Here is a 57,671-nt window from a genome sequence, read left to right on the forward strand (position 1 = left end):
ATGCCAGGACGGGCGGCGATGCGCCCGCCCGCCACGGTAAACAGCCCCCAGTCGGACAGTTTTTCCGGATTGCCCTCGGCGTGGAAAGTCACCGCATCGGGCCGCCCGCCGCACGCATTCAGCAACAGCGCCGCAAGCAGGACGGCGAGGAAACGCAAGGTCATGTCAGGCCGATCACGATGGCTTGCCGCTGTCCTTCGTCATCGCTTCGGGCAGCTTGATCTCGGGCAGGCGGCTGGCAGGCGCACAATCCACATTGGTCTCGATCCGCGGCTTGGCGAACTTGCCCGGGCCGTCGACGTTGAGCAGCTTCGCCTCGCCATTCTGCACGCAGATCCCGGGCGTCTTCAGCTTGGGATTGACGAAGCCGTCCCACAGCACGTCCGGCAGCCTGCCGCCGCCCAGCGCCTTCATCGGCGTGAAACGGCCACTGGGATCGTCGCCGCCGCCGGAGAAGCGGTTGCCCGCGACATAGATATTCTCCGGGAAGGGATCATAGGCCGCGGCGATGCCCCGCGTCGTGTCGAAGCCGGTCGAATAATAGCTCGAGATGATGACGTTGGCGGTCTTGTTGTCCTTCACGTCATTGTCGAAGATCTCGACCTCGTCGTTCGAATTGACGATCACGCCCGATCCCGGCGGCACCGAGCTGACCGCGCTGCCCTTCGCGCCGAAATTGGCGTGGTTGTTGGCCACGACATTGTTCCTGTAGACGCGCGTCTTGCTGCCCGGCACCGGCAGGTTCGGCATGTTGAACACCAGGATGCCGCCGGTATTGCCCGTCGCGGTGTTGCCATAGACATCGGCGTTGTTCGAATTCTCGATCTCGATGCCGGCCACATTGCCTTCGGCGCGGTTGTCGCGGACGATGATGTTATTCGACTGGCCGACATAGATGCCGGCATCGGACGCGCCCTTCACCACCGCGCCCTCGATCAGCACATTGGTCACCTGCACGGGATAGAGGCCATAGGCGCCGTTCGATGTCTTGCCGCCCCCGGTCCATTCCGCGCGCACGCGGCGGATCACGGTGTTCTTCACGCCATTGACCTTCAGCGCGTCGCCCTTCGAATCCTCGAAGGCGAGGTCCTGGATGGTGAAGTCGTCACCGGTGACGAGCATGCCCTCGGCGCCCGAGGTCTGCTTGGCGAAGGACAGGATCGTCTTGTCCATGCCCGCCCCCTTCACCGTCACGCCATTGGCGGTCAGGCTCAGGCTGCGGCTCAACGCATATTTGCCCGCCGGAATCTCGATCACCGCACCGGGCTTCGCATCGAGCAGCTTCTGCTGCAGGTTCTTCTCGAAATCGGGATCGATCACGAACCCCTGCGCATCCGTCTTTGGCCCGCCGCTGCAGCCGCCAACCAAAGCCAGCGCCGCGACGCAGCCGAGAAACGCGATCCTGTTCGCCATCATTCCCTCTCCCTATTTTCTAGAACTTGAAGCCAAGTTCGACCCCGTAGAAGCCGGGCCGGTCGGCACGGACATAGGGCGTCTGGAATATATCCGCCGAAATCGTATTGAGCGTGCGGTAATAGCGCTTGTCGAGCAGGTTCTCGGCATAGACCGCGACCGAGACATGATCGTCGGGCGAACGCCAGCCGATCTTCGCGTTGACGATATCGCGCGACGAGCGCAGCGCGCCGAGCTTCGACCAGTCGACGAACGGGGCGATCGTGGCGTCGATCGCCCGCTGCGCGTCGTTCAGCCGCTGGTGCGAGGTATAGCTGTAGCTTGCATCGGCGAAGATCGATCCATGGCCTATGTCATGGTCGTAATGCGCACTGACGATGCCCCGGAATGCCGGCTCGCCGGTCGGCTGGCCGGAAATGTCGACGCCCTGCTCGATCCGCGTCACCCATTTCGAATTGATCGCGCCCGCCGTCACGCCGATGCGGAGATCCCGTGACAGAACGAACTGAGTCTCCAGGTCCACGCCATAGGCCTCTGAATCGCCCGACCGCGTCACATATTGCGGCAGGCAAACCGTTCCGGCCGGAATCGGCGTCAGCAGGCAATTGGGGTTGGTGTTCGGCTCCAGGCTGATCGACTGGCGGTTCTTGTACTTGAAATAATAGCCCGACAGGTTGAACCGCACCCGCCGATCGAACAGCTCCGATTTGAAGCCCCCTTCGAAATTCCACACTTTTTCCGGCTCGAAGAAGGAATTGATCTCGGTCGAGTTGAAGCCGCCCGCCTTGTAGCCGCGCGACGCGGACGCATAGAGATGCACGTCGTCGTTCAGATCATATTGCACCACGAAGCGTGGGCTGACGTCGCTGAACGCGGCGCGGCGCGTGAACGGCACGCCCTCCAGCGCCCCCACATCGAAGATCACGCCATTGGGGCCAACGGTCGCGCGATAGAAATCGGACACGCTGATAGGCACGTCCGGGAACGCGTCGACGCCGATGATCGCATTGTAGAGCGATCCGGGTGCAGAGATCGCGTCGAGGCCCGGGGCGATGAAGGTGCCGTTGGACCAGGTGAATTTCTTCAGGTCGTGCGTATAGCGGATACCGGCGGTCAGGCTCAGCCGGTCGGTGACCTTGTAGGTCGCGTCGCCGAACGCGGCATAGGAATCGTTCGCCGCCCGGTTGTTCATGTCCTCGCGATATTGCAGCCCGAACACCGGCAGGCCGCCATAGAAATTCAGCAGCGAAAAGACCGGGAAGCCGGCCGCGCCGTCGAGGAGCCGATCGAGCGAATCCGTCAGCAGCGTCGCCGCACTGGTCTGCCGCCCGCGCTCGTGGAAATAGCTCACGCCGGCGATCGCGCTCAGCCGGTCATTGTCGAAACCGACGCGGAATTCCTGATAGAGGCTGCTGTTCTTCTCGATATTCTCGGTGTCGAAATAACGCGTCGGGTCGGCCGTGCCGTCCTCGTCCTCGCGGTTGTGCGTCTCGAAATGCTTGAACGAACTGATGCTGGTGAAGGTCAACGGCCCGGCATGATGTGTCGCCGTGAACGACACGGCGTTCAGGACTCGGGTTTCCTTGTCGCCGATCACATCGTTCGCATAGGGGCCCGCGGGATCAGTGCTCAGCGCATTCTTGCTGATCCCGATCGCGAACGGCCCATCCTTGTTGGTGTCGTCATGATCATACGTCAGCACGAAATCGGTGTCGCTGGTCGGTGCCCAGCGCAGCGCGGCGCGTCCTGACTTGTTGTTCTCGCCCTCGCGCTTCTCGCCCGTCAGCGCATCGGTCAGATAGCCCTTGCGATAATTGGACACGCCGTTGAGCCGCAGAAAGAGTGTGTCGGTCAGCGGGATGTTGACCGTCGCGTCGGCGCGCACCTTGTTGTAATTGCCGACCTGGATCGTGCCGACCAGCTCGCGCTTGTCGCTCGGCTTGTTGGTGATGATCGAGATCGCACCGCCCGAGGTGTTGCGCCCGAACAAGGTGCCCTGCGGCCCCTTCAGCACCTCGACGCGCTGGATGTCGTTGAAGAAGATCAGCGACGATCCCGATCGCCCCGAATAGATGCCGTCGACGAAGATGCCGACCGACGGCTCGGTGCCGATGCCGAAATCGTCGGTCTGCACGCCGCGGATCGCGAAGCTCGGCTGAGTCACCGAGGTGTCGTTGATCGAGAGGCCGGGCGTGAAGCTGTCGAGATCGCCGATCGATTCAGCACTGAGCGAGGCGATGGTCGCCGCGCTGAACGCGGTGACGCTGATCGGGACTTTTTGCAGCGATTGCTCGCGGCGCTGCGCGGTGACGACGATGTCCTCGACCTGCGGGCCTTCCGCCTGGGCAGGGGGCGTGGGATTTTCCGGCGTGACCTGAGCGGCCGCGGGCACTGCCCAGATTGCAGCCACGCCCACCAGCAACGCCGTCTTGCGCAATGCCGTCATCAACTGCTCTCCCCGAACGCGATAACGACTCGGAAGCTATCGCTACTTTGTAGCGAACGCTATCGTTTTTTCAGTTTGAACTATCTAACTGATAATCAACACTAATTTACAGGATCTGGATATGGCCGACCGATTGCGGCGTCGCTGGCTCACCATACCGAAGTTCCGAAAACGCCCGATCCACCGCACCGCGTTGACGTCGCACGCGTGTCCGGCGATGCTTGATGCCAGAAGCGCGACAGGCGCCGGACCGGGAGAGACATCGCCACTCTCGCATCAGGGGCCTTGCCGTGCGCCGCCTTCTCACTCTCTGCCTTGCCGCCCTCGCCCTGCTTCCAGCCGCCCCGGCTCTTGCCCAGCCCGCCCCGGCGAAACGCCTCGTCCTGATCGACGACGACCTGATCGGCCTGAACGGCGTGCCCACCCTCCTGCTCCAGGCGCCTGACGTCGACGTACTCGGCATCACCACCACCAGCGGCTCGGTGTGGCGCGACACGGCGACCGCTTATGGGTTGCGCACGCTGGAGATCCTCCACCGCACCGACATCCCCATCGTCCCGGGCGCGACCTATCCGCTGCTCAACACCCAGGAAGCGACGAAACGCTGGGAGGGATTGTACGGCCGCCTCGTCTTCAAGGGCCCCTGGACCGATTACTGGCCCGGCGACACGGTGCAGAGCCATCCGGGCAATGCCTCGCCCGAGGTCGTGCCGGCGCTGCCGATCGGCAACCCGACCACCAGGGCCTCTTCCGAGATCGCCGCCGCTTTCCTCGTCCGCATGGTCCGTGCCCATCCGCACCAGATCACCCTGTTCGCGACCGGCCCGATGACCAACATCGCGATCGCGCAGAGCCTCGACCCAGGCTTCGCCGCCAATGTGAAGGAGCTGGTCTATATGGGCGGCAGCTTGCTGCCCCATCAGGTACTCACCGGCCCCTCAGCCGAGCAGTTCGCCCGCGAGTTCGTCAACACGCCGCGCCGCGAATTCAACATCCGCTGGGATCCGGAGGCCGCGCGCATCGTCGCCCACGCGCCCTGGCCGAAGATCACCATGGTCCCGGTCGATCCCTCCACCGGCACGCAATGGACGCGGGACTTCCTGACCAGCCTGAAGGACGCGAAGACGCCGCTCACCGACATTCTCCAGACCGGGCTCGAACCCGGTTATCCGATGTGGGACGAGATCGCCGCGATGGTCTGGCTCAACCCGGAGATCGTGACGCGCGCCGATACGCTCTATGTCGATTTCGACACCGGCCAGGGGGCGAGCTATGGCGACACCCTGTCGTGGACCGATGCCTATCGCCCGCATCTCGGCGAGCAGGCCCAGAAGGTCGTCCTGTCGGTGGACAGGACCGCGATGGAGGCGGCGATGCGCGCCCTGTACCGGCGGCCACTGCGACATTGAAGCAACGCCCCGGCCAAGAAGTGCCGGATCGGTCGCAGCTCCCCTTGATGACCATTGCAGCCATGTTACGATTTCGCGTGAATTCCGGGACTCGCGGGATCGCAGGGAGCGGGTGCCCCATAAAATAGGGGATATCGATGTTTTCCAACGCCTCTCGCGTCAACGCTTCCGTCCGCTCGCTCGCGGCGGGCGCCTCGCTTCTCGCCATGGCCCTGGCCGCACCCGCCTTTGCCGAAACGGCGCCTCCCGCTGACGAACCGGCCCAGGCGGCCGATACGCAGGGCGTGCCCGACATCGTCGTCACCGCGACCCGCCGCGCTGAATCGAGCAAGGACGTGCCGGTCGCCGTCACCGCGATCAGCGGGGAGAAGCTCGATGTGCTCAATTCCGGCGGCCAGGACGTCCGCTTCCTGTCGTCCCGCACGCCCAGCCTTCAGATCGAATCCTCGTTCGGCCGCACTTTCCCGCGCTTCTATATCCGTGGCCTCGGCAACACCGATTTCGATCCCAACGCGGCGCAACCGGTGTCGGTCGTCTATGACGACGTCGCGCTGGAAAGCCCGATGCTCAAATCCTTCCCGGTGTTCGATCTGGCGAACGTCCAGGTGCTGCGCGGTCCGCAGGGCACGCTGTTCGGTCGCAACACGCCGGCCGGCGTCGTGAAGCTTGAATCGACCAAGCCAGGCGACGTTTTCTCCGGCTATGCCAGCGCTTCCTGGGCGACCTATAACACGGTCAACGCGGAGGCAGCGGTTGGCGGCCCGCTCGGCGGGGGCTTCTCGTTCCGCGCCGCCGGCCTGCTCCAGCGGCGCGACGACTGGGTGACAAACACCTCGACCACCGGTGTCGCCGACAAGAAGCTCGAAGGCTATCGCGATGCCGCGGCACGCTTCCTGCTCGGCTATTCGAGCGGGGATTTCAACGCGCTGGTCAATCTCCACGTGCGCGATCTCGAGGGCACGCCGCGCATCTTCCGCGCCGGCCTGTTCAAGCAGGGCAGCAATGATTTCTCGCCCGGTTTCGACAAGAGCAAGGTCGCGCTCGACGGCTATACCAGCCAGTCGATGAGCCAATGGGGCACCAACCTCCATCTCGATTATCATTTCGACGGCGTCGGCACGCTCTACTCGGTCACGGCGTTCGAAAAGGCCAAGGTCGAGAGCACCGGCGACATCGACGGCGGCAATAATTATGTCTTCCCCGCGCTGGGCCTGAACAATGCGCTGTTCCCGTCCAACACGGGCGGCGTCACCCGGCCGGAGGAATTCAGCCAGGAACTGCGCTTCGCGACGGAGAATTTCGGCGGCTTCAGCGCTCAGGGCGGCGTCTATTATTTCCACCAGAAGCTGCGCTACCACGAATATAATTATGCGGCCGCGACCGGATCGCGCACGGCGGACAACAACCAGGACATCTTCCACAACAACACCAACGAGAATTACGGCATCTTCGCCTCGGTCGAATACAAGGCGACCGACGCGCTGACCCTGCGCGCCGGCGGCCGCTATTCGCACGACAAGCGCGATGATCGTATCTCGGGCTATTCGCCCAACCTGTTCGGCACCGTCTTGCCGTCGCGCCTCGCGGTCAAGGACGGCGCCTTCACCTGGGATCTGAGCGCGACCTACGCCATCGACCCGGACGTCAGTCTCTATGCGCGGGTGGCGACGGGCTATCAGGGGCCGGCCATCCAGGATCGCGTGACCTTCGGCAGCAAGCAGACGAGCGCGAAGAAACAGACCACGATCTCCGGCGAGGGCGGCATCAAGGGTGCGCTGCTCAACAACGCGGTGCGCTTCGCGCTGGATGCCTATTGGTCGCGCACCAACGACCTGCAGCTCACTGCGGTGGGCGGCGGCACCAATTCGGCACGGCTGCTCAATGCCGATCACGCGATCGGCTACGGCGTCGAGGCGGAATTCGAGGCGCGGCCCGTGCCCGAGCTGAGCCTGACTGCCAGTGGCAGCTATAATTTCACCGAGATCCGGGATCCCTCGATCGGCGTCGGGCCGTGCGGCTCGCTCTGCACGATGATCGATCCGATCGTCGGCGGCCTGGCGAAGATCGACGGCAACGACCTGCCCCAGGCCCCGCGCTGGGTCGCCAACGTCACCGCGCGCTACGGCGTGCCGGTCGGCAATGGCGAGGTCTATGTCTATACCGACTGGGCGTATCGCAGCACCATCAACTACTTCCTCTACGAAGCGGTCGAGTTCCGCGGCCGCGCGCTGCTCGAAGGCGGCCTGAAGATCGCCTACAAGACGGACAGCGGGTTCGAAGTGGGCGCCTTCGCCCGCAACATCACCAACCAGATCCGCAGCATCAGCGCGATCGACTTCAACAACCTGACCGGCATGATCAACGAGCCCCGCATCATCGGCGGCGAGGTGAAGTTCAGCTTCTAGTGGCGTGGAACTGAAGTTCGCTCGATAGGTATTTGAATTCCGTCAGGTTTGTAAGGGAACGAGCTTCAGATTCAGGACACCAGGATCGCGGCGAGCGCCGCCATCGCTACAAACACGAAAGAGCCGCCGTCCGGTCGACCGGGCGGCGGCTCTTGGTTTGGCTCAGCCCTTGCGGACCGGAGCGCTTACTTCGACTGGAAGATGACGCCCTTGGCTTCCCATTCCGCCTTGGTGCGGCAGGAACGCTTGGCGAGGATCGAACCAGTCACCGAGGGGTCGCCGGTCACGGTCGGCGAGAGGCAGATCTTCTTGGGCGCCTGCTCGGTCGTCGTCGGCTGGGCGTTGCCGTTGGTGTTGGCATTGCCGCGCGCGCTTGCCATCGAAGGGACGGCGGCGGTGGCGAGCATCGCGAAGGCGGCAATGGCGAAAGCGGGGCGGGTCAGGGTCGAACGGGTCATCTCAGGGGTCCTCCTTGGCGGTAACACAGGCGGGATTTGCTACCCGCACCTGTACTACTGCATTACCCATGCCAAACAGGTACCGTTACGTATAATCAATGACTTAGCTTGATTTAATGGTACGATACGAACCAGCAATTGCAAGAGATTGGCTATTTTCACCAATCATGGGCGCGCCTTCCCATTCAGGATTCGGACAGGAATGATCGGTGGCGGACAGTCGCTGTCCGCTATCGGACGGCGCTACAGCCGGACGATCCGGGTGCCGATCCGCTCGGCCTCTTCCGGGTCGTGAGTCACCATCAGGATCGGTATCTTCATCCCGTCCCGAATATGCTCGATCGTCCGCATCACTTCCTCGCGCCGTGGCCGGTCGAGCGACGAGAGCGGCTCGTCGAGCAGCAGGAAACGCGGGGCGCTCAGCAATGCCCGGCCGATCGCCACCCGTCGTGCCTCGCCGCCGGACAGGCTGCGGGGCCAGCGATCGAGCAGGGCGTCGATGCCAAGGAACGCCAGGGTGTCGCCGATCGCCGTTCCGCCCGGCGCCCCGTACAGCAGGTTGGCCCGTACCTTGAGATGCGGAAACAGCCGCGGTTCCTGAAACACATAGCCGCCGCGCCGGCGCTCCGGCGGCAGGTCGATCCCGGCGGCACCATCGAACAGCGTTTCGCCATCGACGCGGACATGTCCGGCATCGGGCACGAGCAGCCCCGCGATCATGTTGAGCACGCTCGTCTTGCCCACGCCCGAGGGCCCGAACAACACGGTCGCCCCCTCGCCTGCGGCGAATTCGGCGGAGATCTCGGTGTCGCCGAGCCGCTTCGTCAGCGAGACGTCAAAGGACATGCAGCCCCCTCCCCGCCCGGCGCGCCAGCAATTCCGATGCGATCAGCGCGGCCAGCGACAGCGCGACCGAGATCGCCGACAGTCGCCATACCATCGCTTCGCCACCGGGCTGCTGAAGCGCCGAATAGATGGCGAGCGGCAGGGTCTGGGTCTGGCCCGGCACGTTGGAGACGAACGTGATGGTCGCCCCGAACTCGCCGATCGACCGCGCGAAGCCGAGCACGGCACCGGCCAGGATACCGGGCACGCTGAGCGGCAGGGTGATGGTACGGAACACCCTGCCCGGCCCCGCCCCAAGGGTCCGCGCCGCGCCCTCGAGCCGCCGGTCGACCGCCTCGATCGACAGGCGCATCGCGCGCACCATCAGCGGCAGCGCCATCACCCCCGCGGCAATCGCGGCACCGGTCCAGCGAAACAGCACCGAGACGCCGAACCAGTCCATCAGCCAGCTGCCGATCGGCCCCGCAGGCGCAAAGGCGATCAGCAACAGCCAGCCGGTCACCACCGGCGGCACGACCAGCGGCAAATGGATCACCGCATCGAGCAGCACCTTTCCCGGAAAGCGCCACCGCGCCAGCACCCAGGCAAACGCGAAGGCGATCGGCAAGGTCACTACTATCGCCACTGCCCCGACCTTCAGCGACAGCAGCACGATGGTCCATTCGTCAGGGCTGAGCATCGGTGCGCGCTCCCCCACCCACTGCGTCACCCCGGACTTGTTCCGGGGTCCATCGATCCACGAACGCTGCCGCCTGTTGTGACATGGATGCCGGAACAAGTCCGGCATGACGGACGCGCTTCATCGCGCCGAAAAACCGAAGCGCACGAAAATCGCCTTGCCCTCGCGCGACACGAGGAACCGCCGGAACGCCTCCCCTTCCGCATTGGCCGACGCCTTCAACCGCGCGATCGGATAGGCGATCGGCGGGTGAGACGATGTCGGGAACACGCCCGCGATCCGCACCTTTGCCGACGCCCTGGCATCGGTCGCATAGACGATCCCCAGCGGCGCCGCGCCGCGTTCGACCAGCGCCAGCGCCGCCCGCACATTCTCCGCCCGCACCACCTTCGCGCTGACCGCGTCCCACACGCCGAGCCTCGTCAGCGCCGCCTTGCCATATTTCCCCGCCGGCACGCTCTCCGTATCCGCCATCGCCAGCGGCCCCGCGCCGAGCACGCGCGCCAATGGCCCCGGTGCGAGCGGGATCGTCACCCGGCTCCCGGCCGGCGCCACGATCACCAGCCGGTTGCCGAGAAAATCGCGCCGCGTCGCCGGCACGATCAACCCCTTCGCCGCCAGCGCGTCCATCCATTCCTCATCGGCCGACACGAACAGGTCGGCCGCCGCCCCCGCCTCGACCTGCCGCGCCAGCGCCGAGGAAGCGGCAAACGAGATCACCGGTTTCGGATGCCCCTTGCGCGCCCAGGCGTCAGCCGCCGCCGTCATCGATTCCTGCAACGAGGCAGCCGCCAGGACCAAAGGCGCGCGGGCCGGGGCCGCGCATACCGGCCCGGCCGTCAGCACCAGCAACGCCACGAACATCCGAACCAGCTGTTTCATCCAACGCGTCCCGTCATTGTATACAATTTCTCTGGCGATTTACCCTTCTATAGCCTAGCGCACGGCCGAAACCATTGGCTGGGGGGAGCCTGTGAGGAAGAGGATCGGCTGCCTGGCGGCCATGATGGCGCTGGGCAGTGCTTCGGCGGCGTTTGCCGAGGATGGCAAGGTCGCGATCGAAGCCAGCGTCCGGGCGCGTGCCGAAGTGATCGACGGCCAGTACCGCGCCGGGCTTCCCGCCGATGACGCCGCGCTGCTGTTCCGCACCGACATCTCCGCCACCTACACGAGGGGGCCCATCAGGTTCGGCCTCGAGATCCTCGACTCGCGCGTCTATTTCGAACGCAAGCACAGCTCGATCAGCGCCAACGAAGTCGACGCACTCGAACCGATCCAGGCCTATGTCGCGGCCGATCTCGGTTCCGGCATCAGCATGCAGGCCGGGCGTTTCACCATGGACCTCGGCTCGCGGCGGCTCGTCGCGCGGCCGATCAACCGCAACGACTTCAACAGCTTCACTGGCGCGCGGTTCGACTGGAAGGACAAGGCGGGCGACAAGCTGACCGGCTTCTGGACGATGCCGCAAACCCGCGTGCCGGAGGATTCGGCCGGCGTGCACAGCAACCGCTTCGAACTGGACGAGGAACGGATCGAGCGCCAGCTGTTCGGTGCGATCGGCACCAAGGCCGGCGTGATGGGCGGCACGGCCGAGCTCTACAGCTATCGCTTCGTCGAGACCGACGCGCCCGGCTTCGCCACGCGCAATCGCCGCCTGCTGACCTCGGGCATCCGCCTGTCGCGCGCACCGAAGGCGAATAGGGTCGACTACGACATGGAAGGTGCATGGCAGACCGGCACCACCCGACTTAGCGCCGCCGCCGGCGACCTGGTCAATCACCGCGTCTCGGCCTGGATGTTCCACGGCGCTTTGGGCTGGAGCTTCAAGGCTGCCTGGTCGCCGCGCCTGTCGTTCAACGCCGACTACATGACCGGCGACAAGCCCGGCGGCAGCTTCAGCCGCTTCGATGGGCTGATCGGCGACCCGGCCTATGAATTCACCCCGTCCGGCCTCTATTCGCTGATCATCCGCTCGAACATTGCGACCGTCTCGGCACGGATCGAGGCGAAGCCGAGCGCGCGGCTCGACCTGCATCTCAACCTGCGCCCGATCTGGCTCGCCACCGCGACCGACAGTTTCGGCAATTCGGGCGTGCGCGACCCTTCCGGTGCGGCCGGCCATTATGTCGGCACGCATCTCGACACGCGGGTGCGCTACTGGCTGATCCCCGACCGGCTGCAGCTCGGCGCCGGCGGCGCGATCCTGTTCAAGGGCCGCTTCATGAAAGACGCGCCCAACGCGCCGCAGACGGGCAACACCCGCTATGGCTTCATGGACGCGACCGTCTTCTTCTAGGGCGGCGAGCGTCAAATCTGATCCGTTCGATTCAACATCAGCACGAACAATGCTGGGTATGCGCCCCGCGACGCCTTCGGTGCGCCGCGCCGCTCCTTCTCATTGTCGGTTGAATAAGAGGGGCATTTTTGCTGCGGATCAGCGGTAAAACTGCGCGATTGGAGCATGTTTTTCCGCTGTTATTCAGTAACAGGAAAACCTGCCTCAAGCCATTGGCATCGAACGCGAAAAATACCGCTGAAATCCAACATAGCAGCGGAAGAAAAAAGTGAATTGGAACGGACACGCAACGAACAGGTCAGTTCGCCGTCACTCGACCCGTCCGCGCCAGCTTGCCCCATCCGACCCGCGGGCCGCGCAGCGCCTGGGCGATCGCCTTCAGCACCACATAATACATTACCTGCCGGTAGCCGATGCGCTGCGGGATCAGCAGCCACAACAGGCTCCATTTCTCCCGCCGCTCCAGCGCGAAGGCGATCACCGCCGCGAGCATGTCGATCGCGGTGAACACCAGCCAGTAGACCAGCATCTTCTCGACATCATGCTGAGTCTGCGCCCAGCCATGCGCCTCGACCGAGATCCAGGTCATGACGAAGCTGAGGATCAGCGCGAGATCGATGATCGGCGAGATCGCGGCCAGCACGATCTGGAACACGATCGCCTGGGGCAGGCCGACCCGCGCCAGCCCCTTCGGCTTGCCATGCGCCATCACTGCGCGATGCTTCCACAGGCATTGCAACGTGCCATAGGCCCAGCGGAAGCGTTGTTTCGCCAGCCCGGCGAAGCTCTCCGGGCTCTCGGTCCAGGCGACGGCATATTGATCGTAGGTCACCTTCCAGCCGGCCCGCTGGATCGCGATGGTCAGGTCCTGGTCTTCGGCCAGCGTATCGTCGGGATAGCCGCCGACGCTCTGAATCGCCGACAACCGCCACGCGCCGACGGCGCCGGGCACGACGGTCATCGCATCCAGCCGGGCCAGCGCACGCCGTTCCAGATTCTGCGCTGTGATATATTCGAGCGCTTGCCACTTCGTGACCAGGTTCACCCGGTTGCCGACCTTGGCATTGCCCGCCACCGCGCCGAGCGCCGGATCGACGAACCAGCGCGCCAGCCGCGCGATCGTCTGCGGCTCGAACTGCGTATCGGCATCGAGCGCAATGACGATCTCGCCCGTCGCCAGCTTCAGCCCCTCGTTCAGTGCCCGCGCCTTGCCGCCATTCTGCAGGGTCAGCAGCCGCACGCGCGGTTCCTGCGCGAACGCCTCGGTCACCACGGCGCTGGTGCGGTCGCTGGAGCCGTCGTCGATCACGATCACTTCGATCCGCACATCGACGCTCGCCAGCACGCCGTGCACCGCGCGCACGATCACGGTTTCCTCGTTGAACGCCGGGATCATCACCGTGACGAAGCGGTTGGGGTCGATCGTCGGGAAGATCGTCCGCCCCTCGCGCCGCGCCTGGATCAGCGCCAGCGCCGACAGCGTGATCGCCCGCGCGATGCCGATCGAGATGGCGAACAGGAAAATCCAGCCCAGCGCCGTGATCGTCGCGCCGATCGCGCCGAAGATGAACAGATCGGTCTCCGCAGCGACCCGGTCGCTTTCGGAAATCACCGGCATCGCCACGTCGCGTGGGATCCCCGCGAGGGTCGAGACGGGCACGAACCGGTATCCCTTGGCGCGCAGCGTCTCGATGATCACCGGCAGCGCCGCGACCGTCTGCGCGCGGTTGCCGCCCGCATCGTGCAGCAGCACGATATTGCCGCTCCGCTCGACATTGGACGCCTCGACGCCCTTGATCGTCTCGTCGATGATCGTCTGCACGCCCGGCCGCTTCCAGTCGCCCGGATCGACGTGCAGGCCGACCGAGGTATAGCCCCGGTTCTGCGCCTGCAGCGCCGGCTCGATTTCGTCGGCCGTGGTCGGCTCGGCGTCCCCGAAATAGGGCGCGCGGAACAGCCGCAGCGATCGCCCTGTAAAGGCCTGGAACAGCCGCTGCGTAGTGTTGAGCTGGAACGCCGTCTCGCTGTCGGTCGCGCCGGCGAGATTGGGATGGGTGTAAGTGTGGCTGCCCACCTCATGCCCTTCGCGCACCATCCGCTCGAGCAAGGGCCGCTCGGTCAGCGCATTCTCGCCGATGATGAAGAAGGTCGCGGGCACATGCTCGCGCTTCAATATGTCGAGGATGCGCGGCGTCCATTCCGGGTCGGGCCCGTCGTCGAAGGTCAGCGCCACCTCGCCCGGCTTGTATCCGGTCCGCGCCACGACATAGGGCGATGGCAGCCGGACGAAGTCGACTGATGCCAGCGATCCGTCCTTGGCCGCGACCGCGTGCCGCACGCCTTCCACCGGCACGCCGGCGATCTTCAAGATCTCGCCGCTGCCCTCGATATCGACATCGGTGCCCGCCGGGATCGCGTTGATCGCGGATGGCGCCGGCAAGGTGCGGTGCGTGCGACCGAAGATCGACCACAGGCCCGGATCCTCGGAGCCGAGCCGCCACACCGCCACCGCGCCGATCCCGGCACGCGACAGGAAGCGCATCTGGTTATAGGCCGATGCCGCGTCGAGCATCCACACGACATGCCGTTCGGTGCCTTCTTCATAAGCGAAGCCGCTATTGCCGCTCGCCTTGTCGAACACCGGCATGGCGCTCGATTCCCGCGCTGCCTGCCAGCCTTCGTCGATCGCCAGCGGATCGCCGCCCTTGCCGTGCCAGTCATAGCCGTAATTGCCGATCGCCACGACCAGCTTGGACGGCGCCACGCCGCGCGACGCGCGCTCGACCGCCTGTTCGAACCAGGCCTGCGACGCGATCGGCCCGGCCTCGCCGCCCAGCTCATGCTCGTCATAGGCCATCAGGAACACCCGATCGACGATCGCGGCATAGGATTTGACATCCCAGCCCGAATCCTCGCCGACCGGCACCGCGATCGCGACGATCCAGCCATGCCGCCCGAACCGCGCCTTCGCTTCGCGCAGGAACGCGCGGTAATCGGGCTGCGCGCTGGGCGGCAGCTCCTCGAAATCGAAAAAGGCGCCGCCCGCCTGGTTGGCCGCCAGCCAGGGTTCGAGCTTGTCGAGCAAGGCCCGGCGCTGCATCGGACTGTCGAGCAGCGCCGCCATGCCCTTGCCGTCCCAATTGCCCTGGAGAGCATTCTGGATCATCGGCAGCAGCAGCGGCCGGTGCGGCGCGCGATTGAGGATCGCCCGCCCCGCCTGGTCGCGGAACACGGTGATGCGGTGGTCGGCGCCCGTCACTGAGACCCAGCCGGGAATCAGCCAGTCGAGGTCCTCGATATGCCGGCGCAGCGACGCGGCGCTCGATTCGTCCCAGGGTACGTGGAAGCCGATCGCGATCGGCGCATTCTCGCGCACGCCGCGCGCCGGGCGGCCGGTCAGCAGCCGGGCATAATGCGTCAGGCCGTGCCGTGCCCGCTTGAGCAGCGGCTCGTGCGGCGGCGGCAAGCGAGTCAGCGCGGGATGTTCGGCATCGACTGGAAGCAGCGGCGCCCTTGGCACCGCACCGATCGACAGCGCCAATGCAGCGAAGGACAGCAGGACCAGTGCAACAAACGCCCCGACCGCAAACGCGAAGCGCCGCCGTCGGCGGCCGGAAGCGTCATAGAAGATCGGCGTGAGGTTCATGGGGTTCCCGGTGCAATCGTCAGTATCGGATGTCGCCTATTTCATTCACGGGATGGCATTGCCCGCTCGATTACATGACAAATCTGTCATCCAGGCGCCATCATGCAAAGCTTTGGCACCAGGGGACGCAGCATGCGCTATTTTCCACACCCATCCAATGGTATGATGGACGCGGCCCGGAACGCAGGCGTAGCGTGAGGTTGGAACGTGTCGCCCCGGCGTATCGCGGGTGGCAACCATGGCCGGTTATGACCGGGGACAAGGGGGGCATCATGCTCAAGCTGACTGTCAACGGCGCCGCGCATGAGGTGGATGCCCCCGCGGACATGCCCCTGCTCTGGGTGTTGCGCGATCTGCTCGGCCTGACCGGCACCAAGTTCGGTTGCGGCATCGCGCAGTGCGGCGCCTGCACGGTGCATGTCGATGGCGCACCGCTTCGCTCCTGCCAACTTCCCGTCGGGACCCTCGGCACTCGTGCGGTCACCACGATCGAGGCGATCGGCGAGACGCCCGCCGGCGCCCGCATTCAGCGCGCCTGGCTCGACCATGAAGTCATTCAGTGCGGCTATTGCCAGTCGGGCCAGATCATGGCGGCGACCGCGCTGCTCGCCGGCACGCCCGCGCCCGACGATGCCGATATCGACGCCGCCATGTCGGGCAATATCTGCCGCTGCGGCACCTATGTCCGCATCCGCCAGGCGATCAAGGCAGCGGCGACGCCCTGACATCAGCCGACCTTCGCGTTCCCGCTTCTTCAAGGTCCTTGCCAATGTCCGTCCTGACCGATCCTTCGCCGACTGGCCCCACACTCTCCCGCCGCAGCCTGCTCCAGGTCGGCGCAGCGGTGGGCGGTGGACTGCTCATCGGCTTCGTCGCGCCGGGCATCATGGCGGCGGAGGCGGCGACGCCGGGTTTCGCGCCCAACGCCTTCATCCGCATCGATCCGGCCGGCAAGGTCACCCTGGTCATGCCGCAGGTCGAGATGGGCCAGGGTACCTACACCTCGATCTCGATGATCCTCGCCGAGGAGCTCGATGCCGACTGGCGCCGCGTCGCCTATGAGCATGCCCCGCCGAGCGACGCGCTCTACGCCAATCCCGTGTTCGGGCTGCAGGCGACGGGCAATTCCAACTCGATCCGCGCTTTCTGGCTGCCCCTGCGCAAGGCCGCCGCGGGCACCCGCGCGATCCTGATCCAGGCCGCCGCTGCCGGCTGGAAGGTCGATCCCGCGAGCTGCCGCACCGAAGCGAGCGAAGTGATCCATGACGCGACCGGTCGCCGCATCGGCTATGGCGCGCTCACCGGCCGTGCGGCGGGGCTGAAGCCGCCGGCCGAACCGCAGATCAAGGACCCGAAGGATTTCCGCCTGATCGGCAAGCCGCTCCGCCGGCTCGACACGCCGGAAAAGGTCAACGGCCAGGCCAAATACGGCATCGACGCCATGCCCCCGGGCGTGAAGTTCGCGACCCTCGCCCATTCCCCCGTATTCGGCGGCAAGGTCGGCCATGTCGACGACAGCGCCGCGAAGCTGGTGCCCGGCTTCCGGCAGGTTGTCGTGCTGGACGATCTGGTCGCGGTGGTCGGCGATCATATGTGGGCAGCACTTCAGGGTCTCGCCGCGCTCAACATCACCTGGAACGAGGGGAGCAACGCCGGCGTCGACACCGCCCAGATCCGCGCCAATCTGGTCAAGGCCAGCCAGCGCCCCGGCGTCAACGCCAAGAATATCGGCGACGTCGCCAAGGCACTCGGCAAGGATCCGATCCAGGCCACCTATGACGTGCCGTTCCTCGCCCATGCGCCGATGGAGCCGATGAACTGCACCGTGCACATCACGCCCGGTGGGTGCGAGATCTGGACCGGCATCCAGGTGATGAGCCGCGCCCAGGCAGTCGCCGCCAAGGTCACCGGCCTGCCGCTCGACAAGGTCATCGTGCACAATCATCTGCTCGGCGGCGGCTTCGGCCGGCGGCTCGAGGTCGACCAGGTCGAAAAGGCCGTGCGCATCGCGCAACAGGTCGACGCGCCGGTGAAGGTCGTGTGGAGCCGCGAGGAGGATATCCAGCACGACGTCTATCGCCCGTCCTGGCACGACCGCTTCAGCGCGACGCTCGAGGACGGCAAGATCAGCGCCTGGCATCATGTCATCACCGGATCGTCGGTGCTGGCGCGCTGGCTGCCGCCCGCCTTCGTCAACGGCCAGGATTTCGACGCGGTCGATTGCGCACAGGACATGCCGTACGACATCCCCAATTTCCGGGTCGATTTCGTGCGCGAGGAGCCACCCGCCGTGCCGACCGGCTTCTGGCGCGGCGTCGGCCCGGCGCACAATGTCTTCGTCATCGAAAGCTTCATCGACGAGCTGGCGCACAAGGCGGGTATCGACCCGGTGCAGTTCCGCCTGAACATGCTGGGCAAGGCGCCCCGGCTCCAGGCGGCGCTCCGCGTCGCCGCGCGGAAATCGGGCTGGGGCAGTCCGCTGCCCCCGCGCGTCGGCCGGGGCGTCGCGGTGCAGCCCGCCTTTGCCAGCTGGATCGCCACCGTCACCGAGGTCGGCGTGTCCGAAGACGGCGAGGTCACGTTGCGCCGTGTGGTCTGCGTCGTCGACACCGGTATCGCGGTGAACCCCGACACGATCATCGCGCAGCTCCAGGGCGGCATCATCTTCGGCATGACCGCGGCGCTCCACGGCGAGATCACGATCGAGAAGGGCCGGGTGCAGCAGAGCAATTTCCACGACTACCGCATGCTCCGCATGAACGAGACGCCGCCGATCGAAGTGCACATCATGCGCAGCGGCGAAGCGCCGGGCGGCATCGGCGAAGCCGGCACCTCGATTTCGATGGCACCGCTCGCCAACGCGATCTTCGCTGCGACCGGCAAGCGGCTGCGCCGCCTGCCGATCGACCGCGATGTGCTGGCCGGGAGGAAGGAAGCATGAGCCGCCGTCGCATCATCGAAAGCGTCATCGCCGCCATCGTCGTCGCCGGTGCCGGAGCCCTGGCCTGGATCGCCTTCGGGCCGGGCGCGATGGATTTCGCCGGCGGGCACCGCGTGTCGCTGGCGGAATATCGCGGCCCCAACGTCACTGGCGTACCCGCCGGCTTCGGCTCGGCCGATCCGGTCGCGCGGGGCAAATATCTGACGCTCGCCGCGGATTGCCAGGCCTGCCACACCGCCAAGGGCGGCGTACCCTTTGCGGGCGGCCTGCCGTTCAAGCTGCCCTTCGGCACGATCTGGTCGCCCAACATCACCCCAGACAGGGCAACCGGCATCGGCGGCTGGACGGATGCGCAGTTCCTCGCCGCATTGCGCGAAGGCAAGGGGCCGAAGGGCCATCTCTACCCGGCGATGCCGTACAGCGCCTATACCTGGATGACGGATGCGGATGCCCTGGCGATCCGCGCCTATCTCGCCACCCTGCCCCCGGCGCGCTTCGAGCGACCGATGCTCACCTTTTCCTTCCCGTTCAACCAGCGCTGGCTGATGTCGGTCTGGGGCGGCCTGTTCAATCCGAACCGCCGTTTCGAGCCGAACACCGACCGCAGCCCCGAGTGGAATCGCGGCGCCTATCTCAGCGAAGCGCTGGCGCATTGCGGCGAGTGCCACACGCCGCGCAACCTGATGCAGGCGCTCGACAATCGCCGCAAATATGCCGGCGCGGTGACCGCCGGCTGGCGCGCGTTCAACATCACCGCCGACAAGGCAACCGGCGTCGGCGACTGGGGCGATGGCGAGCTCGCCCAATATCTCTCGCAAGGCCATGCGCCCGGCCGCGGCACCGCCACCGGCCCGATGGGCGAAGCGGTCGACCTCAGCCTGCGCTACCTGACGCCGTCGGACATCGCGGCGATGGTCACCTATCTGCGCAGCGTCCCCGCCGTCTCGACGTCCGACCAGCCTCGCCCGGCCCCCGGCCCCGCGCCGGTCGGCCACCGTCTGGCCGCCGCGGACGACGCCGCGCCGCTCGGCAAGAAGATCTTCGAGGGCGCGTGCATCGGCTGCCATGCCTGGAACGGCATTGGCGCGCTGACCGGCCTCGCCACGCTCAACGGATCGCGCGCGGTCAATGATCCGGAGGCGACCAATGTCGCGCAGGTGGTGATCCTCGGCGCGCGGCGGCACACGGCGCAGGGCGACATGGTCATGCCGGCCTTTGGTCATGCCTATAGCGACGCGGAGATCGCCGCCGTGGCGAACTACGTCACCGCCCGCTTCGGATCGAAGCCGTCCAGCGTGACGCCGAAACAGGTCGCGGCGTTGCGCAAGGCGAGCTGACCGGGAACTTCTCGCCCTCCATTGGAAATCGTGCTCAGCACTCCTCATATGAGGGGCGCACCGCTCGCGAAGGATTCCCCATGCCCCGCCCGATGAAGATCGATTTCGTCTCCGACGTGTCCTGTCCCTGGTGCATCATCGGGCTGCGCGGACTGGAGGAGGCGCTGGCGAAGACCAGTGACGTGGTCGATGCGCACATCATTTTCCAGCCGTTCGAGCTAAATCCGGCGATGCCGCCCGAGGGCCAGAACATCGTCGAGCATATCGCAGAGAAATATGGCTCCACGCCGGAGCAGTCGGCCGCCAATCGCGAGATGATCCGCGCCCGCGCGGCCGAGCTCGGCTTCACCATGCGCGGCACCGACCAGAGCCGCATCTACAACACGTTCGACGCGCACCGCCTGCTCCACTGGGCCGAAATCGAGGGTCATCAGGCAGCACTCAAGCACGCGCTGTTCGACGCCTATTTCACCGACCAGCAGGACCCGTCCGACCATGATGTGCTGGTCGCGGCGGCGGAGAAGGCCGGCCTCGATCCAGCGGCGGCGCGCGAGGTTCTCGCGACCGGCCAATATGCCGAGGAGGTTCGCCGCACCGAACAGCTCTGGCAATCGCGCGGCATCAGCGCCGTGCCGGCCATCGTCATCGACGATCGCTATCTCATCTCCGGCGGCCAGCCGCCCGAGGCCTTCGAACAGGCATTGCGCAGGATCGCGGCCGAGACGGCGTGAACGCCACCGAGTCGCGGTGACAACAATGGGGGAATGCGTTGGTGGGACATGTGCGCGGCGCAACGCGTGTTGCAGGATCGACACCGCCATTCTGGCGCGAATCACGGCTTGTTACCGCTTTCTCCTCCCGTTCCGGGACATTCCGGGCTAACGGTCTGGCGCGAATTTCCTGTGCTACATTAACATTCTTTGGACTTCGGCGTGGTGAAGAATATATGACGTCCGCATGACAACGCCTCCACCGGACGGGTCGCGGGATCGCCGGATAGAGGATCCTACCAACCTCTGGATCATTCACCCTGCCGGGCGCGCCCTTTTGCCCTGGGCGATGGAGCACCGCGTCTCCGCCAATCTGGTCTCCGTGATGGGGCTCGGTTTCGGAATCATAGCCGCCGCCGCTTATGCCCAATGGCATGACTGGCGCTTCGCTGTGGTCGGTCTCGCTCTCTCGATCTGCTGGCTGATCGCCGACGGACTCGACGGCATGGTCGCCCGCGCGACCAACACCGCCAGCGCGATCGGCCGGATTCTGGACGGCGTGTGCGATCACGGCGTGTTCATCCTGATCTACGTCGTCATCGCCACCTCGATCGGCACCGGCGAAGGCTGGGCCTGGGCCTTGGGTGCCGGCGGCGCCCATATCGTCCAGTCCAGCCTGTATGAGGGCGAACGCGCCCGTTTCCACCGCCGCGCGCGTGGGCTGGCGCGCGGACCGGTGGTTGCCGGATCGGGCAATCTGGTGGTCCGGGCCTATGACTGGATCGCCACCTCGATCGATCGCGCCTCGACTCGCTTCGACGCCTTGTTCGAGGACCGCGCCATCGCCCCCCGGCTTGCCACGGCCTATTCGGCACGGGCGGCGGGGCCGATGCGCCTGATGATCCTGTTGACCGCCAATGTCCGCGTCTATGCGATCTTCCTCGCCTGCCTTTCCGGCGATCCGCGCTGGTTCTGGTGGTTCGAGCTCGTGCCCCTGTTCCTCGTCACCGCCATCGGCATCGGTTGGCACCGCCATATCGAGGCCGTTTTGTTGCGTCAGTTCTCGGCAACCGCACCCGTGGGTGCCACACCTTCTTTTTCTATTCACTCCAAGGATATCAATCGACCATGAACAGCATTCGGATCGCCCTGGTGGGCGTAGGCAACTGCGCAAGCTCGCTGGTGCAGGGCCTGGAGCATTACCGGGACGGCGCCAATGACAATGTCGGCCTGATGCACTGGGAACTCGGCGGCTACCGTCCGAGCGATATCCAGGTCGTCGCTGCCTGGGACGTCGACAGGCGCAAGGTCGGCAAGGACGTGGCGGAGGCGATCTTCGCCAAGCCGAATTGCACCGCGATCTTCTCGCCGGTCGTCAAGCCGACCGGCACCAAGGTGAAGATGGGCAAGATCCTGGACGGCGTCGCCGAGCATATGGAGAATTATGCCGACGACCGCACCTTCCTGGTCGCCGACCTGGCCGAGCCGACCAAGGATGAAGTGGTCGCCGAGCTGAAGGCATCTGGCACCGACGTGCTGATGAACTATCTGCCGGTGGGCTCGCAGGAAGCGAGCGAGTTCTACGCCGAATGCGCGCTCGAAGCGGGCGTCGCTTTCGTCAACAACATCCCGGTGTTCATCGCCAGCAACCCGGAATGGGCGAAGCGCTTCAGCGATGCGAACGTGCCGATCATCGGCGACGACATCAAGGCGCAGCTCGGCGCGACCATCGTTCACCGCGTGCTGACCGACCTGTTCGCCAAGCGCGGCGTGAAGCTGGATCGCACTTATCAGCTCAACACCGGCGGCAATACCGACTTCCTCAACATGTCGAACCGCAAGCGCCTGGCCTCGAAGAAGGTTTCGAAGACCGAAGCCGTCCAGTCGGTCGCGGCAGAGCGCCTGGAAGACGAGAACATCCATGTCGGCCCGTCCGACTATGTCGCGTGGCAGAACGACAACAAGATCTGCTTCCTGCGTATGGAAGGCCAGCTGTTCGGCGGCGTGCCGATGAACCTGGAGCTGCGCCTCTCGGTCGAGGACAGCCCGAACTCCGCAGGCGTCGCGATCGACATGATCCGCTGCGCCAAGCTCGCGCTCGACCGCGGCCTGGGCGGCCCGATCGACGGCGCTTCGGCCTATTTCTGCAAGCATCCACGCACGCAGATGACCGACGACCTCGCCCAGATCGCCGTCGAGGAATTCATCGCGGCGTGATCGACACCGCGATCCTGCTCGCAGCCGGCGAAGGCAGCCGGCTGCGGGCGCTGGCACCCTATAAGCCGCTCTGCGTCGTGGGCGGCAAGACCCTGCTCGAACACGCCATCACCGGCTTCGCCGCCGCGGGCATCACCCGCGTCATCGTCGTGCTCGGCTATGGCGCGGAGGCGATCACCGCCGCGCTTGGCGCACGCGACTGGCCGGTGACGGTCGAGACCGTGATGTCCGAGGACTATCGCAAACCGAACGGCGTCTCCGTGCTTGCGGCGGAAGCGGCGGCGCGGGGTGGCGACGCGCTGCTCGCGATGTGCGATCACCTGGTCGATCCGGCGCTCTACCGGCGGCTCGCCGAAATCGGCGCGCAGGGCGGCCTGACCCTCGGCATCGACCGGCTGCTCGAACAGGAAGCGGTCGACATGGAGGACGTCACCCGGGTCGCAACCGACGGTGACGCCATCGTCGCGATCGGCAAGGGCATCGAGGTGTTCGATTGCTTCGACACCGGCGTGTTCGCGATCGGCCCTGCCCTGTTCGACGCGCTGAAGCGCTTCGAGGCGCCATCGCTCAGTGCGGGGGTTGGCTATCTTGCCGGCCAGGGCCTCGCCCATGTGGCGGATTGCACGGGCATTAGCTGGATCGACGTGGACGACCCCAAGGCGCATGTTCTGGCGGAGCGCTGGGCCTCGCAAGCGGCGTAGCGGGCTTCGCGCCCCTCTCCCGTTCGGGCTGAGCTTGTCGAAGCCCCGTTCTTCCTTTCTCGCGGCAAAAGGGAAGAACAGCCCTTCGACAAGCTCAGGGCGAACGGAGAAGGGTTGGAAATGCCTGTTTGCGAGAGCTTCCGGCCTAGCCCAGACGCCGCTACCGTTCTCCCAATGCGCCTCACATCCACGCCCGACACCGGCCGATGACTGCCCTCGCCGGCATGCTGAGCTTTGCCGGCCGTCCGGACCTGTCCGGCGCCTGCGGCCGGATGCTCGATGCACAGCGGCTCTACGGCAGCGGCAAGCCCGTCTGCTGGGATGACGATGTGCTGGCGATGGGGCGCGATCTTCATTCGACCTTGCCGGAAGATGATTTCGACACCGGCCCGGTGGTGATCGATCACGGCCGCTTCGCCCTGGTCGCCGATCTTCGCCTCGACAATCGCGACGATCTCTGGCGCGACCTCGCCTTCCCGCCGCACGACCTGAACCGTCAGTCGGACGCCGCCGTCCTGATGGCTGCTCTCGTCCGCTGGGGCGAGGCCGTAGTCGACCGGCTCGCCGGCGACTTCGCCTTCGCCTTCTGGGACCGCACCAACCGCCGCCTGTTGCTCGCGCGCGATTTCCTCGGCCAGCGCCCGCTCCATTATCATCGCGGGCGCGATTTCCTTGCCTTTGCCTCGATGCCCAGGGGCCTGCACGCGTTGCCCGAGGTCCCACCCCGGCCCGACCAGGACATGGTCACCGAATTCCTCGCGCTTCTCCCCGAGACCGGCGGACGCAGCTTCTACGAGGGCGTCGAGCGCGTGCCGGCGGGCCATGTCGTCGCGGTCACCCCGGCCGGCCTCTCGACCCGCCGTTACTGGAACCCCGCGCCGCCACTCCTCCGGCTCCGCACCGCCGCCGATTATGACGAGGCGGTCCGCGAACAGCTCGACCGCGCCGTCGCCGCGCGGCTCAGGAGCATAAGCGGGCTCACCGGCACGCATCTCAGCGGCGGGCTGGACAGCGGCGCCGTCGCCGCCACCGCCGCGCGACTGCTCGCCCCCGACGGCCGGCTCGCCGCCTTCACCGCCGTGCCCCGTGCCGGCTATGACGGCGCCGTCCCGCGCAACCATGTCGCCGACGAAGGCCCCATGGCCGCCGCCGTTGCCGCGCTCTATCCGAACATGGCGCATGTGCTGGTCCGTACCGGCGGCCGGTCTCCGCTCGCCGCGCTCGACCGCAACGTCCTGCTGTTCGACCGTCCGGTGCTCAACCTGTGCAACGGCACCTGGATGGACGCGATCATGGACGCGGCAAAGGAGCGGGGCGTCCCTGTCATGCTCACCGGCCAGATGGGCAATATGAGCTTCAGCTTCACCGGTTTCTCCGCCTTGCCCGATCTCTTCGCCCGCGGTCGCCTGATCCAGCTCGCAAGCCATCTCCGGGGCTTGCGGAGCAACGGCGTGTCCCTGCGCAACAGCGCCGCGCATACGCTCGGGCCATGGCTTCCCGCCGGCCTGTGGCGCCTGCTCGACCGCACCCGCGGCCGCCGTCTCGATCTGCGTGACCACAGCGCAGTGAACCCGGCGCGCGCCAGGCGGGCGGATGCCGATTTCAGCTACCATCCGCCGCGCGACCCCGTCGCGGCGCGAGTCCATGCGCTGCAGCGCGCTGACCTCGGCAATTACAACAAGGGCTATCTCGCCGGCTGGGGCGTCGACACGCGCGACCCCAGCGCCGACCGCCGCCTGATCGAGCTGTGCCTGTCCATCCCTGCGACCGAATATCTGCGTGACGGCCGCCCCCGCGCGATCGCCCGCAACGCCTTCACCGATCGCCTGCCCGCCGCCGTGCTGAATGCGCAGCGCAAGGGGCTCCAGGCAGCCGACTGGCACGAAGGCCTCGCCGGAGCCCGGGACGAGGCAGCGGCGGAACTCGACCGGATCGCCGCCGCGGTCGACAGCGCGGGTCCGCTCGACCTGGCGATGCTGCGCACCCTGATCGCCGACTGGCCGAGCGGGAACTGGAACGCGCCCGAGATCCACGCGAAATACCGCCTCGCCCTGCTCCGCGGCCTCTCCGGCGGTCATTTCATGCGCAAGGCCGGTGCGTCACCGGATCAATAGGCGAAGCTCAACGTGACGCTCGCGCTGCGCGGCGCAGCGTAAAAGGCCTGGCCCCACATCAGGCTGCCGAGATATTTCCTGTCCGTCACGTTGCGCACATTCACCGTCGCGCGCACCCGGTCGATCAGGCGAATGCCCGCCATCAGGTCGACCACCGCATAAGCTTCCTGCTTCAGGATCACGTCGCCGTTGACCACGCCGTAGGCCTGTACGCCGGCATCGGCATAACTGATCGCATTCTGCCAGCGCAGTTGCGCGCCGAACCTCAGATCGTTGAACTCAGGCAGGACATAATTGGTGGCGAGCTTCAGCGTTTTGGTGGGCAGATAGGTGCGTACCCTGTTGCCCGCCTGATCTTCGATCTTCAGCCCGGTATAGCCGCCGCTCACGCTCCAGCGATCGGTGATCCGCCCGGCGACCTCGATCTCGAATCCTTTCGATGTCGTATCGACCCCGGCATAGCAGGTGTCGCCGATCGGGCCTTCCGGACATGGGCCGTCCGGATCGCCATAGGTGCCGATCGCCGAGGCGAGGCCCTTCTGCCTGGCGCGGAACAGCGATGCGGTGGCGTAGAGCCGACCGCCGAACCATTCGCTCTTGATGCCGCCTTCGATGCTGCTGCCCGCCGCGGGATCGAGCTTGCGGTTGTCGATGCCGGTCTCGGCCTGCGGATTGAAGATGTCGGTATAGCTCGCATAGAGCGAGACGTTCTTCGTGAGATCGAAGACCGCGCCGACATAGGGGCTGACCGCGCTGTCGTCGCGCGACTGATCGGTACCATAGGAGGTGCCGGTCGATGTCAGCCACATCGCGCTGGCGCCGACCACGGCCTTGAAATTGTCCGCGACGTTGAGATGCGCCGCGCCATAGACGCGGGTCAGCCGGTCGCCATAATCCGCCGCGAGATAGGCTCCGGGATAGACCGGCTCCGCGACCTGCACCCGGCCCCAGTCCTGCACCGCCGGGAAGTCGATCGGATCGGAGGAGAAATTCTCATATTCCAGCCCATCCGATCGCGCGGTCGATACGCCGAATGCAAGCTCATGCTCGCGCCCGAACAGCTTGATCGGCCCCGAGGCGGTGAAGTCGCCGAGATACTGGTCATAGGTTGACGGATAGATGCCCGACATGCCGCCGACGCCGAGCCCGGTCGCCTTGTCCGGATAGCCATAGGCGTAGAGCAGCTTCGATTCCTCGGTAAAGCGCTTGTAGGTGAACACGCCCTTGGCCGACCAGCCGCCGGCGAAGCTGTAGGCGAGCTCGCCGAAGACACTCTGGTCGTGCGTGTCCCAATAGGTCCAGTCGGCCGAGGTCGAAGCGGAGACGGGGAAATCGATCCGGCTGCCGTCGGTATAGGTCAGCGGCAACGCGCCCCACAACACGCCGTCCGCGCGATTGTCCTGCCGGCTGTACCCGACCGTCGCCTTCAGCCGCGGCGTCGCTTCCCAGCTGAGCAGCGCGCCGTACACGTTCCGGTCGACATGATTGTAATCGAGATAGGAATCGCGGTCCTCATGCGCGACGATTCCCCGGACCGAAAGCGTCTCGGTGATCGGCACCGAAACATCGGCTTCGACGCGCTTCTGGTCCCAGGAGCCGAGTTGCGCCGACAGATTGGCCTGAAGCGTGTCGGTCGGGCGCTTGCGGACATAGTTGATCGTCGCGGACGGGTTGCCGATGCCGGTCATGATCGCGTTGGCGCCGCGCACTGCCTCGACCCGCTCGAACAGCGCGGTGTCGAGATCGCCGAACTGGATGCCCCACAGCAGCGGCAGGCCGATCCCGTCGACCTGGAAATTGGTGATGTCGAAGCCGCGCGCATTGAAATAGGTCCGATCGGTCTCGACCCGCTCGACATTGATGCCGACCACTTGGTTCAGCAGATCGTTGACGTTGGTCAGCGCGAAATCGCTGATCCGCGTCCGGTCGATGATCGTCACCGATTGCGGCGTTTCGCGCGGCGTGAGCGTCAGGCCGGTGGCCGCCGCGCTCGGCGTGTCGAGCGTGCCGGTGACGATGATGTCCCCCCGGTCCTGGACATCCTCGTCCCCCGGCCCGGCGGCCAGCGCGGTGCCCGGCAGCAACAGGCTGAAGACGGTCGCAAGCAATGCATGTCGCACGGACGGTTTCATTTCGGCGGATCCTTTGCTGACGTGATGCGCCGGCCGCTAGGGGATAGTTATAATGCGAGTCAATCGCATTATCATTAACGATACCGCGCCTGAAAGCGACGCTGGCGCTGCAAGCCGCGATGCGTCAGAACCGCGGCGATGCCGAAGAACCGCTATCTCACCGCGCCGCCTAGCGACCATTTCGACGGCGTCCGCTTCTTCAATCCAGGCCAGCCCGCCACCGATCGCGCCCTGTCGCAGATACTCCGCTGGAAGCTCGGCGAACGCCCGGCCCGCTGGCCGAAGAGGGTGCCGGTCGAGCAGGCACGCCCCGACCCCGCGCCGGAACGGCTGACGATCACCATGATCGGCCACGCGACGCTGCTGATCCAGGCCGGTGGGGTGAACCTGCTGACTGATCCGGTCTGGTCGGAGCGGGCGAGCCCTTTTTCCAATGTCGGCCCGAAACGCGTGACCGCGCCGGGCGTCGCGTTCGAGCATCTGCCGCCGATCCACGCCGTGCTGCTCAGCCACAATCATTACGACCATCTCGATCTCGCCACGCTTCGCCGACTGCACGTCGCGCATGCGCCGCTGATGGTGATGCCGCTCGGCAATGATGCGATCGTCCGGCGCGCGGTACCCGATGCCCGGATCGCGGTCGGCGACTGGCACGACCGGATCGAGCTCGCCCCCGGACTGGCCACGACCCTGACTCGCGCCAACCACTGGTCGGCGCGCGGCCCGGGCGACCGGCGCATGGCGTTATGGGCGGGCCATTGGATCGACACCCCGGCCGGCTCTGTGTGGTTCGCCGGCGACACGGGTTATGGCGATGGCGCGATCTTCCGCGACATCCGCGACCGCCACGGCGCGCCCGACGTCGCGCTGATCCCGATCGGCGCCTATGAGCCGCGCTGGTTCATGGCCGACCAGCATGTCAATCCGGCCGAGGCAGTGGCGATCCTGCAGGACGTCGGCGCGGCCCGTGCGCTCGGCATTCATTGGGGTACCTTTCAGCTCACCGACGAACCGCGCGATGCCCCGGTCGAAGGGCTGGCGGCGGCATTGGAAGCCGCCGCGATAGCGGCCGCGCACTTCGTCGCGGCGGAGGCGGGCGGCGTCTACCGGTTCTGAGGTAAGCAGCACCTTCATCGCACCCGTCGCATCTCCGTCGACGGTCGTTTCCCGGCTCCGTGGCGCTCGGGTAAATCCTTTCCGGCGATAGCGGGGTTGCATGGGGTTTGCCGCGGCGCATCGGCTCACACGCCGCGGCAAACCCCTTTTCCAGAGCTGCGCCAGATATCCTTATTTGGGCAGCACCGCCGACCTGGTTACCTTGAAGCTGGTCTTCACGCCGGCCGCCTGCGCCATGCCGGGCCGCGACACCGGCTGACCGCCGCCGACCCAGACATCCACCATGCCCGGCACGACCTTGCGCACGCCTTTGTCGTCGACCACGCTCAGCGTCCGGTCGTCGAGCGTGAAGGTCACGCTGCGCGTCTCGCCCTTAGACAGATGCACGCGCTGGAAGCCCTCAAGCGCCCGCACCGGCGCGCCGACAACCCCCGGATGCGACAGGTACAGCTGCACCACCTCGTCACCATCGCGCGCGCCGCTATTGGTCACGTCGACCGACACGGTGACTACGCCCTTCGTCTGCACCCGCGGATTGGCATAGCCGAAGCTGGTGTAGCTCAGCCCATGGCCGAACGGATACAGCACCTCGCCCTTGAAGTAACGATAGGTCCGCCCCGCCATCGCATAATCCTCGAACGGCGGAAGCTGCTCGGCGCTCCTGTAGAAGGTGACGGGGAGCCGCCCGGCCGGGCTGAAATCACCCGCCAGCAGCCCGGCAACGGCGTTTCCGCCCTCCTCGCCCGGATACCAGGCCTCGACGATCGCGGGCACGTTCGCATCCGCCCAGTTGATGCTCAGCGCGCTGCCGTTCATCAGCACCAGCACGGTCGGCTTGCCGACTGCCTGCACGCGCTTCAACAAGGCCTCCTGCGGTGCCGGGAGGTCGAGGCTGGTACGATCGCCGCCGGCAAAGCCCGGCGCCTTGATCTTCATCTCCTCGCCCTCGATCCGCGCCGAAAGACCCCCGACGAACACCACCAGATCGGCCGACTTGGCCGCCGCGACCGCATCGTCGCCATTCTGGCTCGGCGGGCTCCACACGAGATGCTGCTCGCCCCGCGCGCCGCGCTGGAAGCCCTCGACCCGGATCGGATATTTCCTGCCCTTTTCGAGCGTGATCGCGCCCGACAGGATCGAGGGCGCGTCGCCCACGCCCCATTCGTCCACGACGATCTTGTCGCCGACATATACGCGGTAGCCATTCTCGCTCGCGAAGCGGAAGCGATATTCACCGCTCTCCGGCGCCACCAGCGTGCCGGTCCAGCGCGCCGAGGCCGCCTTGTCGCCATTCCATTCGATGATGGCGTTGGCCTGAGTCTTTGTCTCGACCAGCGCACCCTCCAGATTGGTGCCAGCGAAATATTCCGCCTTCAGCCCCGGCGTCCTGCACTCGGCATCGACGCACAACACGCTGTCGGGCACTGCCGGCTCGGCCGGGCCGACCAGCCCGGTGCCCTCGGCAAAGACGATCGTCGATTGCGGGAAGCGTGCGCGGATGCCGTCGAGCACCGTCACCGGTCGCGACGGCGTGCCGTAATAATTGCCGACCAGCGTATCGATCGAATCCGCATTCGGCCCGATCACCGCGATGGTCTTCGGCGCGCCCGCCAGCGGCAGCAGATTGCCCTGGTTCTTCAGCAGCACCAGAGACGCCTCGGCCATATTGCGGGAGAGCGCGCGGTGGGCGTCGGTGTCGTTATCCGCCGCGGTGATGGTGGCGAAGGGCCGGACAGGCGTGTCGACCAGCCCGAGCCGGATGCGCGCCGAGAACAGCCGCACCAGCGACCGGTCGACCGTCGCGATCGGCAACAGTCCCTTGTTCACGGCCTCGACGATCGAATCCGCGTCCGTCGTCATATGGTTGCGATAATCGCCGCAGATCACGTCCATGCCCGCCTGGAACCCGACCGCGACACCCTCGGCCGGCGTCTTGCGGTAATGCAGGCTGTCCGGGCGATAGATGTTCGCCGCCGCGCCGCAATCCGACACGACATAACCGTTGAAGCCCCAGTCCTTGCGCAGACGCTGGTTCATCAGGAAATCATTGGCACAGCCCGGCACGCCGTCGATCGCGTTGTAGACGCACATGATCGACTGGACCTTGCCCTGGGTCACCGTCGTGCGGAACGCGGGGAGATAGGTGTCCTCCAGGTCGTGCGCGCTCGGGTGAACGTCCTCGCGGTGCCGGTTCGATTCCGGACCGCTATGCACCGCGAAATGCTTCGAGGTGGCGATCGTCTTGTAATAATCGGGATCGGTGCCCTGCAGGCCCTTGATGAAGGCAGTGCCGATCCGCCCGGTCAGGAACGGATCCTCGCCATACGTCTCCTGCCCCCGGCCCCAGCGCGGATCGCGGAAGATGTTGATGTTGGGCGACCACACGGTCAGCCCGCGATAGAAATCGGTGCTGCCGTCGGGATGGACGCGTTCGACATATTTGGCGCGGAATTCGGTGCCGATCGTGTCGGCGACATTGCCCATCAGGTTGGTGTCCCAGCTCGCGGCCATGCCGATCGCCTGGGGGAAAACGGTCGCGATCCCGGCGCGCGCGACGCCATGCAGCCCTTCGTTCCACCAGTTATACGCGGGTACGCCGAGCCGCGGGATGGCGGGTGCGACATTGCCCAGCTGCGCCGCCTTCTCCTCCAGGGTCATCTTCGCGACGATCGCCGCTGCGCGCTGCTCGACATTGCCGCCCGCGGCGCGGGTCGCCGGCACGTCCTGCGCAATTGCGGCGCCCGATACGAGGAACGACATCGTCGCGGCTGCGGCCAATAGCTTGAATTTCATGATATCCCTCTCCGCCTTTTGGAGCGGTCTAACCAAAAAATGGTAGCGGTACCAGTCCTTCGGTGGAGATATCGGCGCGTCGCGAAAAAGCCAGAGCACGAACCCCGATCCCGCGGGAACGCCCCCCGCTCTCCGGCCGCGCCCAGCGCCAACTAGCCCCAGTTTCGGTTTCGTTTCCCGCCCCGGCCAGATTTACACCCCGGACCCCCAGCGCTAGCGTCCCCTCGTTCGGCACAGACCATTTTTTGGAAAAAATCAGCGGCTCGACCTCCGTCGATGGTGCGTGCCGCGCTGTGTCTGAAATGGGGAGGGCAGCATGGATCTCGATGTGGCGATAGTCGGCGGCGGCGTGTCCGGCGCGTACAGCGCGTGGCGGCTCCAGCAGGATCGCGGCGACAAGCAGGCGATCGGCCTGTTCGAATATTCGGACCGCATCGGCGGCCGGCTCTACACCACCACCCTACCCGGCCTGCCCAACGTCAAGGCCGAGCTTGGCGGCATGCGCTATATCCCGACCCAGCACATCATGGTCGCCGATTTGGTCAAGCACCTGAATCTGCAGACCAAGGATTTCCCGATGGGGGCGCCCGCACCCGTGGGCTCCAACTGCAACCTCTTCTATCTGCGCGGCAAGCACCTGCGGCTGCACGAGCTCGATGATCCGGACAAGGTCCCCTACAACCTCGCCTGGTCGGAACGCGGCCTCGGCCCGACCAACCTGCAGGTGCAGGTGATGAACAACCTCTATCCCGGCTTCGCCAATCTCAGCCTGTGCCAGCAGATGCAGGTCAAGGTGTTCGGCAAGCCGATGTGGAAATACGGCTTCTGGGACCTGATGTTCCGCGTGCTCTCCAACGAGGGCTATCAGTTCATGCGCGACGCCGGCGGATACGAGGCGAACGTCGCCAATGCCTGCGCCGTCACCCAGCTTCCCGCCACCGAGTACAGCGACGAGACTCAGTTCCTCACGCTCGCGGAAGGATATGACCAGCTCCCGATCCAGCTCGCCAGGGAGTTCAACGACACATTCCCCGGCAAGACGCCCAAGGGCAAGCGCGTCTTCATGAATCACCGGCTGGAGGAGATCATCCTCGGCACCGGCGACTGGCCTTACACGCTGATCTTCCGCCAGACGCATACCGACGACGAGAAGCAGACCCGCGATGTCGACACCGACAAGACGATCAAGGTCCGCTGCAAGAAGCTGATCCTCGCCATGCCGCGCCGCAGCCTGGAACTGATCAAGAGCGATTTCTTCAACGATCCCTGGCTCAAGAAGAACATCCCCTCGGTCCTCATCCAGAGCGCGTTCAAGCTGCTGCTCGCGTACGAGACCCCCTGGTGGCGCTCGCAAGGCCTGGTCGCCGGCCGCTCCGTCACCGACCTCCCCGTCCGCCAGGTCTATTATTTCGGCACCGAGGGCGAACAGCCGAGCGGTGAGCCCTTCCTCAACTCGCTGCTCATGGCCAGCTACAATGATCTCGGCACGGTGCCCTTCTGGAAGGGACTGGAGCGCGGCAAGGCCTATGAAGGCTATCGCCCCGCCTGCCTTGAAGGCGGCGTCGAGAACGTGCTCCCGATCGCGCCCAAGACCGGTTTCCGCGCTACTGCCGAAATGGTCGATGTCGCCAACCGCCAGGTTGCGCAGGTCCATGCCCTGCCGCAGATTCCCGATCCCTATGCCGCGGTCTATCACACCTGGAACGAGGATCCCTATGGTGGCGGCTGGCACGAATGGAAGGCAAATTTCCGCCTCGACCAGATCATGTGCCAGATGCGCAAGCCCGTCGCCAAATACGACATCCACATTGTGGGTGAGGCCTATTCGCTCGGCCAGGGCTGGGTAGAAGGCGCGCTCGACATCGCTGAATCCACCCTGCAGGATTTCTTCGGCATGACGCCGCCGACCTGGCTCGACCCGAGCTACGCGCTGATGCCCAACCCCTGCCCGCCCGGCGATCCCTGTGTCGGCTGCGGCACCGATCTGGACGCCTGCCTGCCCTGCTTCGATTGCGGGACGATGCTCTCGTCGATCACCCCCAATTGCCTGTGCGCCGTCGAGGAGGGCTGAAATGAACGTCGCCGACTATATCCTCGAGCGCCTGAAACAGGCCGGTCTCAGCCATGCCTTCGCCGTCCCCGGCGATTATGCCTCGCCCTTCCTCGACGCGCTCGACGACGATCCCGCGATCGAGCGCGTGCCCAACATTAACGAACTCGGCTCGGGCTATGCCGCGGACGGCTATGCCCGCTTCAAGGGCATCGGTGCTGCCTGCGTGCAGTACGGCGTCGGCACGATGAGCGCGCTCAACTGCGCCGCCGGCTCCTGGGTCGAGCGCGTGCCGGTCGCGATCATCTCGGCCGGCCCGTCCAACAACAACCGCCTGCTCGAACGCCAGCAGCAGATCCTGTTCCACCATTCGACCGGCGACCTCGACGTCAACGCGAAGCTCTACGCCCATGTCACCGTCGCGTCGGAGATCATCGTCGATCCCGATTTCGCCCCGGGCCAGATCGACCGCGCGATCACCGCGATGCTCACCTTCCGCCGCCCGATCTATCTCGAAGTGCTGCAGAATGTCTGGACTCAGCCCTGCGCCGAGCCCGTTGGCACGCTCTGCCCGGTGCCGCAGACCAGCAACGCGACCTATCTTGCAAAGGCGATCGCCGCGACCTGGGGCCGCATTCTCAGCGCCGAGCAGCCGGTGCTGTGGTTCGGCGTCGAGATCCAGCGCTTCGGCCTGCAGGAGCTCGCGCAGAAACTGGTCGATGTCAGCGGCCTGCCCTTCACTACCACCAGCCTCGGCAAGACCGTGCTGGACGAGGCGCAAGCCCAGTTCATCGGCACCTATGCCGGCCCGGCCTCGCCCGCGCTGACGCGCACGATCATGGGCGCCTGCGATTGCCCGATTGCGCTGGGGGCGATCATCACCGACGATTATCTCGACATCATGGCCGCGCGCTATGCCGACATGGTGTCGTGCAACGACGAGGATACCCGCGTCGGCATCGATTATTTCGCGCAGATCACGCTGGCCGATTTCCTGGCGGCTTTGGTCGCCCGTTTCGAGGAAGACGACGCCTTCCCGCGCAGCTTCGAGGCGCCCGACGTCCCCGAAGACACGGACGAAGCCGCGGAGAAGGGCGCGGGCCACGGTCTCACCTACAATGTCTTCTACCGCCAGTTCTCCCGCTGGCTGAAACACGAGAAGCTGATCGACGAGAGCGTGCTCATCCTGGGCGAGAGCACCTCGCTCTATGTCTGGGGCAACCTCATGGGCCTGCCGCGCGACAGCTTCGTCGCGCAGGCCGCCTGGGGCTCGCTCGGCCACGAAACCGGCTGCGCGCTCGGCGTGGCGCTGGCCTCGGGCAAGCGCCCCTGGGTGATCGCCGGCGACGGCGGCTTCATGATGATCTGCCAGGAGATATCGAGCCTCGCCCGGGCCAAGGTCCCCGCCGTGGTGTTCGTGATGAGCAACCAGGGCTATGCGATCGAACAGGCATTCGTCGACATCAAGGCCTTCACGCCGGAAGGCGAGTTCGCGCCCTTCGACGTGCTGCCCGACTGGGACTATCTCGCGCTGGCCAAGGCGTTCGGTGCCAAAGGCTACCGCGTGAAGACCACCGACCAGCTCGCCACCGCGCTGGCCGAAATCGGCGGGCTGACGGACGTGCCCGCGCTGGTCGAGGTGGTGATCCCGCCCAAGGATCTCGCGCCCCAGCTCGCCCGGCTGGCCGCGCCGCCGCCGGTCCTGCGGAAATATCATAGCCTTGAGGAATAAGGGTCGGAGGCTTAGCGCGGACTCCGCGCGGCCTGCGCCGTGCGGCGCTCGATCGCGTGGACTTCGGCGCGGGACAGAAGCACGTCGAGATCCTCGCGGCTGATGTCGAAGCTGTCGGGCAGGTCGGCCAGTGCCCGGTCGATATCCTCGAGATGGAGACCAGACGCCTGGAGCGGCGGCCCGATCGGGAGGGCGACATGCGGATAGCTGTGGCCGGACACGCGGTGGAAGAACATCCCGAGCGAAACCAGCGCGATCGAATTGAGCGCCACGGGCGCGAAGGCGAACGCCAGCCCCGACGCATGAATGTCCTGCGTGCCGATGACCGCGGTCAGCGCCACGGCGCCGCCCGGCGGGTGGAGGCAGCGGCACAGCGACATGGCCAGGATCGCCGCGCCGACCGCGACGCCGGCGGCGATCGTCGGCTCCGGGATGGCGTGGAACGCGGCCACCCCGACCAGCGCGGAAAGCGTATTGCCGCCCGCCACCGGCCAGGGCTGGGCCAGCGGGCTGGACGGCACCGCGAACACCAGCACCGCGGAGGCGCCGAGCGGCGCCAGGATGATCGGCAGATTGTGGGGCGCCATCGGAAACTGCGCACAGACGACGATCGTCAGGGCGATGCAGATGGTTGCGCCGACACTGGCGACGACCCTGTCGCCAAGACGGGCGCCCGCCAGCAACGGCCTGAAAAAACTGATACTCATCGACGCTCCGAATGCGGCAGGACGGGCGCTCTCTCCTCGACGGCGCGCGATTTTGCTACGCAGATATTCTATCCGGGTGCACCGCGACGACAGGTACCCTCCCCCCACGCCGGCACGCCCGTCGTGTCAGCGCTCCATCAGCGCTGCTTCTCCCCAGGTGACGGGCAGCCGATGGTTGTCCGCGCCGCTGCTGCGCGCGACCAGTTCGATCAGCTTCACGCCGACAACCGGCACCGAGAGCGGCCGCGCCGCCGTGCCCCATTTCAGCGGCTGGCTGGTGGCGAGCAGCTTGCCGTCGCCATAGACGGCGAAGGTGACGAGGTGGGTCTTGTCCGTCGCGCTATCGTCCACGCCGACCATCGCGGTGAAGCGCCGCGCGCGGCTATTCCGCACCTCCAGCCGTGAGTTTGCGAGAACCCCGATGCCTGCGTCGAACGGCTTTCCCGCGACGTGGAGCACCTGCCCATAAGGCGCGCTGTCGGCGCGCGCGCCGCCCCAGCCGGCATAGGTGGGCCTGTCGCCGGCGCCGTTGGTGCCCGCCCATCCCGCCGCCGTGCGGAAGATCGTGGGGTCGACGGTCGGGCGGACGACGCCGTCGATCGCCGGGTTCACGCTGCCCGGCTGTTCCGACAGATAATAGCCCCCCTGCAGTGTACGAAGGCCCTTGGCGCGGAAGATCAGCGTCTCGCGCGGCTTGACGCGCAGCCTGGTCTTGCCGGTGAAGCTGGTCCGCCGCTTGCTCCACAAATCGGTCAGTTCGACCGGCGCTGCGTCGCTGAACCTGAGATGCGCCGCGCTCAGATCGACGTCATAGTCGCCCGAGCCTCGGTTGAAGATCGCGAGCGCCTTGTCGCCCGACGCCAGCGTCTTCACCAGGATCTGCAGGTCGCTGGAATCATAGGCCAGCGTCGCCTGGTTGCCGGCGGGGTCCTGATCGAGCGCGATGATGTCGGCATTGCCGAAGATGTCGAGCAGCGCCTTGGGCGTCTTGCGCAGGTCGGTGCCGATCATCAGCGGGGCGTTGAGCATCGCCCAGAGCGCGAAATGCGATCGCGCCTCGGTCAGGTGATCCGCGTCGAAGTCGCCCGCGCCGATGTGCAGCATGTCGGGATCGTTCCAGGATCCGGGATGGGCATAGAGCGACCGCGTCACCGCCGTGTCGTAATTGACCAGCAGCCTTCCCCAGGCCGGCGAGATGTCGTCGCTGGTGCGCGAAATCCCGCCATAATCCTTGCCCTAGGCGCGCACGTTCGCGGCGCCCCAGATGCACAGCGACAACAGATAGTCGCCGTCCGGATTCTCGCGTGACAGCGCCGCGTTGATCTGCCGGAACAGTGCCTGAATCGCGGGAATGTCGGTGCGCGTCACCGCGCCGGAATCCAGGATCGGCCCCAGCGCGCGGAACTTGCCGGAGCGCACCCGGTCATTGTCGGGCGCATAATCGCGCAGGCCGCAGCCATCGACCTTGATGAAGTCGAAGCCCCATTTGGCGAAATAGAGCGCGATATCCTGATCGATGCGCCCGTAAAGACCGACCTCGCGTTCCAGGACATTGCCCTTGGGCAGATCGTCGTCGGTCGGCGACCAGGCTTCGGAACAGGTGTTCCGACCCAGATCGGAATAGATGCCCGCCTTCAGGCCCATCGCATGGAGCCGATCGGTGAACGGCCTGAAACTGGGGGTGTCGCCGCCCACCTGCGCTGATGGAAACTTGTCGGTGCGGATGATCATATGGCCATCCGGCATCCGACGCTTCAGCGCCCAGCCATCGTCGATATTGATGTAGCGATAGCCCTTGGCCGCCAGACCGCTATCGACGATCTGCTGCGCCGACCCGATGATCTTGTCCTCGTCGATGGCGGTGGCGAAGGCGTTCCACGTGCTCCACCCCATCGGCGGCAGCGCGGCCCGCCCGGCGGTATAGCCCGACCAGCGCCCGGTCGGTGCCAGCGGATCGGGCGGAGCGGCGGACAGCGACGATCCGGAGAGCGCGGCCATCAGCCCCGCGGTCAGCAGTTTCTTCATCGCTCTCTCCATCTCGTTCGCGTCCGGCGCATTGAACCGCGCGCAGGGATCATCAGGGCCGGCCGAAACCACCCAACCAGGCCGCGGCAGGTGCCGCGCCTATGGGCTCACGGCCGGCCCGCTCTTTCAGTTCCGGAACAGCAGCGGGGCCATTTCGTACAGGCTGCGCCGCCAGGACAGGAATTCGTGTCCCGTATTGGGCGACACATAGAAGACGCTGTTGATCCCGGCGGCCTTCAGCGCCTCTGCGTTCGCCCGCGGGTCGGCGCGGGGCACACCCGGAGGCCCGGCCATACCCCGGCCTTCGAGTTCGCGACTGCCGAAGCTGACGAAGGTCAGCTTGATCTTGTCCTTGTACCCCGGGGTGCTGTTGACGTCGTCGACCGAGACCGTCCCACCGCTCAGCAGGCCGATATAGGCGAATGTATCGAGATTCTTCGGCGCGATCAGCTTGGTTTCGAAACCGCCCATCGACAGGCCCGCCATCGCGCGCTGGCGCTGATCGGCCAGCGTGCGGAAGTGCGTATCGACATAGGGGATCAGTTCCTTGACCAGTACCGTCTGGAACGGCTTGATGTCGAAACTGGCGAGACCGCCGGGGCTGCCCGGGCGCACGTTGTTGGTCATGCCATAGGTCATCACGATGATGAACGGCTTCGCCTTGCCGGCGGCGATCAGATTATCCATGATCAGATTGGCATGGCCCTGGTTGGACCAGGCGGTCTCGTCCTCACCCCAGCCATGCTGCAGATACAAGACCGGATAGCGCGCGCGCTGGTTCTGGTCATATCCCGGCGGGGTGTAGACAAAGGCGCGGCGTTGCGTGCCGGTACTGGCGGACGGAAACAGCACCTGCTCCACCCGGCCGTGCGGCACGTCCTTCAGCGCATAGAAATCCGCGTCGTGCGCCGGAACCTCCACGCCGCTCTCCCACCGCGTCGAGCCGTAGAAGTTCAGCGTCCCCGGGTCGTTGAACGTACCGCCGTCGACAGTCAGATGATAATAATGGAATCCCTCGTCGAGCGGCCCCTCGGTGGTGCCGGTCCAGGTGCCGTCGGCGCCCTTGGTCAGCACGGTGCCGCCGCGGCCGCCCAGCCCTAGGCTCACCTTGACGGCCTGTGCATCGGGCGCCGTGACGCGAAAGCGGACATAACCCTGCGAATTGACCTGCGGATATTGTTGCCCCGGCTGGTTTACGGAAGACGGCTTGAAATCCTCGACGATCGCCGGCGCGGCGGTTTGCGCCGACGCCGATCCGACGGCGGCAATCGCGGCAAACAATATGGCTGCAGCTCTTTTCAAACGATCCTCCCAGGAATGTCGCGGTCTTGAGGCCCGCGTTGCTCTTATTACTCGGACTTATTGCAAGACATCGGCAACGCTGCAAGAGGCCGCGCAGCCGAAATACGGCCGATCCAGCGACGCTGCTGCCAACTTGTCAGACTTATCGCGGCGCAATCAAATGGTCGCTTGCCTGTCGTTCACAGGGGCGAGCGAAGGCCGATAAAYGGTCAGCGAGCCTATTGATCGACACCCTCGGGCTCGATCGCCATGACCTTCGCCGATCCATATGCGACCATCACACCTCGTGCGGCCACCGCGAACATCCCCGGCTCGGCCTGACCGCCCCTCCGGCGGCCGCCCGTCAGCGCGGGCTCGTCAGCGGAGCGGACAGATAGCAACCGAATTCCTTCACGAAATCGACCGAGACACGGGCATGGACCCGGCCCTGGCGGTCCAGGAATTCGCCATGATCGTCGATCGGCACGAAGGCGCCGTGCCAGACGCCCGGATGGATATAGAGGCCCCGCCCGTCCGAGCGGAAGGTGGTGAACTTGTCCGGCGTGACATCGTCGCCGGGCAGGGCAAGCGGCACCACGAAGCTCTGTCCGTTCAGGGGATAGAAAAGCTGCCCGCCATCGGGATGATAATTGGCGCGCCAGATGAGCGCCCGGTCGCGCGCGCCGCCCGTGCCCTCCGACGTCGCCTCTTCGGGCCAGTTGCTCCAGCCGAAAAGATAGCTGTCGCCCACCGCATTGTTGCGGGCGTAGAGCGTTTCGCCCTTCCACCAGAATTCGAACAGTCCCTCGGTGACGCCGCCCTGGTCGCCCGAATTCGCGTCCACCGGCCGCCAGCCCTGGGCCGGCCAGCGCACGATCTCGATGGGAAAGCTTGCGGGCTCGTCGACCAGGCAACCATAACCCTTCAGGCTTTCGTCGGTGGCCATCAGCAGCGGCGTCTCATGGACCTTTCGGACGCCCGTGGTCGGAACATAGGCGATCTCGCCCGGGTCGAAGTTCATCTCGCCTCCTGTCTATGCCGCGGCGGCGGCGGGCTCGGCGCCCGCCCGTTCCGCCGCTGAATCATGGCCCATCAGCCATATGACGATCCCGGTCAGCAGCACGCCGCCCGCGACCACCAGCAGGCCATAGGTGAAGTCCCCGGTCGAGTCCCTGATCCAGCCGATTACGAAGGGGCCGGCAAAGCCGCCGATATTGCCGACGGCGTTGATCAGGGCGATACCGCCCGCCGCCGCCGGGCCGCTCAGCCGCGCCGCTGGCAAGGTCCAGAAAATCGGCAGGATCGCGAGCGTGCCGACGGCGCCGACGGTGATGGCCGCCACCGACAGGAGCGGCGCGTCGGGAAGGAAGGCACTTGCCGCGAGGCCGAGGAAACCGACGACCGACGCCGCCGCGATATGCAGTACCCGCTCGTTGGTCCGGTCGGAATGACGGCACCACAGCACCATGCCGATCGCGGCGAGCCCATAGGGAATGGCCACGGCATAACCCACCATCGACACGGGAATGCCGGTCGACCGAAAGATCTGGGGGAGCCAGAGGATGACGCCGTACAGCCCGATCTCGACCCCGAAATAGGCGAGGCACAAAAGGAGCGTGCGCGGGTCGGTCAGCATGCGCAGGAAGCCGGAGCCGTAGCGCGCCTCACGCTCGGATGCCTCGGCCGCGAGGGTGCGGACGAGCCATTCCTTCTCCTCGGCGTTGAGCCAGGTTGCCTGCGCCGGCGCGTCCGTCAGATAGAAAAGCGTCGCGACGCCCAGCAGCAGCGACGGAATCGTCTCCAGCAGGAACAGCCACTGCCATCCGGCCAGCCCAAAGGCGCCGTCCAGGCTGAGGATGGCGCCGGAAATCGGCCCGCCCAGCGCGGTCGAGATCGGAATAGCGGTCATGAACAGGCCGATCAGCCGCGCCCGTTGCGACGCTGGCACCCACTGCGTGAGGTAATAGATGACGCCGGGGAAAAATCCCGCTTCCGCCACGCCCAGCAGGAATCGGACGATGTAGAAGCTCGTCGCGCTTTTCACGAAGACCATGGCGACGGCGACGAGCGCCCAGGTGATCGCGATCCGGGCGATCCAGCGTCGCGCCCCGACCCGGTGCAGGATCAGGTTGCTGGGCACCTCGAACAGGACATAGCCGATGAAGAAGATGCCGGCGCCCAGCCCATAGACATAGGCCGAGAAGCCCAGATCGCGGTTCATGCCCTCGGCCGCGAAACTGACGTTCGAACGATCGATGAACGCGGCGAAATAGAGTAGGGCAAGGAAGGGGATCACGCGTGCGCCGACCTTGTTCAGCGTCACGGACTCGATGGTCGTCGTCATGATCCTGCGGTCATTCACATCACCCATCATCGCCGGCGGCATGCCCGCTCCTGGCGCAATAGAACGACTCCGTAATGGATATGTGACGGTCGGCGGATTTTCGCGGGAGAGCTTTCCGCCGAACGCCGCTATTTCACGCTCGCGCCCGCCGCCAGCAGGTCGAGGCGCGGCTTGCGCAGCCCTGTTTCGGCATGCTCGCCCGCTGCGTCGACCACCAGCACCTGGTCGCCCCGGTCCATCGGCCAGGCCGCGAGGCCCTGCCCACCGGGATTCCCGGTCCTAGCGAAATTGGTCCAGTACCGGCCCATGTCCGCGGCGATGCGCCGGTCGAACGGCACATAGGTGCTGCTGGACCAGGGGAAGGTCCCCAGATTGCCGAACACGAACTGGATCTCCGCGCCGTGCCCCGCGCCCGGCGTGGCGCTGCGATAATCGTGCGGCACATAGGTGAAGAAATAGCGATAGACCGGCTGGCCCAGCCGCGCCTGCGCGGCGGCGAGAAAGCGGGCCGGCTCGGTGAAGACATAATCGGTCATCAGATTGGCGGCGACGACCTTTTCGTCCCCGGTCCTGCCCGGATCGAACAGACTCATCGCCAACGGGCGCGCCGGTTCGGGGATCAGCGGAAAGACCGTGACGTCCGGATGCTCGAGCAGCGCCGGGAAGAGATCGGCCTCATAATCATTGGAGCCGATCAGCCAGGGAACCGGGGCCTGCCTGCCCTCGGCAAAGGCGCGGTCGACATTCCCCGGAACCAGCACGCCGTCGACGATCGGCCCCGGCCTGGCGTCGCTCGCGGTCGGCGCGGATTGTCCCGCCAAGATCGTCTCGAGCGGCAGCGCGCGGAGCGCGGCCATGTCCGCCGCGCCCGTTGCCCTGGAAAAGGCGTCGCCCTGCGTTTCGGCGGCAGCGAGCGATTTGGTGTCGATTCGTCCCAGTCCGGACTGCGTGATCGCCTTGGCGAACAGGCCCCGCGCCGACGGCGAGACCATCAGCAGATTCACCGACATGGCGCCGGCGGATTCACCGAAAATGGTGACATTGGCGGGATCGCCCCCAAAGGCCGCGATATTGTCGCGCACCCAGGTCAGCGCGGCAATCTGGTCCATCATCCCGAAATTGCCGGTGACAGCCGCCTCGCGGGTCAGTGCCGGATGGGCGAACCATCCCAGCCGCCCCAGCCGGTAGTTGAACGTCACCACGATCACGCCGTTGCCGGCCAGCCTCGCGCCGTCGACCATGGCATTGGCGCCATCGCCGCGCACGAAGGACCCGCCATAGATCCACACCATCACCGGAAGGGGACCGGCGGCGGCGCGCGGCTTCCAGATATTGAGGGTCAGGCAATCCTCGCTCTGCACCGGATCGGGGCCATAGCCACCCGTTTCCGGATTGTGCTGCGGACAGGCGGGGCCGGGCGCGGCCGCCTTTCGCACACCCCGCCACGGCAGCGCCGGCAGCGGCGCGCGCCAGCGCAGCGCGCCCAGCGGCGGCTGGGCGAAGGGAATGCCCTTGAAGGCGAGGATGCCGTTCTCGACCGCCACACCCTCGACGCGGCCGGCCTTTGTCGTGACGATCGTCGGCGCCGTGGCAGCGCGGGCCATCGCCGGGCTGGCCATGAAGACGCCGGTGCAAAGGGCCAGGGCCGTCATGAAGGTCCGCCATATCGCCATCACCGTCTCCCCGAATGTCCGGCGAGCCTTATGCGAGATATGTGACGCTTTGTCCGGCGCGCGGCGACGGTCCCCTTATTATCGCGATCGCCGCCACCTCCCGCACCGGCACGATTGTTATTGCGATCGCTTCTCAGTTGCACTAGCAACCGCGTGATTCGAGGATCGAACGAACCGCGGCGGCGCGCCGGGTTCGCGCGCACATATTGGGGACATGGTTTTGACACGCACCGCATCACTGCTGCTCGGCGGCTCGCTCTTCGCACTGGCCATCCCCGCAGCCGCGCAGACCACGGATGACAGGGCCGACCCAGGCGACGATATCGTCGTCAACGGCACCTATACCTTGCCCAACAAGATCGACACGGCGACCGGCCTCGGCCTGACGGTGCGCGAGACGCCGCAATCGGTCAGCATCATCACAGCGCAGCGCATCCTCGACCAGAATCTGACCACCGTCGCCGACGTGATCCAGAACGGCGTGGGCGTGACGGTCAATGAAGTCGACGATGTCCGCAACAGCTTCTACGCGCGCGGCTTCGAGATCCGGAACTATCAGGTCGATGGCGTGCCGACCGCCTGGACGCTCGCCGGCGGCGCGGGCGAGACCATGGCCGATGTGTCGATCTACGACCGCGTCGAGATCGTCCGCGGCGCGACCGGCCTGCTCAGCGGCGCGGGCGATCCATCCGCCTCGGTCAACCTGGTCCGCAAGCACGCTGATGGCACCGATTGGACCGGCTACGCCAATGCCAGCTATGGCAGCTGGAACACCTGGCGCGTCTCGGGCGATGTCGGAGGCGCGCTCACCTCGGACGGCCGCATCCGCGTCCGCGCGGTCGGTCGCTACGAAGAGGGCGAAAGCTATATCGATCTCTACAAGAACCAGAAGTTCGTCCTCTACGGCGTGGTCGATGCCGACATCACCGACAACACCCTGCTACGCGCCGGCATCAGCCACCAGGAAGGTCGGCCGGATGCGCCGACCTGGGGCGCCCTGCCCAGCTTCTACACCGACGGCAGCTTCGCGGTATGGCCGCGCTCGCATACGCCCGCGGCGCCCTGGACCTTCTGGGACACCGTCAACCAGAACATCTTCGCCACCCTGAGCCATGATTTCGGCGGCGGCTGGAGCGTGACCGCCAATTACAACCGGATCAAGAATTCGCAGTCCACCGAGCTGCTCTACCTTTCCGGCCTGGTCGACAAGGCGACCGGGGATATCCAGTTCGGCTATCCCTACAAGGACAAGGGCAAGAGCATCCAGAACAGCTTCGACGCGCAGGTGAAGGGCCGGATCAGCCTGTTCGGCCGCGATCATGAGCTGGTGCTGGGCGCGCTACACAGCGTGCAGAATCGCGACGACACGACCTATGCCGCACTCGCCTTCCTGCCCGGCACGGATTTCGCCACGCTCGGCGGCAGCGCCTATCCCTATCCCGGTTTCTCGACCACCGGCTCGCTGGACGTCAAGGAACGTGTCGAGCAGACCGGCTACTACGGTGCACTCCGCCTCAACGTCAGCGACCGGCTCAAGCTGATCGGCGGCGGCCGCCTGTCGAGCTGGAAACAGACCGGCTTCTCCTTCGGCATCACCAGCAATTACGGTGACGACAATGTGTTCATCCCCTATGTCGGCGCGCTCTATGACGTGACTTCGAACCACCGGCTCTATGCGAGCTACACCAAGATCTTCCAGCCGCAGAACGCGCTGGACGTCAATTTCCGGCAGCTCGCCCCGCTCGACGGCAAGGCCTATGAAATCGGCCTGAAGAGCGCCTTCTTCAACGAAGCGCTGCAGACCTCGCTCGCGCTGTTCCGTATCGAGCAGGATAATCTGGCGGTCCTTCTCGGGATCGCCACGCCGCCCGGCGGCCTGCCGCAGAATTATTACCGCGAGGCCGACAATACGGTCAGCCAGGGCTTCGAGCTCGAAGTCACCGGCAAGCCCCTGCCTGGCTGGAATGTCAATTTCGGCCTCAGCCATTTCAAGATCGAGGACGAGAATGGCGGGCCGATCAACACCGATCAGCCGCGCACGCTGGTCAAGCTGTTCACCACCTACACCCTGCCCGGCGCGCTGAGCGGCCTGACGGTCGGCGGCGGCGTCAATTATCGCAGCAAGGCCTATTCGACCGGCGCCAACCCGGTCACCAACGCCGCCTTCCGCTTCCAGCAGGACGGCTATGCGCTGGTCAGCCTGATGGCGCGCTACGCGCTCACCGAGAAGCTGCAGCTCCAGGCCAATATCGAGAATCTGCTCGACAAGACCTATTACAGCCAGATCGGCTTCTACAGCCAGTATCGCTACGGCGCGCCGCGCAGCTTCACCCTCGGCGCGACCTACCGCTTCTGATGGCGGACGCGCTTCTCATCGCGGCGAGCGCCAGCGCGGCGGGCGGCAGCGCCGCGCTGCGCTTCGCCTGGTCGCTGCCCCGGCGCTCGCGGGCCTGGAACAGCCTGGGCTGGGGCCTGTTCGCGCTCGGCGCGGTGCTGGGCTGGCTCAGCGCCGGCGCCTGGGGCGCGGCCATCGCCTCGCTGTTCGGCATGGCGGCGGCTTTGCTGTTCCTCGCCTACGCAGCCGCCACTGCGCCGGCCACCACCGCCAAGGCCTCCAACCGCCGCGCCGGCGCGCTGCCCGAAGGCGGCGAGCCCTGGCGGATCGGGCGCCGGATCGGCACCTTCGCGATCGTCGTCCTCGTCGCGATGATCGTCTCGGTCGGCCTCGCCGTCGCGGCGCGTGGCCTGGTCGCCTGGTCCGGCGCGGGCGACGCCAATGCCAATGTCGCGAGTTTCTTCGTCATGCCGCTCGCCTGGACCCTTCTCGCCTTCGCCCTGCTGATGGAGGAGCGCCGCGCGCGGCAATGGCGCCTGCTTGCGCTGTGCGCCGTGCCCGGCGTGCTGGCGGTCGTCGCCGGAGTGGCGGCATGACGGTCGCGCCCGAAAGCTCCACGGTCAAGCGCGCCCTCTCCGCCCATGCCGCGATCGGCCTGCTCGCCGGCATGCTGCTCTATATCGTCAGCCTCACCGGCACGCTCGCGGTCTTCTACGAGGAATGGCAGCGCATCGAGCAGCCCAACGCGCCGGAAATGGCCGCGATCGATCCCCAGGCCGTCCAGCGCGGCGTCGCGGCGGTGCTGGCCAGCGAAGCGGGCAAGCCGCGCACCACGCATCTCTATGTCCACCTGCCGGTCGAATCCCTGCCCCGCGCCACCATCACCACCGACACCCAAGCGGCGCATCTCGACGCCAGCGGCACGATCGCGGGCAAGGAGGAGATTGCCTGGTCCGATTTCCTCGTCGAGCTCCATTATATCCTGAACATCCCCGGCGTGGTCGGCATCACCATCGTCGGCATCCTCGGCGTGATGATGCTCGCGCTGGCGCTGTCCGGCGTCATCGCCCATCCGCGCATCTTCCGCGATGCCTTCCGCCTGCGCGCCCGTGATGCGAACGGCCTCGGCCTCGCCGACTGGCACAACCGGCTGAGCGTCTGGACCCTGCCCTTCACCGTCGCGATCGCGCTCACCGGCGCGCTGATCGGCCTGGCCAGCGTCACTGCTTATGGCGTGGCGCAGCTCAGCTATCGCGGTGATCTCCTCGCCGTCTACGCCCCGATCTTCGGCGCCGAAGGCAAGCCCGACAAGAAGGCCGCGCCCGTGCCCGATGTTGCGACCGCGCTCGGTTACATGAAGGTCCACCACCCCGGCCTGCGCCTCACCTATGCCACCCTGCACGATCCGCTGACCGCCGGTCAGCACATCCAGATCCTCGGCACGCCCGAGCGCCGGCTGGTCTTCGGCGAATATTATAATTTCGACGGGCGCGGCCGCTTCCTCGGCACCGCGGGCCTGTCCGACGGCGCGCTCGGCCAGCAGGCCTCGGCCTCGACCTATAATCTCCATTTCGGCAATTTCGGCGGCCTGCCGGTCAAGATCGTCTATTTCATCCTCGGCCTGGCGCTGACCGGAATCTGCGCGACCGGCAGCTATATCTGGCTCGGCAAGCGCCGCCGCCGCGGCATCGACGAACCGCGCCTGCGCGCGATGTGGGATGCCGTGGTCTGGGGCTCGCCGCTGATCCTCGCCGCGACCTTCATCCTGCGCAAGCTCGCCGGCAACGGCGTGCCGCTCGTCGCGACCTATTGGCTCGCCACCGCCGCGCTGCTCGTCGCGGCCTGGTTCATGCCCGCGCCGGGGAAGCTGGAGAAACTGCTCAGCCGGTCGCTCGCGGCGGCGCTGCTGCTGGGCTCGGGGCTGGCGATTGCGGGCTTCGTCACCACCGCCTGACCGCGCCGCGCAATCTTTAGTGACCGGCCCGGGCCGCCATGCTAGCCGCGGCCGCTCATCCAGGGGCTTTGTCGTGACGATTGCCGGCGCATTCCATTTCGTCGGCGACATGCCCGATATCGCCCGATCGCTCCGGGCAATGGCGCTGGGCCCGGGCAAAGCCCGCCTCCACCGCGAGACCGATATCCTCCTCGGCGCGTGTGACGATGGCGAGATCGCGGTCGAGGGCCCTGTCGTCGCGCTCTTCCACGGCCGTCTCGATCAGGCGGATGGTCTCCAGGGCCGCTCCGCCGCCGCGATCGCGATCCAGGCCTATCGGCGCTGGGGCGCTGACTTTCCGGCACAGCTGATCGGCGATTTCGCCTGCGCGATCTGGGACGGCGCGACGCGGCGCCTGCTGCTCGCGCGCGATCCGTTCGGCGCGGAGCCGCTGCATTTCTGGCGCGACGGGCGTTCCATCCTGTTCGCGACCGAACCGCAGGGCCTGCTGGCGCTGCCAGAGGTGGCGCGGGAGATCGACCAGCGCTGGGTCGCGCGCTGGCTGGCGCTGCTGCCGCAGGACGAGCCCGGCACCGCCTATCGCGGGATCGATCGCGTGCTGCCCGGCCATGTCGCGATCCTCGACGAGGTTGGGGTCCGGCAGGTGCGGACGTGGAAGCCGGAAGAGCTGCCGCCCGTCAGGCTGGCCCGCGACGCCGATTATGCCGAAGCAGCCCGCGCACTGCTGGACGAGGCGATCCGATGCCGGATCGCCGGGGTCGACACGGTGGGCAGCCAGTTGAGCGCGGGCCTCGACAGTTCGAGCGTCACCGCGCTCGCAGCGCGCCAGCTGGCCGAACGGGGACTCAGGCTGACCAGCTTCACCGCGGTGCCCGTTGCCGGATTCGACGGCGGCTCCGATCGCGATCACCTCTGGAACGAAGGGCCGCTCGCGGCGCGCCTCGTCCAGGCCTGTCCCAATATCGATCATGTCCTGGTGCCCAACCGGACCGGACCGCTGTTCGACACCTTCGATCGCGTCTCCGGCACCGCGGGCATGCCGCCGCTGGTGCCGGTCAACCAGGCCTGGGTCGAAGCGATCGGCCATGCGGCAAAGCAGCGCGGCGTCACCGTGATGCTGAGCGCCGGCAAGGGCAATATGTCGATCAGCTATGACGGCTTCGGATCGCTCACGGATCTCGCGCGGCGCGGCCGGTGGATCGCGCTCGGGCGGCACATGGCAGCGCTGCACCGCGCCGGCCATGGCTGGCGCACGCTCGCCGGTCGCGTGATCCTGCCCGCGCTGCCCCGGCGGCTGCGCCAGCGAACCCGGCGGCTGATCGGCCGGCCGGAGGAGCGGCTGCGCGATTTCTCGGCGCTGCGCACCAGCTTCGCCGACGATCTGGGCGTACTCGACGAAGCCGAGAGGGTCGCCGGCAATGTCGGCCATGACGCCACCAGCCGGGCGGCGCGCATGGCCGTGCTCGGCCGGGTCGATCCGGGCATGCTGTTCCGCGCGGAGCGGCGGCGCTTCGGCTTCGTCCAGCGCGATCCGATGGCGGATCGCCGGCTCGTCGAATTCTGCCTAGCCATCCCGCCCGAGCAATATCTGCTGCACGGCGAAAGCCGCTCGCTCGTCCGGCGCGCGATGGCGGGGATTCTGCCCGATCAGATCCGGCTCGAACGCCGCCGGGGATTGCAGGGCGCCGACTGGGCGCTGACGCTCAATGCGGAACGGGCTCAGATCGCGGCCGAACTCGACCGGCTGGAGCGCAGCCCGCTGGCCAGCGCCAGTCTCGATCTGCCGCGCCTGCGCGGCCTGCTGGACAGCTGGCCCGAGACTGGCTGGCATAGCCTGCACGTCATGCGCAGCTACCGGCTGGCGCTCATGCGCGGCGTGGCGACGGGCCGTTTCCTGCGCCAATTCGAAGGCGGAAACGACTGATCCGGATCAGGAGTAATCCACGCCCGCGTCCGGGGTGGAACCCGGGGCGTTTTCGGCGCTGCTGGCCTCAACGAAGGTGGCGACGGGCTTGTGCCAGTCGCTGAGTGGGGCTTCCGCCGCAGCGGGCTTCGTCTCTGCTGCTTCTTGAGGTTTCTGCACGCTTTACCCCTGTATCTTCCGATGCTCGTCACCGGTAGCGGACGTGTCGCATGCTGTACAGCCGTGTCCGCGGCGTTAACGCCCGTTTTCAATGGATAAACCGCAATTCGCGCATCATCGCGCCGTGATCACGGACGATCCGCGCCGCCTGGGCGGGGGTCAGCGTGCCGGACCACCCGCCCGGCGTGCCCGGGCCGAAGAAGCGGTTGGGCGCATGCGGCGAGGATTCGCGAAACCCATTACGCGCCTCGGCGGCGGCGAGCCGGTCCAGCCGCGCCGCGTCGATCGCCACCGCCAGGCGCGCCGGATCGGCCGCATGACCGAACGCTCCGGCAATCGCCGCGAACCCCTTAACCGGCGCGGCGACCAGATCCTCATAGCGGATGAGCGTGAGCGGCAGGCCAGAGCCGAGCCAGCTCGCCGCGTGCCCGCTCCAGCTCGACACGAGCTGCGAGACCTGCGGCCGCAGTCCCGTCCTGCTCGTGCCGAGCGAAAAGCGCGGATGAGCCATCGCATCGATCGCCTCGTCGATCGTGAACCCGAAATAGCGCGCGAACGACACCACCACGTCGCGCGGATCGCGCACGATCAGGACGACCCGGTCGATCCGCTCGCGGGGAAAGGGCGGTTCCGCCGCGCCCGCCGCCGGCAGCCAGGCGTCGTGAGTCTTGATCGGAAAGGCGCGCCTGCCCGCGGGAAGCCCGGCCCGGTACGCGATCGGGCGCAGACGGCGTTCCTCGTCGGGCAGCAGGTCGGAAGTCTCGATCTCCAGCGCATCGTCGATGAAGGCGCGGTCGGCCGCGATCGGGCCTTCAAGGGCGTTGAGATCGAGCGCGCCGTCCCCGCGCACCAGCGCCGTCAGCACCGCGCGCACCCAGGTATTGCCCGATCGCGGATAGGACGCGATCAGGCCGACCCCGCTCATGCCGCGACATGCGCCTCGATCCGCCGCACCAGCGGGTCGAGCCCGGTCAGATCGGGGCCGCGCGTCAGGCGGTGGACGGCGGTCGCGCCGACGATCTGCCCGACCGCGGCGAACAGCTCGGCCGCGCGCCCCCAGCGCAGCGCCGTCCGCTTGCGATAGACCTGTTCGTGCAGCCCCATCGCCGCTTGCGGGACCGCCAGGCGCATGATCTCCGCGCGGCCCGCGATCGGCGCGGCGAGCGTCTGAAGCAGATAGACCGATTCCAGCGGGACCGGGGTCGCCTGGAAGTCGGCTGGATCGCTGAACCGCAGATAATATTTGTTCTGCCCGAAGCGGTTGGCGTGGAGCCCGTCGGCGGCGATGCGCATCGCCTCGAGCGAATCCTGCCACAATTTCACGCGCGGAAAGGCGGGGCGCACGACCGGCCCGCCCGCCGCGCCGGCATCGATCGCGCAGACATCGTCGGAGACGAGCCGGTGCCCGCGCCGGACCAGGGCGGCGGCAAGCGTCGATTTGCCCGCGCCGGAGAAGCCCGAGATCGCGATCGCCCTGCCCGCGACCACCACGCACGACGCGTGCAGCGGGAACAGGCCGCGGCGGTGGCACAACAGGCCCAGCATCGTGCCGAACAGAAAGGTCCGCACATCGGGGCTGTCCACGTCGATCTCGGGATCGATCACGATCTCATGATCGCTCCGCAGCCAATAGGTCGCGACTCCCTCGATCGAGAGGCGCGCCTGCCGCTCGGCATTGACCTGCAGCAGGGGCGAGACGTCCTCAGCCTCCGCCAGCCGCGGCGGAATCGTCCCGCTATGGATCAGCAGGTCGGGCTGGCGATCGTCTCCCGTCCAGGGCGCGAGCTCGGGCATGGCGATGCGGGTGCGCACGCGCCAGCCGCACAGGAACCTGTCGGCCGGCATCGCCCCGGCGTCAGACGACATCGATCAGCCCCCGGGCGTGCAGCGACGACAGCAATTCGAGGACATCGGCGGCGATCAGGGCGCGATCGGCGCGGTAATCGGCGGCCAGCGCGTCGCACAGCGCGTCGATCGTCATGGGCTGGTCGAGACGGCGCCAGATGTCGCTGCCGATCGCGTCGAGCCCGCAATAGACGCCATTGTCGACGCTCATCATCAGGATGGTGCCGCCCGCCTCGGTCGCCAGCTGCTTGCGCCCCTGCGCCACCCGGTCGGTGAGCTTCAGAACATCGGACATCTGGATCGGGACCTCGCTCGTCGGGGTACAGGAACAACCCGCGACGGGGCTTGTCCCGCGCAATCAAATACTTCTCCCGCGATGGCAACCCAAGGCACGGATTTTTCGGGCGACACGACGCGCGACGGGGTCAGGCGACCTGCGCGTCAGCGACCATTCTCCCAGCGATGGCGATACCAGCAATTGATCGCGAAACGGCTGTCGAGGAACGCGCCGGACGGGCAGGATACCGGCCGCACCTCATGCGGTGCCCAGGCCGGAAACAGCAGCAGCAGGTCGCGATCGGGCGCGATATCGGCAAAGGCGCGCCGCCCGTCCGGGCCCGGCGCCATGGCATGCAGCCGCAGCGCGCCGCCCGAAAAGCCCTGTGGCTGGCGGTGGAAATAATGGACCGCCGCCAGCACGCGTGCCGTCGCCGATCCGGGCCGGTCGGTCGCGGTGTCGATATGCTCGCGGTAAAAGGCGCCGTCGCCATGCTGCACCAGCTCCAGCTCCAGCGAATCCAGCCGGATCGGCGGCAAGGCCAGGTCGCGCACCGCCTCTTCCAGGAGGCCCCGGAAACGCGCCTCCACCTCGGCCCGGAGATCGCCGAAATCGCGCAACAGGCGCGACGCGCGGATCGACCGGTCGACGCGTTGCTCGCTCAGCCGGGTCGTCTCGAAATCGCCTTCCCGCGCCGCGACATGCGCGAGCAGCCGCTCGACGACCGCCTCGCCGAAAAACCGCGCCACCCGGCGATGCGGCGGAATGTCCTGAAGGGGATTGGACGCGAACACAGGCACATGCCCCTAGCCGTTAGCGGCCTGGAACTGAAGGTCTTCCACTACAAAACTGCCGTCATGCTGAACTCGTTTCAGCACCCAACGCTCCACAAGCGTCACGTCGGCCGAAATAATGTCGCGCGCCCGTCAGTCGTTGATGTGCGCCCCGGCAAAATCGCGCAGGTTGATCGTCAGCTGCAGGTTCAGCGCATGGTCCATCTGCGCGCGGGCGCCGCTGCGGCCCGGACGATATTGGTTGAGATACCCGATATCGGTCGTCACCGCCCGCCCCAGCGGCAGGGTGACCCCCACGATATTGCGCATCCGCTCATAACCGCTGCGCTGCCCCCAGCTGGTGCTGTTGGGCAGGAAGAAGCTCTCATGGCTGGCGAACAGCGCGACGCCCTTGTCGCCGACCTCGTGATTGTAGCGGATCAGCGGACGGATGCGGAAACCCACCTCGCTACCCCGCGGGTTGAACCGCTCGTCGACCCGGAAACGCGTGGTGACCGGCCCGAACGTCCCCACCATCTGCTGGCGCAGCCGGTTCTCGTCAGCACCGCTATTGCCGTTATGCGCCCCGACCCAGCGATAGCCGAACCCCAGCTCGATCTTCTTCGACACGCGATAGCCGAGCAGGGCGCCGAATTCGGTCTGGTACAACCCATCCTGCCGGTCGCTGAACCGCGCGATCTGCTCGAGCGTGACGCGCACCCGGTTCGCGAGCGGCACATTGGTGTTGACCTGCAGCCAGACCTGCTCGTCCTCCTGCTGCGCGCGCGCCGGCGTCGAGGCCAGCGCGAGCGGCAAAGCGGGAAGCAGGCGGCGCAGGGCCGGGCGTCGGGAACGGCTGGGCATAAACGATCCTGATGTCCTGAATCCGAAGGCAGTTCGATACATATGTAAGTCCGTCATGCTGAACTGGTTTCAGCATCCAAGGCGCAACGACCAATGCCGCCGCTTGTGGAGCGTTGGATGCTGAAACGCGTTCAGCATGACGGCAGGTAAACGAACCGCCGGTTCGGGACACTAGCCGCACCCCATCCGCCTGTCATCCGCCGGTGCTCCCGCGAGCGGGGTGGATACCGGCGGTTGCCGGAAGCAGGCGCGTCACGGCTTCCCATCTGACGCGCTTCCAACAGGCCTGACACGCCGGCGCTACGCGTAAAATTACCCCTTACTTTGCCACCACCCACCCCTGCGGCGACCACCGGTACACATAGGCCGATATCCCCCGCCCCGCCGTCGCGAAGCTCTCCGCCACCAATTTTTCGATCTTCCGCAGGTCCTTGCCCGGCGCGACGGTGCCGATCAGCACATTGTCGTCGGACGGAATGGCGACGAACAGCCGTCCGCCGGTGGCAAGCGCCAGCGCCCGCCACCGCTCGGGTTCGAGCATCATGCTCGCCCCATAGTCGATTCCCGCCACCACCAGCAGCTTGCCCTCGACCTCGCCGGGCTCGGGCAGCTTGGGCAGGGTTGCCAGCACCTGTCGCGTGGCCAGGGCGATGGCGTCGTCCTCGCCGAGCCCAAGTTCCTTCAACTGGGCATGACCGGAGATCTTGGTCGTATTCGGGTAATCCGCGCCGAGAATCACCGAGACGCCCTCGGCAAAGGGTCTGGCAATGGGCGGGTCCGCCTTGCCGTTGGTCCCTTCTGCGGCATCGCCGATTTCCCTGGCATAGGCCGCGGCATAGTCGCTGGAGCGAATGAGCAGCCGGAGCTGCGCCGGCTTGATCGCCTCCTCCATCGTCAGGGCCTCGGCGATCCCGCCCAGGAAATGCTGTTTCTCCATCGCGCAGTCCGCAGCGCTGTTGATGTCGCAAAAGTGCTGGATGCGATCGAGGTTGATCTGCATCTCTTCGCCGGCGGGCGGTTTGATCTTGATGGTCAGCGGGTCGGGCGTCGTTATTTCAGCGCTCGGCAACGCGGCCTTGATCGTGGCGATCGTTTCGTCGCGCAGGGTTTGGGCCTTTGCAGCGGTCGCGGAGGCACTTGCCAGCGTCACGATCGCGAATAACGTTGCCGTTCCGATTGTCCGCATGCTCGCCCCCGTACCCACATGATCGCCCTACCCGACGACTCATCTGCCGGTAAGCAATCGGTTCTACTGCCGGCACAGGTCGATACGAAGCGCTTTGACGCCACCGAACTCGGTGGCGGTCCCTTCGATGGGGTAGCTGGGACAGGCGTGCCCGACGCTCGAATGCCCAAATGGCCCGCTCGCCCGGCACCGGTTGCGTGCCCGCCCGTTCCGCCCCTAACCTGCCCGCGCCATGCAAAGACCGATCGACGCCACGCGACGCACGCTGTTCGTCTGGGTCGCCCTGGCGACCCTGCTGGCCTGGGCCGTCGTGATCGCCGATCTGGCGCGCGGCGGCCGGCCCGATCCGCCGTCGCTGCGCGCTGCGGCAACGCTGCTCGACGGCTCCTGGCGATTCCACATCGGTGGCGATCCGCACTGGGCAGACGCCAAAACGGACGACAGCGATTGGGAAACGATCGACCTGACCGCCACGCCCGGCAGCCATGACGGCGATGTCGGCCTGCCCGACTATGTCGGCGGCTGGATGGCGCACGGCCATCCGGGCTATACCGGCTACGCCTGGTACCGGCGTGTGGTGACCGTGCCGGCCGGGCGCGCCTCATGGGACATGCTCGGGCCGACGCTCGTCGAGGACGGATACGAACTTTATTGGAACGGCAAGCTGCTGGGCGGCTCGGGCAGGCTCGGCCCGCCTCCGAGGGTCGTCGGCACGCGACCGATGCGCTTTGCCCTTCCGGCCGATGCGGCAGGCACGCGCGGCGTACTCGCCGTCCGCACCCTCATGCTGCCCGGCTCCACGCCCAGTGCCGAAGCCGGCGGCCTGCACAGCCCGCCCATCCTCGCGCCCCGACCGGTCAGCGACGGGCTTCACCGCGCGCAATGGGAGCGGACGATCGCCGGTTATATCGTCGACGCGATCGAGCCGCTGGCGATGTTCCTGCTGGCCGGACTGGCGCTCTGGTGCCGGAGGCGCGGCCATTTCCGGGGCTTCCTGCTCTTTGCCGCCATCGCACTCGTATTGACGGGGGCCCGCCGCCTCAACAACGCGATCACTGCCTGGACCGACCTGATGGACCTGCCCACCTACGCGTGGCTGGCGACGTTCATGTGGATACCGACGGTGGCCGCCTGGGCGCTGGCGTGGAATCGCTGGTGCGAGCGTCCATGGCGCATCATCGATGTGACGGCGCTCGCGCTCGCGGCCGCCCAGATCGTCGCTGCCGTGACGCACGCGACGAGCGTGACAAGCGCCAGCCGCCTCGGATCGATCGCGCTCTTCGTCGTCATCGGCGCGCGCATCGCCCTGCGCGGGCCGATGCGGAGCACGCCATCATCGCTCTGGCATTGACCACCCTCGCCTTCTTCGGCGGCGAGTTGCTGGACCCGATCGGCGTGCCGGGCATCTGGTTTCCGTTCGGCATCGGGGTCTCGCGGACGCAATATATCTACGCGGTGCTTATTCCGATGCTGGCGGTGCTGATCGTGCGAACTTTGGGCGAGCCGCGCGCGGCTGCGAATGCCGGTGGCGGCGCAGGTATCTAAGAGCGCGCAAGCACGACCGCGCGCTTCGGTCAATTGAGTGGTCTGTCACCGGAACCCGCGGAGAAATTCTAACGCGATCGTCGCGGGGCGCTGCCAAGTCGCGTGGCGTGACGCCGCTCACTCATCGTGACTTTCCTTGTGGTTGGCGACTTACGAAAACGAGTTCACGATGCCCCCCCCGAGACGTCAAACGTCCATCGCCCTCCGGAACAAGCAAGGTATTTCCCGGGTGGAGTACGTGCGGCGCCACCTAGACACCCGAGATTGGTGTCAGCAACCACATGCTGACAAAGACCGGACCACAATTTACCCAATGGAAGCTCTCACCGTTGTTCCGGAATTTCACTGGCACGACATGCATCAATCAAGAGTTGCCACTTTGTTGGATCTATGAGACCTATGGTCAACACACGACTCTTCCAGGGGGTACCATGGCTATTCTGGGTAATCGCTTATCTCGTTGGCTGGCGCTGGGTATGGCGCTCCTCCTGGCGAGCATCGCCGCCGCGGCACCCGCTTCTGCGCAGGCTACCCGAACCTGGGTGTCGGGCGTCGGTGACGATGCGAACCCATGCAGCCGCACGGCACCGTGCAAGACCTTCGCAGGCGCAATCAGCAATACTGCCGTCAGCGGCGAGATCAACTGCCTTGATCCCGGTGGGTTCGGCGCCGTCACCATCACCAAATCAATCACGATCTATTGCACCGGACTCGGCAACGGCGGCATCTTGTCTACAGGTACGGCGGGCATCATCATCAATGCCGGGGCAAGCGACGTGGTCATCATCGATGGCCTCGAAATCGACGGTGCTGGCGTCGGCCTTAACGGTATCGATTTTATTGCCGGCGGCTCGCTGATCGTGCGCAACACGGTGATCCGCAACTTTGCCCGGGCCGGGATCGATTTCTCGCCTGCAGCCAGTTCCAAGCTCACGGTCGACAACACCACGATCTTAAATGTCGGCAACGTCGGAGGATACGGGGCGATCAACGTTTTCCCGACGGGCGCGGCTTCGGTTCGCGCCAACGTATCGCGCAGCCAGTTCAGCAACGCCAGCTTTGGCATTCTGGCGGTCGGCAGCAGCACCACCGGTTCGATCTTCATCGCCCTGAAGGATACCAATATCACCAACAGCGGACAGACGGGTGTCCGCACCAGCAACGGGACCGCCGCCTTTTCGACTATTTCGCTCGACGGCGTCGTGGTCGCGGGTAGTCAAACCTTCGGCATAACCGCAGCCGGCACGCTGGCCGGTATATTGGTCAACAATTCCAACATCAACAACAATGGCGGCGGCGTGAATGCGTCAGGCGGCGGTGTCATTTATTCCTATGGCA

43 protein-coding genes (1 of these 43 running past the window's edge) are annotated in these 57,671 nt (G+C 66.3%); 21 read left to right on the plus strand and 22 right to left on the minus strand.

What is annotated here, in order from left to right:
- Positions 1-174 precede the first annotated feature (174 nt).
- Together AC1DX5_RS22560 and AC1DX5_RS22565 are read right to left on the minus strand one after the other, a co-directional pair.
- Positions 175-1,416 carry a parallel beta-helix domain-containing protein gene (locus AC1DX5_RS22560; protein ID WP_478017463.1) on the minus strand — a complete coding sequence of 414 codons (1,242 nt, stop codon included), beginning with the start codon at positions 1,414-1,416 and terminating at the stop codon, positions 175-177.
- Positions 1,417-1,432: 16 nt separating this feature from the next.
- Positions 1,433-3,859 (minus strand): TonB-dependent receptor, encoded by a 2,427-nt coding sequence (locus AC1DX5_RS22565; protein WP_478017464.1) that lies wholly within the window; start codon positions 3,857-3,859, stop codon positions 1,433-1,435.
- Positions 3,860-4,149: 290 nt separating this feature from the next.
- Between AC1DX5_RS22565 and AC1DX5_RS22570 the strand changes: the two genes are divergently transcribed.
- Positions 4,150-5,268: a nucleoside hydrolase gene (locus AC1DX5_RS22570; protein ID WP_465169700.1), complete on the plus strand. Its 1,119-nt coding sequence runs from the start codon at positions 4,150-4,152 to the stop codon at positions 5,266-5,268.
- A 137-nt stretch (positions 5,269-5,405) separates the two neighbouring features.
- On the plus strand, positions 5,406-7,673 hold the full coding sequence (locus AC1DX5_RS22575) for a TonB-dependent receptor (RefSeq protein WP_465169701.1): 2,268 nt from the start codon (positions 5,406-5,408) through the stop codon (positions 7,671-7,673).
- Between the two features lie 185 nt (positions 7,674-7,858).
- On the opposite strand, the gene AC1DX5_RS22580 is transcribed toward AC1DX5_RS22575, so the two are convergent.
- The 4 genes from AC1DX5_RS22580 to modA form a co-directional block, all read right to left on the minus strand.
- Positions 7,859-8,131, minus strand: coding sequence for a hypothetical protein (locus AC1DX5_RS22580; protein WP_465169702.1), 273 nt, complete (start codon positions 8,129-8,131; stop codon positions 7,859-7,861).
- A gap of 243 nt (positions 8,132-8,374) precedes the next feature.
- Entirely contained in the window at positions 8,375-8,977 is a 603-nt protein-coding gene (locus AC1DX5_RS22585) for an ATP-binding cassette domain-containing protein (protein WP_465174121.1), read from the minus strand.
- Positions 8,967-9,656 carry a molybdate ABC transporter permease subunit gene (gene modB / locus AC1DX5_RS22590; RefSeq protein WP_478017465.1) on the minus strand — a complete coding sequence of 230 codons (690 nt, stop codon included), beginning with the start codon at positions 9,654-9,656 and terminating at the stop codon, positions 8,967-8,969. Before modB ends, AC1DX5_RS22585 begins: the two co-directional genes overlap by 11 nt.
- Before the next feature lie 120 nt (positions 9,657-9,776).
- On the minus strand, positions 9,777-10,538 hold the full coding sequence (gene modA / locus AC1DX5_RS22595; RefSeq protein ID WP_478017466.1) for a molybdate ABC transporter substrate-binding protein: 762 nt from the start codon (positions 10,536-10,538) through the stop codon (positions 9,777-9,779).
- A 91-nt stretch (positions 10,539-10,629) separates the two neighbouring features.
- On the opposite strand from modA, the gene AC1DX5_RS22600 reads away from it, so the two are divergent.
- A complete protein-coding gene (locus AC1DX5_RS22600) occupies positions 10,630-11,952 on the plus strand; it encodes an alginate export family protein (protein WP_478017467.1) in 1,323 nt (440 codons plus the stop codon).
- Positions 11,953-12,250: 298 nt separating this feature from the next.
- Here AC1DX5_RS22600 and AC1DX5_RS22605 read toward each other — a convergent pair whose 3' ends face one another.
- Positions 12,251-15,598 carry a glycosyltransferase gene (locus AC1DX5_RS22605; RefSeq protein ID WP_478017468.1) on the minus strand — a complete coding sequence of 1,116 codons (3,348 nt, stop codon included), beginning with the start codon at positions 15,596-15,598 and terminating at the stop codon, positions 12,251-12,253.
- Positions 15,599-15,870: 272 nt separating this feature from the next.
- Between AC1DX5_RS22605 and AC1DX5_RS22610 the strand changes: the two genes are divergently transcribed.
- The 8 genes from AC1DX5_RS22610 to AC1DX5_RS22645 all read left to right on the plus strand — a co-directional run bounded on the left by AC1DX5_RS22610 (position 15,871) and on the right by AC1DX5_RS22645 (position 25,618).
- Positions 15,871-16,323, plus strand: coding sequence for a (2Fe-2S)-binding protein (locus AC1DX5_RS22610; protein WP_465169708.1), 453 nt, complete (start codon positions 15,871-15,873; stop codon positions 16,321-16,323).
- Positions 16,324-16,367: 44 nt separating this feature from the next.
- Entirely contained in the window at positions 16,368-18,539 is a 2,172-nt protein-coding gene (locus AC1DX5_RS22615; RefSeq protein ID WP_478017469.1) for a xanthine dehydrogenase family protein molybdopterin-binding subunit, read from the plus strand.
- A complete protein-coding gene (locus AC1DX5_RS22620) occupies positions 18,536-19,876 on the plus strand; it encodes a cytochrome c (protein WP_478017470.1) in 1,341 nt (446 codons plus the stop codon). Before AC1DX5_RS22615 ends, AC1DX5_RS22620 begins: the two co-directional genes overlap by 4 nt.
- A gap of 80 nt (positions 19,877-19,956) precedes the next feature.
- Positions 19,957-20,607 carry a DsbA family oxidoreductase gene (locus AC1DX5_RS22625; protein ID WP_465169711.1) on the plus strand — a complete coding sequence of 217 codons (651 nt, stop codon included), beginning with the start codon at positions 19,957-19,959 and terminating at the stop codon, positions 20,605-20,607.
- Positions 20,608-20,833: 226 nt separating this feature from the next.
- Positions 20,834-21,718, plus strand: a complete 885-nt coding sequence (locus AC1DX5_RS22630) for a CDP-alcohol phosphatidyltransferase family protein (RefSeq protein ID WP_478017471.1) — start codon at positions 20,834-20,836, stop codon at positions 21,716-21,718.
- On the plus strand, positions 21,715-22,803 hold the full coding sequence (locus AC1DX5_RS22635; protein WP_465169713.1) for an inositol-3-phosphate synthase: 1,089 nt from the start codon (positions 21,715-21,717) through the stop codon (positions 22,801-22,803). The genes AC1DX5_RS22630 and AC1DX5_RS22635 overlap by 4 nt, the downstream gene beginning before the upstream one ends.
- Entirely contained in the window at positions 22,800-23,504 is a 705-nt protein-coding gene (locus AC1DX5_RS22640; RefSeq protein ID WP_478017472.1) for a phosphocholine cytidylyltransferase family protein, read from the plus strand. Before AC1DX5_RS22635 ends, AC1DX5_RS22640 begins: the two co-directional genes overlap by 4 nt.
- Before the next feature lie 206 nt (positions 23,505-23,710).
- On the plus strand, positions 23,711-25,618 hold the full coding sequence (locus tag AC1DX5_RS22645; protein ID WP_478017473.1) for an asparagine synthetase B family protein: 1,908 nt from the start codon (positions 23,711-23,713) through the stop codon (positions 25,616-25,618).
- Here AC1DX5_RS22645 and AC1DX5_RS22650 read toward each other — a convergent pair.
- Complete coding sequence (locus AC1DX5_RS22650; RefSeq protein WP_478017474.1) at positions 25,612-27,750, minus strand: TonB-dependent siderophore receptor; 2,139 nt, start codon at positions 27,748-27,750, stop codon at positions 25,612-25,614. The two genes, AC1DX5_RS22645 and AC1DX5_RS22650, sit on opposite strands and share 7 nt — an antisense overlap.
- Before the next feature lie 138 nt (positions 27,751-27,888).
- Here AC1DX5_RS22650 and AC1DX5_RS22655 point away from each other — a divergent pair, with 138 nt between their 5' ends.
- Positions 27,889-28,866 carry an MBL fold metallo-hydrolase gene (locus tag AC1DX5_RS22655; RefSeq protein WP_478017475.1) on the plus strand — a complete coding sequence of 326 codons (978 nt, stop codon included), beginning with the start codon at positions 27,889-27,891 and terminating at the stop codon, positions 28,864-28,866.
- 171 nt (positions 28,867-29,037) lie between these two features.
- Here the strand turns inward: AC1DX5_RS22655 and AC1DX5_RS22660 are convergent, their stop codons facing one another.
- Positions 29,038-31,659: a glycoside hydrolase family 3 protein gene (locus tag AC1DX5_RS22660; RefSeq protein ID WP_478017476.1), complete on the minus strand. Its 2,622-nt coding sequence runs from the start codon at positions 31,657-31,659 to the stop codon at positions 29,038-29,040.
- Between the two features lie 316 nt (positions 31,660-31,975).
- Between AC1DX5_RS22660 and AC1DX5_RS22665 the strand changes: the two genes are divergently transcribed.
- Positions 31,976-33,730: a flavin monoamine oxidase family protein gene (locus AC1DX5_RS22665; RefSeq protein ID WP_478017477.1), complete on the plus strand. Its 1,755-nt coding sequence runs from the start codon at positions 31,976-31,978 to the stop codon at positions 33,728-33,730.
- Position 33,731: 1 nt separating this feature from the next.
- The gene (locus AC1DX5_RS22670; protein WP_478017478.1) at positions 33,732-35,441 is read left to right on the plus strand and encodes an alpha-keto acid decarboxylase family protein; all 1,710 of its coding nucleotides are present in this window, start codon (positions 33,732-33,734) and stop codon (positions 35,439-35,441) included.
- Positions 35,442-35,452: 11 nt separating this feature from the next.
- Here the strand turns inward: AC1DX5_RS22670 and AC1DX5_RS22675 are convergent, their stop codons facing one another.
- From AC1DX5_RS22675 to AC1DX5_RS22705, 7 genes are all read right to left on the minus strand, one after another.
- Entirely contained in the window at positions 35,453-36,142 is a 690-nt protein-coding gene (locus AC1DX5_RS22675; protein ID WP_478017499.1) for an HPP family protein, read from the minus strand.
- A gap of 132 nt (positions 36,143-36,274) precedes the next feature.
- Positions 36,275-37,366, minus strand: coding sequence for an NPCBM/NEW2 domain-containing protein (locus tag AC1DX5_RS22680; protein ID WP_478017501.1), 1,092 nt, complete (start codon positions 37,364-37,366; stop codon positions 36,275-36,277).
- Positions 37,367-37,384: 18 nt separating this feature from the next.
- On the minus strand, positions 37,385-38,173 hold the full coding sequence (locus AC1DX5_RS22685; protein WP_478017479.1) for an alpha-amylase family protein: 789 nt from the start codon (positions 38,171-38,173) through the stop codon (positions 37,385-37,387).
- A 126-nt stretch (positions 38,174-38,299) separates the two neighbouring features.
- Complete coding sequence (locus tag AC1DX5_RS22690; protein ID WP_465169722.1) at positions 38,300-39,475, minus strand: alpha/beta hydrolase-fold protein; 1,176 nt, start codon at positions 39,473-39,475, stop codon at positions 38,300-38,302.
- A 343-nt stretch (positions 39,476-39,818) separates the two neighbouring features.
- Positions 39,819-40,475: an ureidoglycolate lyase gene (locus AC1DX5_RS22695; RefSeq protein WP_478017480.1), complete on the minus strand. Its 657-nt coding sequence runs from the start codon at positions 40,473-40,475 to the stop codon at positions 39,819-39,821.
- 12 nt (positions 40,476-40,487) lie between these two features.
- On the minus strand, positions 40,488-41,840 hold the full coding sequence (locus AC1DX5_RS22700) for an MFS transporter (RefSeq protein ID WP_465174140.1): 1,353 nt from the start codon (positions 41,838-41,840) through the stop codon (positions 40,488-40,490).
- Positions 41,841-41,926: 86 nt separating this feature from the next.
- On the minus strand, positions 41,927-43,450 hold the full coding sequence (locus AC1DX5_RS22705; protein ID WP_478017481.1) for a carboxylesterase/lipase family protein: 1,524 nt from the start codon (positions 43,448-43,450) through the stop codon (positions 41,927-41,929).
- Positions 43,451-43,685: 235 nt separating this feature from the next.
- Between AC1DX5_RS22705 and AC1DX5_RS22710 the strand changes: the two genes are divergently transcribed.
- From AC1DX5_RS22710 to AC1DX5_RS22725, 4 genes are all read left to right on the plus strand, one after another.
- The gene (locus AC1DX5_RS22710) at positions 43,686-45,827 is read left to right on the plus strand and encodes a TonB-dependent siderophore receptor (RefSeq protein WP_478017482.1); all 2,142 of its coding nucleotides are present in this window, start codon (positions 43,686-43,688) and stop codon (positions 45,825-45,827) included.
- Complete coding sequence (locus tag AC1DX5_RS22715) at positions 45,827-46,402, plus strand: hypothetical protein (RefSeq protein WP_478017483.1); 576 nt, start codon at positions 45,827-45,829, stop codon at positions 46,400-46,402. The genes AC1DX5_RS22710 and AC1DX5_RS22715 overlap by 1 nt, the downstream gene beginning before the upstream one ends.
- On the plus strand, positions 46,399-47,760 hold the full coding sequence (locus AC1DX5_RS22720; RefSeq protein ID WP_478017484.1) for a PepSY-associated TM helix domain-containing protein: 1,362 nt from the start codon (positions 46,399-46,401) through the stop codon (positions 47,758-47,760). Before AC1DX5_RS22715 ends, AC1DX5_RS22720 begins: the two co-directional genes overlap by 4 nt.
- A 73-nt stretch (positions 47,761-47,833) precedes the next feature.
- The gene (locus tag AC1DX5_RS22725; RefSeq protein ID WP_478017485.1) at positions 47,834-49,684 is read left to right on the plus strand and encodes an asparagine synthetase B family protein; all 1,851 of its coding nucleotides are present in this window, start codon (positions 47,834-47,836) and stop codon (positions 49,682-49,684) included.
- A gap of 247 nt (positions 49,685-49,931) precedes the next feature.
- On the opposite strand, the gene AC1DX5_RS22730 is transcribed toward AC1DX5_RS22725, so the two are convergent.
- The 6 genes from AC1DX5_RS22730 to AC1DX5_RS22755 all read right to left on the minus strand — a co-directional run bounded on the left by AC1DX5_RS22730 (position 49,932) and on the right by AC1DX5_RS22755 (position 54,788).
- On the minus strand, positions 49,932-50,768 hold the full coding sequence (locus AC1DX5_RS22730) for a sulfotransferase domain-containing protein (RefSeq protein WP_478017486.1): 837 nt from the start codon (positions 50,766-50,768) through the stop codon (positions 49,932-49,934).
- A complete protein-coding gene (locus AC1DX5_RS22735; protein ID WP_465169731.1) occupies positions 50,765-51,709 on the minus strand; it encodes an HPr kinase/phosphorylase in 945 nt (314 codons plus the stop codon). The genes AC1DX5_RS22730 and AC1DX5_RS22735 overlap by 4 nt, the downstream gene beginning before the upstream one ends.
- On the minus strand, positions 51,699-51,983 hold the full coding sequence (locus tag AC1DX5_RS22740) for a PqqD family protein (protein WP_465174148.1): 285 nt from the start codon (positions 51,981-51,983) through the stop codon (positions 51,699-51,701). Before AC1DX5_RS22740 ends, AC1DX5_RS22735 begins: the two co-directional genes overlap by 11 nt.
- Positions 51,984-52,129: 146 nt before the next feature.
- Complete coding sequence (locus AC1DX5_RS22745) at positions 52,130-52,765, minus strand: 2OG-Fe(II) oxygenase (RefSeq protein ID WP_478017487.1); 636 nt, start codon at positions 52,763-52,765, stop codon at positions 52,130-52,132.
- Positions 52,766-52,891: 126 nt separating this feature from the next.
- On the minus strand, positions 52,892-53,602 hold the full coding sequence (locus AC1DX5_RS22750; RefSeq protein WP_478017488.1) for a DUF2490 domain-containing protein: 711 nt from the start codon (positions 53,600-53,602) through the stop codon (positions 52,892-52,894).
- A 319-nt stretch (positions 53,603-53,921) separates the two neighbouring features.
- Entirely contained in the window at positions 53,922-54,788 is an 867-nt protein-coding gene (locus AC1DX5_RS22755; protein WP_478017489.1) for a DUF1444 domain-containing protein, read from the minus strand.
- Between the two features lie 232 nt (positions 54,789-55,020).
- Between AC1DX5_RS22755 and AC1DX5_RS22760 the strand changes: the two genes are divergently transcribed.
- From AC1DX5_RS22760 to AC1DX5_RS22770, 3 genes are all read left to right on the plus strand, one after another.
- A complete protein-coding gene (locus AC1DX5_RS22760) occupies positions 55,021-56,139 on the plus strand; it encodes a hypothetical protein (protein WP_478017491.1) in 1,119 nt (372 codons plus the stop codon).
- On the plus strand, positions 56,136-56,333 hold the full coding sequence (locus tag AC1DX5_RS22765; protein ID WP_478017493.1) for a hypothetical protein: 198 nt from the start codon (positions 56,136-56,138) through the stop codon (positions 56,331-56,333). The genes AC1DX5_RS22760 and AC1DX5_RS22765 overlap by 4 nt, the downstream gene beginning before the upstream one ends.
- 431 nt (positions 56,334-56,764) lie before the next feature.
- Positions 56,765-57,671: the 5' portion of a hypothetical protein gene (locus AC1DX5_RS22770; RefSeq protein ID WP_465169737.1), read on the plus strand. Its footprint extends 65 nt past the window's final position; only the first 907 of its 972 coding nucleotides appear in the window; its start codon is at positions 56,765-56,767; the stop codon falls past the right edge of the window.

The organism is Sphingomonas sp. P2_B6, assembly GCF_056404755.1.

Coding starts and splice junctions, on each gene's coding strand:
- AC1DX5_RS22560 (WP_478017463.1), bottom strand. CDS start 1,416: ATGATGGCGAACAGGATCGCGTTTCTCGGCTGCGTCGCGGCGCTGGCT.
- AC1DX5_RS22565 (WP_478017464.1), bottom strand. CDS start 3,859: ATGACGGCATTGCGCAAGACGGCGTTGCTGGTGGGCGTGGCTGCAATC.
- AC1DX5_RS22575 (WP_465169701.1), top strand. CDS start 5,406: ATGTTTTCCAACGCCTCTCGCGTCAACGCTTCCGTCCGCTCGCTCGCG.
- AC1DX5_RS22580 (WP_465169702.1), bottom strand. CDS start 8,131: ATGACCCGTTCGACCCTGACCCGCCCCGCTTTCGCCATTGCCGCCTTC.
- AC1DX5_RS22585 (WP_465174121.1), bottom strand. CDS start 8,977: ATGTCCTTTGACGTCTCGCTGACGAAGCGGCTCGGCGACACCGAGATC.
- modB (WP_478017465.1), bottom strand. CDS start 9,656: ATGCTCAGCCCTGACGAATGGACCATCGTGCTGCTGTCGCTGAAGGTC.
- modA (WP_478017466.1), bottom strand. CDS start 10,538: ATGAAACAGCTGGTTCGGATGTTCGTGGCGTTGCTGGTGCTGACGGCC.
- AC1DX5_RS22605 (WP_478017468.1), bottom strand. CDS start 15,598: ATGAACCTCACGCCGATCTTCTATGACGCTTCCGGCCGCCGACGGCGG.
- AC1DX5_RS22610 (WP_465169708.1), top strand. CDS start 15,871: ATGCTCAAGCTGACTGTCAACGGCGCCGCGCATGAGGTGGATGCCCCC.
- AC1DX5_RS22615 (WP_478017469.1), top strand. CDS start 16,368: ATGTCCGTCCTGACCGATCCTTCGCCGACTGGCCCCACACTCTCCCGC.
- AC1DX5_RS22620 (WP_478017470.1), top strand. CDS start 18,536: ATGAGCCGCCGTCGCATCATCGAAAGCGTCATCGCCGCCATCGTCGTC.
- AC1DX5_RS22625 (WP_465169711.1), top strand. CDS start 19,957: ATGCCCCGCCCGATGAAGATCGATTTCGTCTCCGACGTGTCCTGTCCC.
- AC1DX5_RS22630 (WP_478017471.1), top strand. CDS start 20,834: ATGACAACGCCTCCACCGGACGGGTCGCGGGATCGCCGGATAGAGGAT.
- AC1DX5_RS22635 (WP_465169713.1), top strand. CDS start 21,715: ATGAACAGCATTCGGATCGCCCTGGTGGGCGTAGGCAACTGCGCAAGC.
- AC1DX5_RS22645 (WP_478017473.1), top strand. CDS start 23,711: ATGACTGCCCTCGCCGGCATGCTGAGCTTTGCCGGCCGTCCGGACCTG.
- AC1DX5_RS22650 (WP_478017474.1), bottom strand. CDS start 27,750: ATGAAACCGTCCGTGCGACATGCATTGCTTGCGACCGTCTTCAGCCTG.
- AC1DX5_RS22655 (WP_478017475.1), top strand. CDS start 27,889: ATGCCGAAGAACCGCTATCTCACCGCGCCGCCTAGCGACCATTTCGAC.
- AC1DX5_RS22660 (WP_478017476.1), bottom strand. CDS start 31,659: ATGAAATTCAAGCTATTGGCCGCAGCCGCGACGATGTCGTTCCTCGTA.
- AC1DX5_RS22665 (WP_478017477.1), top strand. CDS start 31,976: ATGGATCTCGATGTGGCGATAGTCGGCGGCGGCGTGTCCGGCGCGTAC.
- AC1DX5_RS22670 (WP_478017478.1), top strand. CDS start 33,732: ATGAACGTCGCCGACTATATCCTCGAGCGCCTGAAACAGGCCGGTCTC.
- AC1DX5_RS22685 (WP_478017479.1), bottom strand. CDS start 38,173: ATGAAGAAACTGCTGACCGCGGGGCTGATGGCCGCGCTCTCCGGATCG.
- AC1DX5_RS22695 (WP_478017480.1), bottom strand. CDS start 40,475: ATGAACTTCGACCCGGGCGAGATCGCCTATGTTCCGACCACGGGCGTC.
- AC1DX5_RS22700 (WP_465174140.1), bottom strand. CDS start 41,840: ATGCCGCCGGCGATGATGGGTGATGTGAATGACCGCAGGATCATGACG.
- AC1DX5_RS22705 (WP_478017481.1), bottom strand. CDS start 43,450: ATGACGGCCCTGGCCCTTTGCACCGGCGTCTTCATGGCCAGCCCGGCG.
- AC1DX5_RS22710 (WP_478017482.1), top strand. CDS start 43,686: ATGGTTTTGACACGCACCGCATCACTGCTGCTCGGCGGCTCGCTCTTC.
- AC1DX5_RS22715 (WP_478017483.1), top strand. CDS start 45,827: ATGGCGGACGCGCTTCTCATCGCGGCGAGCGCCAGCGCGGCGGGCGGC.
- AC1DX5_RS22720 (WP_478017484.1), top strand. CDS start 46,399: ATGACGGTCGCGCCCGAAAGCTCCACGGTCAAGCGCGCCCTCTCCGCC.
- AC1DX5_RS22730 (WP_478017486.1), bottom strand. CDS start 50,768: ATGAGCGGGGTCGGCCTGATCGCGTCCTATCCGCGATCGGGCAATACC.
- AC1DX5_RS22735 (WP_465169731.1), bottom strand. CDS start 51,709: ATGTCGTCTGACGCCGGGGCGATGCCGGCCGACAGGTTCCTGTGCGGC.
- AC1DX5_RS22740 (WP_465174148.1), bottom strand. CDS start 51,983: ATGTCCGATGTTCTGAAGCTCACCGACCGGGTGGCGCAGGGGCGCAAG.
- AC1DX5_RS22750 (WP_478017488.1), bottom strand. CDS start 53,602: ATGCCCAGCCGTTCCCGACGCCCGGCCCTGCGCCGCCTGCTTCCCGCT.
- AC1DX5_RS22755 (WP_478017489.1), bottom strand. CDS start 54,788: ATGCGGACAATCGGAACGGCAACGTTATTCGCGATCGTGACGCTGGCA.
- AC1DX5_RS22760 (WP_478017491.1), top strand. CDS start 55,021: ATGCAAAGACCGATCGACGCCACGCGACGCACGCTGTTCGTCTGGGTC.